This is a genomic window from Kitasatospora sp. NPDC114501 (assembly GCF_055633695.1).
The window spans coordinates 226,470-283,651 of record NZ_JBVKDS010000013.1; the positions used below are offsets into that span (position 1 = coordinate 226,470).

Genomic DNA, 57,182 nt, shown 5'->3' on the forward strand with positions numbered 1-57,182 from the left:
GCAGCCCACCCGGCGCTGCGCACCCGCTTCACCCGCACCGTCGACGGGTGGCGCCAGGAGCCGGTCGCGGACGCCGGAGGGCTGCCGGCCGTCCTCGAACCGGGCGCGGACCGGACCGAGGCCGCCGAGGCCGCCCGCGCCGCACTGGACCCGGCCACCGGCACCCTGCTGCGCGCCGTCCTGTTCCGGCCCGCCGACGACGACCGTCCCCAGCTCCTCCTGACCGCCCACCACCTCGCCGTGGACAGCGTCTCCTGGCGGGTGCTGCTCGCCGACCTGGAACAGGCCTACCGGCAGGCCGCCGAGGGCGCCGCCCCGGACCTGGCGCCCGAACCCACCGCGTTCACCGACTGGGCCCGCCGGCTCGCCGAACTGGTCCGGGCCGGCGGCCTGGACCAGGACCTGCCGTACTGGACCGCCGAGACCGCCACCCCCGCCGAGCCGCTGCCCGTCGACCTGCCCGGCACCCCCACCGCCGGCTCGGTGCGCACCCTGCGCACCCGGCTCGACCGGGCCACCACCGAGGCGCTGCTGCGCAAGGTCCCCGAGGTCTACCGCACCCAGGTCAACGACGTGCTGCTCAGCGCCCTGGGCCGGGCCCTCGCCGACTGGACCGGCACCGGGCGGGTCACCGTCGCCCTGGAGGGCCACGGCCGCGAGGAGCTGTCCGACGACCTCGACCTGTCCCGCACCGTCGGCTGGTTCACCACCCAGTACCCCGTCACCCTCGCCCCGGCCGGCCCCGCCGACGCCCCCGACTGGGCCGCCACCCTCAAGCAGACCAAGGAACGGCTGCGCGCCGTGCCCCGCCGCGGCCTCGGCTACGAGGCCCTCGCCCGGCTCGGCTCGCCCGCCCCCGGCGCCGCGGCCCTGCGGGACGTCCCGCTGCCGCAGGTCTGCTTCAACTACCACGGGCAGTGGACCGCCCCCGCCGGCGGCGACTTCGCCCCCGCCGGCGAGGCCCCGGGCCGGGACCTCGCCCCGGACGAACCGCTGGACCACCTGCTCGACGTCTCCGCCGTGGTCGCCGACGGCGAGCTGGAACTCACCTGGCACTACAGCGACCGGACGCACCGGGAGGACACCGTCCGGGCGCTGGCCCGGGCCACCGCCACCGCGCTCAGCGCCATCGTCGAGCACTGCGCCGAACCCGGCGCCGGCGGCCGCACCCCCTCCGACTTCCCGCTGGCCGGCCTCGACCAGGCCGCACTGGACCGGCTCGTCGGCGACGGCCGGGACGTGACGGACCTGCTCCCGCTCACCCCGCTCCAGGAGGGCATGCTCTTCCACCGCCTGGTCGGCGGCCCCGACGACGTCTACCTGGACCAGGCCGCCCTGCTGCTGGAGGGCGTCACCGACCCGCAGGCCCTCGCCCTGGCCTGGCAGCGGGTCGCCGACCGGACGCCCGCGCTGCGCACCTCGGTGGTCTGGGAGGGCGTCCCCGCCCCGCTCCAGGTGGTCCGCCGGGGCGTCCGGCTGCCGGTGACCCACCTCGACCTGCGGGACGCCGACCCGGCCGAACGCGCCGAACGGCTGGCCCGGCTGCGCGCCGACGACCTCGCGCTCGGCCTGGACATCGCCACCGCCCCGCTCACCCGGCTCACCCTGGTCCGGCTGCCCGAGGCCCGGCTCCAACTGCTGTGGACCTCCCACCACCTGATCCTGGACGGCTGGAGCCTCGCCCAGGTGCTCACCGACGTGTTCGCCGAGTACGCGGCGCTCACCACCGGCGGCGCGCCCGCCCCGGAGGTGCGCCGCCCCTTCGCCGACTACGTGCGCTGGCTGGCCGAGCAGGACACCGAGGCCGCCCGCGCCCACTGGCGGGCGGTCCTGGACGGCTTCGCCACCGCCACCCCGCTGCCCGCCGACCGGGTCCGGCGCGAGGCCCACCGGGCCCGCTCGGCCGGCACCCACGGCGCCGCGCTGTCCGAGGAGGTGTCCGAGCGACTCGCCCGCACCGCCCGGCAGTCCGGGCTGACCCTCGGCACCGTGGTGCAGGGCGCCTGGGCGCTGCTGCTGTCCCGCTACAGCGGCGAGCCGGACGTGCTGTTCGGCACCACCGTCTCCGGCCGGCCCGAGGAACTGCCCGGCGTCGAGTCGATGATCGGCATGTTCATCAACACCCTGCCCACCAGGGTCCGGGTGGACGGCGACCGCACCGCCGCCGACTGGCTGCGGGACCTCCAGGAGGACCAGGCCGAGGCCCGCCGGCACTCGGCGGTCTCGCTCGCCGAACTCACCGGCTTCAGCGACGTCCCGTCCGGCGGCGCGCTGTTCGACAGCATCGTCGCCTTCGAGAACTACCCCTTCGACGACGCCCGCGCCGCCGGCACCGGGGTGCGCCTGGTCGAGGTCTCCTCCCGGGACGCCACCAACTTCCCGCTGGTGCTGCGCGCCCACCACGGCGGGCAGCTCGGCTTCGACCTCGGCTACGACCCCGGGCTGTTCGACGCCGCGACCGTGCGCTCCCTCGCCGAGCGGCTCTGCCTGCTGCTCACCGAGCTGGCCGCCGGGCTGGACCGCCCGCTGCGCGCGCTGGCCTGGACCACCGCCGAGGAGCGGCACCGGCTGCTGGTCGACTGGAACGGCACCGCGCAGGGCCGGCCCGGGCACACCCTGGTCGAGCTGTTCGAGGCGCAGGCCGCCCGCACCCCGCGGGCCGAGGCCGTCACCTGCGGCGAGGAGCACCTGGACTACGCCGAACTCGACGCCCGGGCCGACCGGCTCGCCCACCGGCTGGCCGAACTCGGCGCCGCTCCCGAACGCTACGTCGCCCTCGCGCTGCCCCGCACCGCCGACCTGGTGGTGGCCGTCCTCGCCGTCCTCAAGACCGGCGCGGCCTACCTGCCGCTCGACCCCGGCCTGCCCGCCGAACGCCGGGACGAACTGCTGCGCGACGCCGCCCCGGTGGCCCTGGTGACCGCGGCGGAGCCCATCGGCGTGGACCTCCCCGTGCTCGCCCTGGCCGACCCGGGGGTGCGCGCCGACCTGGCCCGGCGCCCGGCCGTCCCGCTCGGCCCCGGCCACCGCCCGCTGCCCGAGAGCCCCGCCTACGCCATCTTCACCTCCGGCTCCACCGGCCGCCCCAAGGGCGTCGTGGTGCCGCACGCCAACGTGGTGCGGCTGTTCGAGCGGACCCGGGAGCTGTTCGGCTTCGGCGCCGAGGACGTCTGGACGCTCTTCCACTCCTACACCTTCGACTTCTCGGTCTGGGAGCTCTGGGGCCCGCTGCTGCACGGCGGCCGGCTCGTGGTGGTGCCCGAGGACACCGCCCGCTCCCCGGAGGACCTCCTGCGGCTGCTCGCCGACGAGCGGGTCACCGTCCTCAACCAGACCCCGTCCGCGTTCCACCAGCTGGCCCGCGCCGACGCCCAGTACCCGGACATCTCCGGCAGGCTGGCGCTGCGCACGGTGGTCTTCGGCGGCGAGGCACTGGACGTCAGCCGGCTCGCCGACTGGTACCGGCGCCACCCCGAGGACTCACCGCGCCTGGTGAACATGTACGGCATCACCGAGACCACCGTGCACGTCACCCACACCGCACTGGACCGGCGGACCGCCGCCGCCGGCGGCCCCGGCCCGATCGGCACCGGCATCGCCGACCTGCGGCTGTACGTGCTCGACGGCGACCTGGCCCCGGTGCCCCCCGGCGCCGTCGGCGAACTGTACGTGGCGGGCGAGGGCCTGGCCCGCGGCTACCTCAACCGGCCCGGCCTGACCGCCACCCGCTTCCTCGCCGACCCGTTCGGTGCCCCCGGCACCCGGATGTACCGCACCGGCGACAAGGCCCGCTGGCAGGCCGACGGCACCCTGCGCTACCTGGGCCGCGCCGACCAGCAGGTGAAGATCCGCGGCTACCGGATCGAACCCGGCGAGGTCGAGGCCGCCCTCCAGACCCACCCGGGCGTGGCCCTGGCCACCGTCGGCGTCCACGAGGACGCCGCCGGCACCCGCCGGCTGGTGGCCCACGTGGTCGGCCGGGACCCGGCGCGGGCCCCGTCCGCGGCCGAACTGCGCGCCCACCTGGAACGGCTGCTGCCCGCCTACCTGGTGCCCGCCGCCTACGTCCCGCTGGACGCCCTGCCGCTCACCCCCAACGGCAAGCTCGACCGGCGCGCCCTGCCGGTGCCCGGCCCGGACGGTTACGCGGCCGGCCGCGAGCGCACCGCGCCCCGCACCCCGGCCGAGCGGCTGGTCGCCGAGGCCTGGACGGAGGTCCTGGACACCGACGGGATCGGCGCCGAGGACGACTTCTTCGCCCTCGGCGGGGACTCCATCCTCGCCGTGCGGGTCACCGCCCGGCTGCGCGCCGCCTTCGGCTCCGCGGACCTCTCGCCCCGGCTGCTGTTCACCCACCCGGTGCTCGCCGACCTCGCCGAGGCGCTCGGCACACCGGGCCAGGACCCCGTGCGGGCCGTCATCCCCGCCGCCGACCCGGACACCGAGCCGCCGCTCTCCCACGCCCAGCAGCGGCTCTGGTTCCTCGACCGCTTCGAACCCGGCAGCACCGAGTACACCGCGCTGTCCGTGCTGCGGCTGCGCGGTGCCCTCGACCGGGCCGCGCTGGGCGGCGCGCTGGACGCCCTGGTCGAACGGCACGAGGCGCTGCGGACCTGCTACGCCGAACGGGACGGCCGGGCCCGCCAGGTGGTGCGCCCGCCGTACCCCGTCGAGCTGCCCTGCGCGGACGTCCGGCCGCAGGACCTGGACGCCCTGCTGGAGCGGATCGCCGCCACCCCCTTCGACCTCGCCGAAGGCCCCGTGCTGCGCGCCCACCTCGCCCGCACGGCCGCCGACGAGCACGTCCTCGCCCTGGCCGTGCACCACATCGCCACCGACGGCTGGTCGATGGGCGTCCTGGGCCGCGACCTCGGCGAGCTGTACGCGGCCGCCGTCGAAGGGCGCCGGCCGCGGCTGCCCGCGCTGCCCGTCCGGTACACCGACTACGCGGCCTGGCAGCGCACCCGCACCGCCGCCGCCGAGGCCGACCTCGACCACTGGCGCCGGACGCTGGACGGCCTGGCCCCGCTGGAGCTGCCCACCGACCGGCCGCGCCCGGCGGTGCGCACCCGGCAGGGCGCGCTGGTCACCTTCACGCTGCCCGCCGAGCTGACCTCCCGGCTGCGCGAGCGCGGCCGGGAGGCCGACGGCACCCTCTACACCGTCCTGCTGGCCGCCTGCCAGGTGCTGCTGGCCCGTTGGTCCGGGCAGCAGGACATCGCCGTCGGCACCGTCACCTCCGGCCGCGAGCAGGGCGAACTCCACGACGTGGTCGGCATGTTCGTCAACACCCTGGTGCTGCGCGGCGACGTCCGCCCCGAACTCCCCTTCCACGAGCTGCTGGCCGCCGCGCAGCGCACCGTGCTGGACGCCCTGGCCCACCAGGAGGTGCCCTTCGAACGGCTGGTGGACGCCCTCCAGCCGGAGCGCGACACCAGCCGCACCCCGCTGTTCCAGGTGATGGTGGCGCTGCACAACCTCGGTGCCGAGGTGCCCCGGCTGCCCGGCCTGACGGTGGAAGCCGTCACCCCGCCGGTCCGCAACGCCACCTTCGACCTCTCCTTCGACTTCGCCGAGCACGACGGCGGCCTGACCGGCTACCTGGAGTACGACACCGGGCTGTTCGACGCGCGCACCGCCGAGCAGCTGGCCGACCGGCTGACCACCCTGCTGGCGGCCGCCGCCGAGGCGCCCGCAACCGCCGTCGGGGCGCTGCCGCTGATGACCGGGGAGGAGCGGCGGCAGGTGCTGCGCCAGGGCCGGGGCGAGCCGCTGCCCGTACCGGACACCACCTTCACCGCCCTGTTCGAGGCGCAGGCCGCCCGCACCCCGGACGCGACCGCGGTGGTCGCCCGGGACGCCGCCCTGGACTTCGCCGCCCTCAACACCCGGGCCAACCGGCTCGCCCGCCACCTGGCCGCCCTCGGCGCCGGCCCGGAGCAGGTGGTCGCGGTGCGGCTGCCGCGCACCTCGGAGCTGCTGGTCGCCCTGTTCGGAGTGCTCAAGGCCGGCGCCGTCCTCCAGTTCGTCGACCCGGACCTGCCCGAGGAGCGCGCCGCCCTGCTGCTGGACGACACCCGGCCGCGCACCGTGCTGACCGAGCACGCCCTGCGCGAGGTGCCGTGGGAGGAGCTGCCCGGCCACGACCTGACCGACGCCGAGCGGACCGCGCCGCTGCTGCCCCGGAACGCCGCCTACCTGATCCACACCTCCGGCTCCACCGGCCGCCCCAAGGGCGTGGTCGTCGAACACCGCCAGCTGGTCAACCTCGCCCACGACCACCGGGAGGGCCTGCTCGCCCCGCACACCGCCGACGGCGGCCGGCTGCGGATCGCGCTCAGCGCCTCCTTCTCCTTCGACACCAGCTGGGAGGGCCCGCTGCTGCTGGCCTTCGGTCAGGAACTCCACCTGATCGACGAGGACGTCCGGCTGGACCCGCAGGCCTTCTGCGCGCAGATCGTCGACCAGCGGCTGGACCTGGTCAACGTCACCCCGTCCTACCTGCGCGAACTCACCGCCGCCGGACTGCTCGCCCCCGCCCCCCACCACCCCCGGCTGCTGCTGGTCGGCGGCGAGGCCGTGCCCGCCGCCACCTGGCGCGAACTGGCCGCGGCACGGGCCGGGCTCGGGATCACCGCCTACAACATGTACGGCCCCACCGAGTGCACCGTCGACGCCGCCTACACCCGCTGCGCGGACCACCCGGAGCGCCCGGTGATCGGCCGGCCGGGCCGCAACCTCGGCGCCCACGTGCTGGACGGCGCGCTGCGCCCGGTGCCGCCCGGCATGCCGGGGGAGCTGTACCTGACCGGGGAACAGGTCGCCCGCGGGTACCTCGACCGGCCCGGGCTGACCGCCGCCCGCTTCCTCGCCGACCCGTACGGCCCGCCCGGAGCCCGGATGTACCGCACCGGCGACCTGGCCCGCTGGGACGCGGACAGCCAGCTGGAGTTCCTCGGCCGGGCCGACGCCCAGGTCAAGGTCCGCGGCTTCCGGATCGAGCCCGGCGAGGTGGAGGCCGCGCTGCTGACCCACCCCGACGTCGCGGACTGCGCCGTCGCCGCCCGCGAGCAGGGCGGGCGGACCGTGCTGGTCGGCTACCCCGTGCCGGCCGGTGACCGGGTGCCGCCCGCCGAGGAACTGCGGGCCTGGCTGCGGCGCACCCTGCCCGACCACCTGGTGCCCACCGCCTTCGTCCCGCTGGCCCGCATCCCGCGCACCACCGGCGGCAAGACCGACCGGCGCGCCCTGCCCGCGCCGCCCGCCCAGCCGGACCGCACCACCCCGTACGTCGCACCGCGCCCCGGCACCGAGGAGCGGCTCGCCGCGATCTGGGCCGAGGTGCTGGGCGTGCCGCGGGTCGGCGCCCGGGACAACTTCTTCGCGCTCGGCGGCGACTCCATCCTCAGCATCCAGATCGTCTCCCGGGCCCGCGCCGCCGGACTCGCCCTCACCACCAAGGACGTCTTCCGCTACCAGAACATCGCCGAACTCGCCCTGTGCGTACGAGAGTTGGCGGAGTCCGCGGAGGGCCGGGAGGTCGAGCCCACCGAGGCGCCGCTCACCCCGATCCAGCACTGGTACCTCGACGGCCGCCGCCCCGGCGAGGCGCTGCGCTTCACCATGACCCAGCGGCTGGCCCTGGCCCCCGGCACCGACCCCGCCGACCTGCGCCGGGCGGTGCTCGCCCTGGTGGAGCACCACCCGGCGCTGCGCACCCGGTTCCGCCGCGGCGGGACGGGCTGGCACCAGGAGGTCCTGGCGCAGGCGCCGGACGGCGTCTTCACCCACCACCGGGCCGGCTCCGAGGACGAGGTGCAGCAGGCCGCCGAGGAGGCCCAGCGCTCCCTCGACCCGGTCGAGGGCCGGATGCTGCGCGCCCTCCACTTCGAGGGCGGCGAGCAGCAGCCGGACCAACTCGTCCTGACCGTCCACCACCTGGCCGTGGACGGCGTCTCCTGGCGCATCCTGCTGGCCGACCTCGAAGCGGCCCACCGCGCCGCCCGCACCGGCGCACCCGTCCGACTGCCGGAGCCGGGCACCTCCTACGCCCGGTGGGCCACCCGGCTGGAACGGCACACCCGCTCCGGCGCCCTGGACGGCGACACCGCCCACTGGACCCGCACCGGCCGGGCCCCGGCCGACCTGCCCGCCGGGCGGCCCGGCCCCAACACCCACGGCACCGCCGCCACCGTCACCGTGACCCTGGACGAGCCGACCACCGCGGCGCTGCTGCGGCAGGTCCCGGAGGCGTACCGCACCCAGGTCAACGACGTCCTGCTCAGCGCCCTGGGCCGCACCCTGGCCCGCTGGTGCGGCCGGGACACCGTGCTGATCGGGGTGGAGGGCCACGGCCGCGAGGACCTCTTCGCCGACCAGGACCTCTCCCGGACGGTCGGCTGGTTCACCGCCGAGTTCCCGCTCGCCCTACGCGTCGACCCGGAGGCCGGCTGGCACGACACCCTGCGCTCGGTCAAGGAGCAGTTGCGCGCCGTCCCGCTGCGCGGCCTCAGCCACGGCGCCCTGCGCCACCTGCGCCCGTCCGCCCTGCCGGCCGACGCGGCCGCTCCGCAGGTCGGCTTCAACTACCACGGCCAGTGGGACACCGGCACCGGCGCCGACGGACTGGTGCGCGGCTCGCTGCCCCCGGCCGGCCGGGACACCGACCCCGACGAGCCCCGCCCGTACCTGCTGGACGTCGTCGGCGCGGTCCAGGACGGCCGGCTCGAACTGGGCTGGACCTACCCCGCGGCCCGCTACGAGGAGGCCACCGTCCGCGCCCTCGCCGAGCAGACGCTCCAGGCGCTGCGCGAGCTGGCCGAGCACTGCGCGGCCCCCGGCGCCGGCGGCCGCACCCCGTCCGACTTCCCGCTGGCCGGCCTCGACCAGCGGCAGCTGGACCGCCTGGTCGGCGACGGCCGCGACACCGAGGACGTGCTGCCGCTGACCCCCCTGCAGTCCGGCATGCTCTTCCACGGCCTGGTCGACGAGGACGGCGCCTACGTGGACCGGATCGCCGTACGGCTGGCCGGCGTCGCCGACCCGGCGGCCTTCGCCGAGGCCTGGCAGCTGGTCGCCGACCGCACCCCGGCGCTGCGCACCGCCGTGCACTGGCGCGGCCTGCCGCACCCCGTCCAACTGGTCGCCCGCCGCGCCGCGCTGCCCGTCCGGCACCTCGACTGGCGCGGGCTGACGCCCGACCAGCGGGCCGCGGAGACCGAACGGCTGCTCGCCGAGGAGAGGGCCGCCGGGATGGACCTCGGCACCGCGCCGCTCACCCGGCTGGCGCTGGCCGCGCTGCCCGGCGAGGAGGTGCTGCTGCTCTGGTCCACCCACCACCTGATCCTGGACGGCTGGAGCACCGGACAGCTGCTCACCGAGGTGTGCGAGGAGTACGCCGCGCTGACCGGCGGACCGCAGGCGCCCCGCCCGGTCCGGCGCCCGTTCGCGGACTTCCTGGCCTGGCTGCGCGAGCAGGACGGGCAGGCCGCCGAGGACCACTGGCGCGGCGCCCTGGCCGGGTTCACCGAACGGACCGCGCTGCCCTACGACCGCCGGCCCGCCGGCGCCCACCGGGCCCGCTCCACCGCCGCCGTCCACCGCACCCTCGGCGAGGCGCTCTCCGCCCGGCTGCGGGAGAACGCCGCCGCCGCCGGGCTGACCGTCAACACCCTGGTCGAGGGCGCCTGGGCGCTGCTGCTGGGCCGCTACGGCGGCACCGGGGACGTGGTCTTCGGCACCACCGTCTCCGGGCGCCCGGCCGAACTGCCCGGCGTCGAGACGATGATCGGCCTGTTCATCAACACCGTGCCGGCCCGGGTCCGGCTGCCCGCGCGCGGCGCCGTGGCGCCCTGGCTGCGCGAACTCCAGGACCGGCAGAGCGACGCCCGCCGCCACGACCACCTGGCGCTGTCCCGGATCCAGGCCCTGAGCGAACTGCCCGCCGGGGAAGCGCTGTTCGACAGCATGCTGGTGTTCGAGAACTACCCCGTCGACGAGTCGGCCGCGGACCGCACCGGCGTGCGGGTGGCCGAGGTGCGCGCCGACGACGCCACCACCTTCCCCTGGTGCCTGCGCGCCCACCTGAGCGGGCAGCTCGCCTTCGACCTGGCGTACGACCCCGCGCTCTTCGACCGGCGCACCGTCCAGGACGCCGCGGACCGCCTCGCCCTGCTGCTCACCGCCCTCGCCGACGGCCTGGACGGCGACCTCGCCGCCCTGGACCCCCTCACCCCGGCCGACCGCGAGCTGCTGGCCTCCTGGCACGCCACCGCCCGCCCGCCGGCGCCGCGCAGCCCGCTGGCGGTCCTCGCCGAGCAGGTCCGCCGCACCCCCGACGCCCCCGCCGTGCGCGACGGCGACCGCGAACTGAGCTACCGCGGCCTCGACGACTGGTCCGACCGGCTGGCCGCCCGGCTGCTCGCCGACGGCCTCGCCCCCGAAGGCCGGGTCGCCCTGACGATGGACCGCGGCGCCGAACTCGTCGTCGCCCAGCTGGCCGTCCTCAAGGCGGGCGGCGCCTACCTGCCCGTCGACCGGCGCGCCCCCGAGGAGCGCCGCCGCGCCCTGCTCGACCGGGCCGGGGCCGAGGTGCTGCTCACCGCCGAACAGGTCGCCGCCGCCCAGCACCACCCGGCCGGCCCGGACCTGCCGCCCGCCGACCCCGACCGGCTGGCGTACGTGATGTACACCTCCGGCTCCACCGGCGAGCCCAAGGCCGTCGCCGTCCGGCACCGCGACGTGGCCTCGCTCGCCACCGACAGCCGGTTCACCGACGGCCGCTGCGCCCGGGTGCTGCTGCACTCGCCGGTCGCCTTCGACGCCGCCACCTTCGAGGTGTGGGCACCGCTGCTGAACGGCGGCTGCGTCCTGGTCGCCCCCGACGGCCCGGTGGACGCCGCGCTGCTGCGCCGGCTCGCCGGACCGGACGGGCCGACGGCGCTCTGGCTCACCGCCGGACTCTTCCGACTGCTCGCCCAGGACGCGCCCGACTGCTTCACCGGCCTGCGCGCCCTGTGGACCGGCGGGGACGTGGTGCCCGCCGCCGCCGTGCGCCGCGTCCTGGCGGCCTGCCCCGGGCTGACCGTGGTGGACGGCTACGGGCCCACCGAGACCACCACCTTCGCCACCGCCCACGCCCTCCCGGACGCCGCCGCGGTACCCGACCCCGTCCCGATCGGCAGCCCACTGGACGACCGGCGGGTGCACGTCCTGGACCGGCGGCTGCGGCCCGTCCCGCCGGGCTGCGCCGGCGAGCTCTACCTGGCCGGCGAGGGCGTCGCCCGCGGCTACCTCGGCCGCCCCGGCGCGACCGCCGCCCGCTTCCTCGCCGACCCCTGCGGCCCGCCCGGCGCCCGGATGTACCGCACCGGGGACCTCGCCCGCCGCCGCCCCGACGGCACCGTCGAGTTCCTCGGCCGCGCCGACGACCAGGTGAAGATCCGCGGCTTCCGGGTCGAGCCCGCCGAGGTGGAGTCCGCCCTCGCCGCCCACCCGCAGGTCGCCGACGTCGCCGTGGTGGTCCGCGAGGACCGGCCCGGCGCCCGCCGGCTGGTCGCCTACCCGGTCGGCGCCGTCGACCCCGAGGAGCTGCGGGCCTTCGCCGCCCGCACCCTGCCCGACTACCTCGTCCCGGCCGCCGTGGTCCCGCTCGACGCCCTCCCGCTGAGCCGCAACGGCAAGGTCGACCGGTCCGCCCTCCCCGCGCCGGAACAGGAACCCGGCGGCGGGCGCCGCGCCCGGACCGAACCGCGCACCGCGGCCGAACGCCGCACCGCCGAGGTCTTCGCCGAGGTCCTCGGCATCCGCCCGCCCGGCGTCGACGAGGGCTTCTTCGACCTGGGCGGCGACTCCATCCTCAGCATCCGGCTCACCGCCCGGCTGGCCGACGCCTTCGGCACCGACCTCGGCCCCCGCGCGGTCTTCGACCACCCCACCCCGGCCGGCCTGGCCCGGCTGCTCACCGAGGCGCCCGCCGCCCCGGCCCGCCCGCCGGTGCTCCCGGTGGCCCGCGACGGCGCCGCCCCGATGTCCTACGCCCAGCAACGCCTCTGGTTCCTGGAGGAGCTGGCGCCCGACAGCGCCGAACACGTCGCGCTCGCCCTGCGGCTGCGCGGCACCCTCGACCCCGCCGCCCTCGGCGCGGCCCTGACCGCCCTGACGGCCCGGCACGAGGCGCTGCGCACCACCTTCGACAGCGTCGACGGCCACGGCATCCAGTACGTCCACCCGCCGCGGACGGTACCGCTGCCGCTGCACGACCTGTCCGCACGGCCCGCGGACGAACGGCCGCGGGCCCTGCGCGAACTGCTCACCGCCGAACGCGCCCGCCCCTTCGACCTGCGCCGCGGACCGCTGCTGCGCGCCGTGCTGGTCCGGCTGGCCGACGGCGACCACGCCCTCGCGCTGGCCCTGCACCACCTGGTCACCGACGGCTGGTCCACCGGCGTGCTGCTCGCCGACCTGGCCCACCTCTACCGCGCCGAACTCGGCATCGCGCAGGCCCCGTTGGCGCCGCTGCCGGTGCAGTACGCCGACTACGCCCACTGGCAGCGCACCGACGGAGCCACCGCCGACGAGCAACTCGGCTACTGGAAGCGCCAACTGGCCGGCCTCGTCCCCCTGCGGCTGCCCATCGACCGGCCCCGGCCCGCCGTGCGCACCGGCACCGGTGCCACCGTCCGGCTGGAGCTGCCCGCCGACACCGCCCGCCGGCTGGCCGAGGTCGGCCGGGAACGCGGCGCCACCCTGTTCACCACCCTGGTCGCCGCCGCCCAGGCCTACCTGGCCCGGCTCGCCGGGGACACCGACATCGCCGTCGGCACCATCACCTCCGGCCGCCACCGGCCCGAGATCCAGCAGCTGGTCGGATTCTTCGTCAACACCCTGGTGCTGCGCTCCCGGGTCGAGCCCGGGCAGCCCTTCGACGCCCTCCTCGGCGAGGTGCGGCAGACCGTCCTGGACGCCTTCGCCCACCAGGACGTGCCCTTCGAGAAGGTGGTCGACGCGGTCCAGCCGGAGCGCGACACCAGCCGCAGCCCGCTCTTCCAGGTCCACGTGGTGCTCCAGAACGCCTCGTCCGGCGAACTCGACCTGCCGGGCCTCGACGTGACCGGCATCGAGACCGACACCCTCCGGACGGTCTTCGACCTGGTGCTGGAGTTCGGCGAGGCCGAGGACGGCGCGCTGCACGGCCTGGTCACCTACAACACCGACCTGTTCGAACCGGCCACCGTCGAACGGATGGCCGCCCAGCTCACCACCCTGCTGACCGCCGTCGCCCGGGACCCGGGGTGCGCCGTCGGCGCACTCCCACTGGCCGGGGCGGACGAGCCCGCCACCGAACCGGCCGGCACCTTCCGCCCGGTAGCCGAGGCGACCCTGCCCGAGCTGTTCGAGCGCCGGGCCGCCGCCACCCCCGAGGCGCCGGCGCTGCTCGACGGCGACCGCGAGATCTCCTACGCCGAACTGGACCGGGCCGCCAACCGGCTGGCCCACCAGCTGATCGGACGCGGCGTCGGGCCGGAGCGGCTGGTCGCCCTCGCCCTGCCCCGCTCGGCGGCCATGACGGTCGCCCAGCTCGCCGTCAGCAAGGCCGGCGGCGCCTTCCTCCCGGTCGACCCGGACTACCCGGCGCCCCGACGGGAGTTCATGGTCCGCGACGCCGGCGCCCACCTGGTGCTCGACGACCCGGCCCGGGTCTGGGCCGCCGAAGGACCGGACACCCCGCCCACCGACGCCGACCGCCGCACCCCGCTCACCCCCGCCCACCCCGCCTACGCCATCTACACCTCCGGCTCCACCGGCACCCCCAAGGGCGTCCTGGTGACCCACGCCGGCCTCGCCGTCTTCGCGGCGGCCGCCGCCGAGCAGTACGCCGTCGGCCCCGGCGACCGGGTGCTCCAGTTCGCCTCGCCCAGCTTCGACGCCTCCGTGCTGGAACTGTGCATCTCCCTGCTCTCCGGGGCCGCCCTGGTCACCGGCGAACAGGGCCCGCTGGTCGGCGAACGGCTCGCCGAGGTGCTGACCGCACGCCGGATCAGCCACACCCTGATCCCCCCGGCGGCCCTCGCCACCGTGGAACCGGGCACGGCCGCCGCCCTGCCCGGGCTGCGCACCCTGGTGGTGGGCGCCGAGGCCTGCCCGGCCGACCTGGTCGACACCTGGGCCCCCGGCCGACGGATGATCAACTCCTACGGCCCCACCGAGGCCACCGTGGTCGCCACCTGGACCGGCCCGCTCGCCCCCGGCACCGGCAGCCCCGCCATCGGCCGCCCCAGCGGCGCCACCCGCGCGTACGTCCTGGACACCGCCCTGCGGCCGGTGCCGCCCGGCATCACCGGCGAGCTCTACCTGGCCGGCCCCGGCCTCGCCCGCGGCTACCTCGGCCGCCCCGGCCTCACCGCCCAGCGCTTCCTGCCCGACCCCTACGGCCCGCCCGGCGAGCGGATGTACCGCACCGGCGACCTCGCCCGCCGCGACGCCGACGGCCTGCTCCGCTTCGCCGGACGCGCCGACGAACAGATCACCCTGCGCGGCTACCGGATCGAACCGGGGGAGATCGAGAGCGCCCTGCGCCGCAGCCCCCTGGTGCGCGACGCCGCCGTCACCGTCCGCACCGACGGCCCGGCCGGCGGCCGGCTCGTCGGCTACGTCGTCCCCGCGGACACCACCGTCGGCGTACCCGCCCTCGAACTCCGGCTCCACCTCGGCGAGTTCCTGCCGTCCTACCTCGTCCCCTCGGCCTTCGTCGCGCTGGACCGGCTCCCGCTCACCCCCAACGGCAAGCTCGACCGGCGGGCCCTGCCCGACCCCGGCCCGGCCCAGGCCCCGGCGGCCCCCGGCCGGGCTCCGGAGACCGACCTCGAACGCCGGATCGCCCGGATCTGGGCCGACGTCCTCGGCCTCGACGAGGTCGGCGCCGACGACAACTTCTTCCTGCTCGGCGGCGACTCCATCCTCAGCCTCCAGGTGGTCTCCCGGCTGCGCCGGGACGGCCTCCAGCTGGCCACCCGCGACCTGTTCGGCCACCAGACCGTCGCCGAACTGGCCACCGTCGTCCGCACCGCCGCCGAACACGCGGACGACGGCCCGGTGACCGGCGACGTACCGCTCACCCCCATCCAGGAGTGGTTCCTCACCACCCCGCGCGCCGCCCACCACCACTTCAACCAGTCCACCCTGCTCGAACTCACCGCCGACCCCGACCCCCGGGCGCTGCGCGCCGCCCTCTACGCCCTGCTGGAACACCACGACGGCCTGCGGATGCGCTTCACCCGCGACGAGGCCGGCTGGCACCAGTTCAACCCGCCGCCCGCCCCCGTCGAGGACCTCCTGGCCCGCTACGACCTGACCGGCCAGGACACCGAGGCCGCCGACGCGGCCATGGCCAAGGCGGCCGACGAACTGCACGCCGGCTTCGACCTCGCCCACGGCCCGCTGCTGCGCGCCGCCCTGTTCACCGGTCACCCCGACCACCCGGCCCTGCTGCTCCTGGTCGCCCACCACCTGGTCGTCGACGCCGTCTCCTGGCGGGTGCTGCGCGACGACCTGGAGAGCGCCCACCGGCAGGCCGTCCGGGGCGGGGCGATCACCCTGGGGGAGCGCACCACCTCCTTCCGGGACTGGGCGCACCGGCTCGCCGCCCACGTCGCCGAGGGCGGCCTGGACCACGAACTCTCGTACTGGCAGGAGGCGGTGGGTGCCCGCGCGGCCCTGCCCGGCGTCCGCCCCGCTGCCGACGACGACGGCGAGCGGGCGGCGGTCACCGTCGAACTCGACGAGGCGGACACCGAGGCGCTGCTGCGCGCCGCCCCCGCCGCCTACCGCACCAGGGTCAACGACGTGCTGCTGGCCGCCCTCGCGCTCGCCCTGGCCCGCTGGACCGGCCGGCCGCGGGTCGCCCTGGACCTGGAGGGGCACGGCCGCGAGGACCTGCTGGACGGCGTCGACCTGTCCCGTACGGTCGGCTGGTTCACCACCGTCCACCCCGTCGCCTTCGACGTCCCCGACCCCGCCGACCTCGGCCCGGACCGCGACTGGCGCGCCCTGGTGAAGTCCGTCCGCCGCCGGCTGCGCGCGGTGCCCGGCAACGGCCTGGGCTTCGGCGCCCTGCGCACCTTCGGCCCGCCCGAGGTCCGCGAGCGCCTCGCCGCCGGCGGGCACGGCCAGGTGGTCTTCAACTACCTGGGCCAGTGGGACTCGCGGCCCGGGACGGCCGGAGACGGCCTGGTCCGCGCCGAACTCGGCTCCTTCGGCCAGGACCACGACCCCCGGGACGGCGGCTCCCACCCGCTGGAGGTGGTCGGCGCGGCCCAGCACGGCCGCCTCGCCTTCACCTGGCACCACCGGCCCGCCGTCCACGCCACCGAAGCCGTCCGCCGGGCCGCCGAGGACTTCGCCACCGCCCTGCGGCAGATCGCCCGGCACGCCCGGGAAGGCCGGTGAGCCCACCCCATCCGCCACGACCCGACCGACCGACCGACACGACCCGCCCACGTGACGAAGGAGACCGACATGGACGAGAACACCCGCTACCAGGTGCTGCGCAACGACGAGGAGCAGTACTCCCTCTGGCCCGCCGACCTGGAGGTACCGGCCGGCTGGCAGCCCGTCGGCACCGAGGGCACCGAGGCCGAGTGCACCGCCTACGTCGACGAGGTGTGGACCGACATGCGCCCGAAGAGCCTGCGCGAGCGCATGGAGAACGCCGGAGCCTGACCGCCGCCGGGACGGCCCGCCGGTCGCACCCGCGCCGACCGGCGGGCCCGCCCCGGCCACCGCACCACCGCACCACCACCACCCCGAGGAGAGCCGCATGACCCCTCCGCTGCGCACCGAGCACCTGGAGTTCATCCCCTACCGCACCGAGGACGAGGACGCCTTCGTCTCCCTGCTCCGCAACGCGGACGTGTGCCGCTGGATGGGCCAGGACCTCGTGCCCGAGCCGGACATCCGCACCCTGTTCCGCGCGATCCTGTCCGACGTCTACCCGCAGAACCTCTTCGACGTCTGGGGCATCTGGCTGGACGGGGCGTACGCCGGCCACGCCGAGGTCAAGCGCGCCGGGAACGTCGACGGCCACGAGCTGGTCACCGCGCTGGCCCCGCAGTTCTGGGGCCGGGGCCTGGGCGGCGAGGTGGTCCGCGGCCTGGTCCGCTACGCCGGTGAGGAGCTCGGACTCAAGGAGGTCTACGGCCTGGTGGGCGCGGAGAACACCCCGAGCCTCGCGATGTGCCGGCGGCTGGGCTTCCGTCACCTGCGCGACGTGGTCAGTGACGACGGCTCGGTGACGGAGCTGCTGCTGGCGATCTCCACCGACCGGGCCTGATCCGGCCCTCGCTCCGCCCTGCCCCACCCCGCGGCACGCTCGCTCGCGCCGCGGGTCCAGCCCGCCTCCGTTCGGATGACACACCGGCCGGCCGCCTTCCCGCGCCGCACCACCGAACGCCGTTAGGCTCGTCGGATGACACGACTGGGGACCTCACGACTCGACGCCATCGACCGGGCCCTGTTCGACCGCATCGCCGCCGCCCCGCTGCACGGGACCGGTCCGTGGCTGCGGACGCTGAGCCGGGCCGCCGACCACGGAGTGCTCTGGACGGGCGTCGCCGCCGTCCTCGGCGCGGTCGGCGGACGCCGCGGCCGGCGCGCCGCCCTGCGCGGGCTCGGCTCGCTCGCGATCGCCTCGGCCACCGCCAACACCGTGGCCAAACACGCCACCCGCCGACCCCGGCCGGTGCTGGACGGCGTGCCGTCGGTGCGACGGCTGCTGCGCCAGCCCGTCACCACCTCCTTCCCCTCCGGCCACTCCGCCTCCGCGGCCGCCTTCGCCACCGGAGTGGCGATCGAGTCCCCGCTGCTGGGCGCGGCCGTCGCCCCGGTCGCGGCGGCGGTGGCGCTCTCCCGCGTCTCCACCGGGGTGCACTACCCGGGGGACGTCCTCGCGGGCGCGGCGCTGGGGACGGCGGCCGCCGCCACCACCCTGCGCTGGTGGCCCCGTTCGTCCGACGAGCCGCCGCCCGCCGCCCCGGCCGCCTTCCCGGCTCCGGCCCTGCCGCGCGGCCGGGGCCTGTCCGTGGTGGTCAACTCCGGTTCCGGCAACGGCTCCGTGACGGCCACCGGCCCCGAGGAGACGGCCGACACCCTGCGCGGCCTGCTGCCCGAGGCGGACGTCCGGGTGTGCGGGCCGGAGGACGACCTGGCCGAACTGCTGACCGAGGCCGCCGACCGGGCGGCCCGGAACGGCGGCGCGCTCGGGGTGTGCGGCGGCGACGGCAGCGTCAACCTGGCCGCCGGCCTGGCCGTCGAGCGCGCGCTGCCGCTGGCGGTCTTCCCCGGCGGCACCCTCAACCACTTCGCGATCGACCTCGGCGCCGCCACCCACGCGGACACCGCCACGGCCGTCGAGGCCGGCACCGCGGTCGGCGTGGACCTCGGAGTGGCCGTCGACCACACCGGGTCCCGCACCTTCGTCAACACCTTCAGCCTCGGCATCTACCCCGAACTCGTGCATCAGCGGGAGAAGTTGGAGAAGCGCATCGGCAAGTGGCCGGCCCTCGCGGTGGCGGTCGCCAAGCTGCTGCCGACCGCCGAACCGGTGACCGTGCACGCCGGGGGCCGCCCGCACCGGCTGTGGCTGCTGTTCGCAGGCAACGGGGCGTACGAACCGGCGGGCTTCGCGCCCACCCACCGGGCCGCGCTGGCCGACGGGAAGCTCGACGTCCGCGTCGTCGACGGCGGCACGCCCTTCGCCCGCACCCGCCTCGCCGCCGCCTTCCTGTCCGGCACCCTGCACCGCTCCCGGGTCTACCGGACCGCCCGGCTGCGCGTCCTGGACCTGGACTTCCTCGGCGACGCCGACCGGATCGCCGTCGACGGCGAGAGCGTCCCCGCCCGCGGCGCCCTGCGGCTGTCCAAGAACCCGGCGGCGCTGACCGTGTACCGCCCGCCGGTCACCTCCTGACCGTCCGGTCCGGTGGGCCCGCCCGGAGCGGGCCTACCGGACCGCCACCCCGACCAGGCAGGTGTCGTCGTCGGTGTCCGCGCTGCTGTACCGCAGCAGGTGGTCCAGCTGGTCCTGGAGTCCCTCGACGCCCGCGGCCGCACCGCGGTGCGCCTGCTCGACGAGGCCGGTCAGATTGGTCAGCGAGGCCTGGAGGGACTCGTCGCGGCGCTCGATCAGCCCGTCGGTGTACATCACCAGGGTGTCGCCCGCCTCCAGCGTGAACTCCCCCTCCTCGTAGTCCGCCTGGTCCACGGCGCCGAGCAGGATGCCGCCCAGCTGCGGAAGGGCGGCCGCGCGCCCGCCGCGCAGCAGGACCGGCGGCGGGTGCCCGGCCCGGGCCCAGCGGAGCCTGCCGCTCCCGGGTTCGTAGAGGCCGCAGACCGCGGTGGCGGTGACGTTGTCGGTGAGGTGGTGGGTGACGCTGTTGAGCCAGCTCAGCAGCTGGGCCGGGCCCGCGCCGGTGGCGGCCAGTCCGCGCAGCGCGTTGCGCAGGGCGACCATGCCGGTGGCGGCCTCGATGCCGTGCCCGGAGACGTCGCCCACGCACAGCAGGACGTCCCCGGAGGGCAGGGTCAGCGCGTCGTACCAGTCGCCGCCCACCAGGTGGTCCTTCTCCGCCGGGCGGTAGCGCACGGCCACGTGCAGGTCGTGCAGGTCCAGCGGGCCGCGGGCGGGCGGCATGATGGCGTGCTGGAGCTGGAGCGCGAGACGGCTGCGCTCCGCCGCCTGCTGCTCGCTCTGGGCCAGCTGGTCACGGGTCGCGGCCAGGGCGACCTCCGTCCAGTGCTGGGCGGAGATGTCCTGGTAGGCGCCCCGGACGATGTGGAGGCTGCTGTCCGGGGCGGGCACCGGCTCCGCCACGACGCGGATGTGGCGGGTGACGCCGTCGGGGCGCAGGAGGCGGAAGGCGGTGGAGGCCGGCCGCCGGTGGTGCAGCAGGGTGCGCAGGAACCGGCCGATGGTGTGCCGGTCGTCCGGGTGGGCGTGCTCGGCCAGCTGGTCCAGGGGGATCGGCGACGCGCCGGGGGGCAGCCCGTGCAGCTCGAACAGGGTCTCGTTCCAGGCGATCTGACGCGTCCCCAGGTTCTCCTCGAAGCCGCCGATCCGGCCGAGCCGCTGGGCGTGCTGGAGCAGCCGGGCGACCCGCGGGGTGCCGTCCCCGAGGCGCCACACCAGCGCCAGGTGGGTGCCGTGCCGGCTGATGCTCACCTGGGCCCGGGTGGTCAGCGGCACGCCGTCGACCAGGGCGGCGAGCCGCATGTCGTGGGTGCGGAAGGGCTCCCCGGTGGCGAAGACGTGCTCGACCTTCTCCGCCAGCCCGCCCGGTTCGGCGGCCAGGGGGTACGCCTCCAGCAGCCGGGTGCCCACGATGGCGCCGGTGGGCCGGCCGGCGAAGTCGACGAAGGCGGGATTGACGTGCCGGATCACGAACCGGGGGAGGTGGTCGTCGTCGGGCGACAGCCGCAGGACCAGGCACGGGTCGAGCAGGCCGTCGACCAGCTGCCGCAGTTCACCGAACTGCCGGTCGTCCGGCTCGGGGCCGGGCGGTTCCTGGCCGCCCCAGGTCTCCAGGGTGGCGGCCGCCAGCTGCGCGAGCGCCTCGAACTGCCGCTGGAGCGACTGGGACTGGTCGGGCAGGGCGTCGTGCCAGCAGACCTCCAGGACCCCGATGAGCCGGCCGCCGGTGCCGGCCGGAACGGCCAGCCGGCCGCCCCGGACCTCGTGCTGGCCGATCGACGGGAGCGAGGCGTCGGCGAGCGTCGGGTAGCCGACGGCCGAGCGCTCGTCCAGCGCCTTGCGGGCCGGGGTGGGGACGCCCGGGGGGACGTGCCGCCAGCGGCGGGCCTCCTCGTCGGGGAAGCCGGCACTGCCGGCCAGGGAGAGCGAGAGGTCGGGGTGGGCGGCCCAGACCGCGACGGCGGCCACGCCGAGCGGCCGCAGCGCGTGCTCCAGCATGGACCGCGCGGCCGCCGCCGCGTCGCCGGCGAGCGCGTCCGCCTCGGTGCTGCGGAGACGGACGGCGACCGGCTGGGCCGACGGGGCCGGCGGGGCGTCGGCCGAAGGCTCGGAGGCACCGGCCACGAAGCCGCGGGCGAGCGCGGATATCTCGTCCGCCGCGGACTGGTTGACGAGGTCGGCGGCGAAGGCCAGGGTCGAGGTCCCGGACCGCTCGGCGAGGCTCTCCAGCTGCCTCGCCGCCTCGGTGGGGCCGCACCGCAGCCGCTCGACGAGCACGCCGACGGCCATCTCGACCACCGCGCGGCCCGCGGCGTGGGCCTCGGCCCGGTCCAGTTCCAGGCGCAGCCGCTCCACCGTGCCGGCGAGCCGGCCGACCGCCGTCGCCTCACGCTCCGAGTCCCGGGCCGGCGGCGCTCCCGCCGCGGTGGGACCGCCCGGGGGCCCGGCGCCGACTGAGCCGGCGATCGGTCCGGTCGACGGGCGCTGGCCGGCGGCGGACTGCTCCGGAGGCTGGTGCACGGTCGGGACTCCTGGGATGCGGCGGCTCGTACGGGTGGTGGGGTGACGCGGGCGGGCGCGCCGGTGCTAGGCGGTGAGGTGGCGCTTGATCCGGCTGATCACCTCGTCGGCGTCGACGGGCTTGGTGATGTAGTCGCTGGCGCCCGAGGCGAGGCTCTTCTCCCGGTCACCGACCATGGCCTTGGCGGTCACGGCGATGATCGGCAGGCCCTCGTGCTCCGGCATGGCGCGGATCGCCGCGGTGGCGGAGTACCCGTCCATCTCCGGCATCATCACGTCCATCAGGATCACGTCGATCCCCGGATGGACGGCGAGCGCCTCCAGGGCGGCCCGCCCGTTCTCGGCCTGGAGGACGTGCATGCCGTGCAGCTCCAGGATGCTGGTGATCGCGTAGAGGTTGCGGTCGTCGTCGTCGACGACCAGCGCCGTGCGGCCGGAGAGCGCCGGGTCGGCGCCGGGGTTCCAGGAGGGCTCGCGGCCCGTGTCGCGGACCAGCTGCACGACGCTCCCGGGCCGGTCGGCGCTCATGTGCAGGGCGATGCGCTCGCGCAACTCGTCGAGGCTGGAGAGGACTTCCAGGGGTCGTTCGCCCGCGCGGCGGAGCGCCTGCTCCTGCTCCGGGACGACCCCCCGGTTGTCGTGGGCCAGCACCGGGACCGTGTACAGGGCCGGGTCGCCCTCCATCTCCTTCAGGAGGGTCGCGGAGGTCCCGTCGGGCAGGCCCAGTTCCAGGACGACGCAGTGGCACGGCGCGGTGGCCAGGGCCGTGGCGGCCTCCTGCGCGCCGACCGCGGCGACGATCTCCACCGGCCGCTGCGCGCCGGAGTAGCGGGCGAGGTCCGCGACGGCGTTCTCCGCCACCAGGGAGAGCAGGCCGTTCGGGCGGCCCTCCACCACGAGCAGGCGCCGTGGCCGGCCGGCGGCGGAGTGCTCCGGGTGGTGTCCGGCGCCCTGCGACGGCACCGTGGCCGGGCGCTCGGCCGTCCGCGGCGCGGCGCCGGGGCCGCCGGCGGGGAGACCGGCGGCCTCGGCGGGGAGGTAGAGGGTGAAGGTGCTGCCCCGGCCGAGGGTGCTCTCCACGGTGATGGCGCCGCCGAGCAGGAAGGCGATCTCACGACTGATCGACAGCCCCAGCCCGGTCCCGCCGTACTTGCGGCTGGTGGTCCCGTCGGCCTGCTGGAAGGCTCCGAAGACGGTCTCCAGGTGCTGCGGGGCGATGCCGATGCCGGTGTCGGTGACGTGGAAGGCGAGCACCGGCCCGTCGCGGCGCACCCCGTCGGGGATCGCGTCCTCGTCGGCGGGCTCGATCCGCAGCTCGACCCGGCCCTGCTCGGTGAACTTCACGGCGTTGGACAGCAGGTTGCGCAGCACCTGGCGCAACCGGTAGTCGTCCGTGTGGAGTTCGGCCGGAACCCGGCTGGCCGTGCGGACCGCGAAGGCGAGGTTTTTCTGCCCGGTCATCGGGCGGAAGGTGGCCTCCACGTAGTCGAGCAGCGACTGCAGCGGCACCGCCTCGACGTTGAGGTCCATCTTCCCGGCCTCGACCTTGGAGAGGTCGAGGATGTCGTTGATCAGCTGGAGCAGATCGGAGCCGGCGGAGTGGATGATCCCGGCGTACTCGACCTGCTTGGCGGTCAGGTTGCGGGTGGGGTTCTGGGCCAGCAACTGGGCGAGGATGAGCAGGCTGTTGAGCGGGGTGCGCAGTTCGTGGCTCATGTTGGCCAGGAACTCGGACTTGTACTTGGAGGCGAGGGACAGCTGGTGGGCGCGTTCCTCGAGCTCCTGGCGGGCCTGTTCGATCTCCAGGTTCTTGGCCTCGATGTCGTGGTTCTGCGTCGCCAGGAGCTCCGCCTTCTCCTCCAGCTCGGCGTTGGAGGCCTGGAGCTCCTCCTGTCGCGCCTGCAACTCCTCGGACCGGGCCTGGAGTTCGGCGGTGAGGCGCTGCGACTCGCCGAGCAGCTCGTCGGTGCGGGCGTTGGCGATGATGGTGTTGACGTTGACGCCGATGGTCTCCAGCAGCTGCTCCAGGAAGTCCCGGTGGACCTGGGTGAACGGCCGGACGGAGGCCAGTTCGATGACGCCGAGCACCTGTTCCTCGACCACGATCGGCAGCACGATCAGCGAGAGCGACCCGGTGCGTCCCAGGCCGGAGGAGGCGGCCAGGTAGTCCGGCGGCAGGGAGTCGACGGCGATGGTCCGCCGGCTGCGGGCGGCCTGGCCGACGAAGGACTCGCCGAGGCGGAAACTGGTCGGGCGCTCGCCGTCGGGGAACGCGTAGGAGCCGACGAGCCGCAGCACCGTTCCCTCGGGGCTCTCCTCGGCGAGGTAGAAGGCGCCACACTGCCCGCCCACCAGCGGGGCGAGTTCGTCCATGACGGACTCGGCGACGACCGAGAGGTCCCGCCGGCCCTGCATCAGGGCGGAGAAGCGGGCGAGGTTGGTCTTGAGCCAGTCCTGTTCCTCGTTGGCGCGGGTGGTCTGGCGTAGGGACTCCACCATGGCGTTGATGTTGTCCTTGAGGTCGGCGACCTCGCCGGAGGCGTCCACGGTGATCGAGCGGGTCAGGTCCCCGGCGGTGACGGCGCCGGTGACCTCGGCGATGGCGCGGACCTGCCGGGTGAGGTTGCCGGCCAGCTCGTTGACGTTCGCGGTGAGCCGCTTCCAGGTGCCGGACACGCCCTCGACCCGGGCCTGGCCGCCGAGCCGCCCCTCGGTGCCGACCTCGCGGGCCACCCGGGTCACCTCGTCGGCGAACGAGGACAGCTGGTCGACCATGGTGTTGATGGTGGTCTTGAGCTCCAGGATCTCGCCCCGGGCGGTGACGGTGATCTTCTGGGTGAGGTCGCCCTCGGCGACGGCGGTGGCGACCTGGGCGATCGCGCGGACCTGCCCGGTGAGGTTGCCCGCCATGGAGTTCACCGAGTCCGTCAGGTCGCGCCACGTCCCCGAGACGCCCTCGACCTTGGCCTGGCCGCCGAGGCGGCCCTCGGTGCCGACCTCGCGGGCCACCCGGGTCACCTCTCCGGCGAACGAGGACAGCTGGTCGACCATCGTGTTGACGGTGTCCTTCAGCTCCAGGATCTCGCCCTGGGCGTCGACCTCGATCTTCTGGGTGAGGTCGCCCCGGGCCACCGCCGTGGTCACCTGGGCGATGTTGCGCACCTGCCAGGTGAGGTTCCCGGCCATCGCGTTGACCGAGTCGGTGAGGTCCGCCCAGGTGCCCGAGACGCCCGGCACCTGCGCCTGGCCGCCGAGGCGGCCCTCGGTGCCGACCTCGCGGGCCACCCGGGTCACCTCCGAGGTGAAGTGCGACAGCTGGTCGACCATCCCGTTGAACACGGTGGCGATCTCACCCAGCAGCCCGTCCGCGTCGTCGGGTAGCTCGGTGCTGAAGTCGCCGTCCCGCACGGCCGTCAACCCGGCCAGCAGCTGCCGCAGTTCCGCCTCGTTCACCAGCGCGGTGCCCGGCCCGTTCTGCGAGCGGTCCTGCGAGCCGGGGGGCAGGGTCGGGCCAGCCATCGAAACGTCGCCTCCGTAGAACGCCGGGCCGCAGGCCCGCATCCGGTCGTGGGCACCACGGAAGGGTCCGCGGTCGCAAACGGGGTGTGTTCCCCTCCGGAGGCTATCCCAGCTCTCCGCCGCACCGAAACGACTGGTCGCCGCGTCGGGCCCGGCGGTTCGGCGCGCTAGCCTGGGCGGATCCGCGATGTACCCGAAGTGTACGAACCTCCTTCTCGGAATCTTCACGCCCGGTGGCGGCATCGATCGGCCGAACCGGGGTAGCGGGCGTTGCGACATGCCGAAACGACGAAGGGACCCCGATGGCCGCGACCACTCGTGAACCGCTCGTCTCCACCCCCGCGCCCCCGCCCGCCACGGCGGGGCTGCGTGAGCTGCTGCCGCCGGAGTTGGCGGACGCGCGGGATCTGCGGGAGGTGGCGCCGGCCGACGCCCGGGAGTTGAGCCGGGTGCTGCTGCGCCGGCTCGCCGGGCTGGAGGAGGGCACCCGGGAGTACTCGTACGTGCGGTCGACCCTGGTGGAGATGAACCTGTCGCTGGTGAGGTTCGCGATCCGCCGTTTCACCGCGCACCGGGAGCCGCAGGAGGACCTGTTGCAGGTCGGGGCGGTGGGGCTGATCAAGGCCATCGACCGGTTCGATCCGGATCTCGGTGTGGAGTTCACCACGTTCGCGCTGCCGACGGTGCTGGGGGAGATCCGCCGGCACTTCCGGGACACCACGTGGGCCGTCCACGTGCCCCGCCGCCTCCAGGAGCTGCGGATCGTGCTGGCCAAGGCGCAGGAGCGCCTGGCGCAGGAGTTGGACCGGGCGCCGACGGTGGCCGAACTGGCCGCGCACCTCAGCCTGTCGGAGGAGGAGGTGGTGGAGGGGCTGACCGCCTCGAACGGGCACACGGCGGGTTCCCTGGACCTGGGGGGCGCGGAGGACGACGAGAAGCCGGGGTCGCTGGGCGAGCGTTTCGGGGAGGAGGACCGGGACCTGTCCAAGGTGGAGGACCTGGTGGCGCTCAAGCCGCTGGTCGCCGCTCTGCCGGAGCGCGAGCGGCTGATCCTGTCGATGCGTTTCTGCGAGGACCTGACCCAGTCGCAGATCGGCGAGCGCCTGGGGGTGTCGCAGATGCACGTGTCCCGATTGCTCTCGCGTACCCTGCGGCGTCTGCGCGAGGGGTTGGAGGAGGACTGACCGGGCGCCCGCCGGGGGATGACCCCTGGTGCGCCGGCGCGACCCGTCCGGTCCGTTTTGGCCGACCGCCCTGACCTGCATAGGGTCGGAGGGCATCCGACACCGAGGGGACGACGATGACGCCTTCCGACAACGACACTGGAAACCTGGCCTTCGCGGTCCCGCCGCCCCGTCCGGAGGCGGCGGTGGAGACCCGCACCGCGGGCGGTGGGGCGGTGGTGTGCGCACTGGCGGGCGATCTCGACATCGAGACGCTCGCGCCGGTGGCCGACGCGCTCACCGGTCTCGTCGCGCGACGTCCGCCGGTGATCGTCGTGGACCTGAGCGGGGTGGCGTTCTGCGACTCCTCCGGCCTGAACCTCCTGCTCCGGATCCGCGCGGAAGCGGAGCGGGAGGGCCTGGAGCTGCGGTTGGCCGCGGTGCCGCCCACCGTCATGCGCGTCCTCGAACTGACCGGCGCGCGAACGGTGTTCTCCCTCCACGGCTCCGTCGAGTCGGCGCTGGCGTCCTGAGCCGGACAACGGAGGCCGCCCTGCCCGACGCGTCGGCCGCCGCGGTGTCGGGGGCACGAGGCATAATCCGGGAGGCACGGGGAACCCGAGCATCCGAAACCGCCGTCGATCCGAAGGGGAACCCTCACATGACGATGAGTCGGGGCACCCTGGACGGCGACCCGCAGCCGACCGGGCCGGTCCTGCCGGCCGGAGGACAGCGCAGACGGCTGACGCTCGTCGGGATGCCGACGCCGGTCGCCCGCGCCCGGGCCTGCACCACCGAGGCGCTCGCGGACTGGTACGCGCCCGCACCGGAGCTCGCCGCCGACGTGGTCCTGGTGGTCGCGGAGCTCGTCGCGAACGCCGTGCTGCACGGGGACGGCCCGCTGGAACTGGTCCTGGACCTCACCCGGGCGCGCCTGCGGGTCGAGGTCAGCGACCGCAGCCCGGTGCTGCCCGCGCCGCGGCACCCGCACATGCCCGCCCTTCCCGGCGGCCACGGGCTGTTCATCGTGGGGCGGACCGCCGACCGCTGGGGCGCCGAACCGCACGCCCGCGGCAAGTCGATCTGGGCCGAGTTCGATGCCCACCGGCTGACCCGCGGCGCCTGAGCCCGGCCCGCCGCCCGGCACCGCTCCGGTGCCGGGCGGCGGACCGCTCGCCCCGCGGGGTCAGCCGGGCGGCGCGACGCGCACGGCGAGCAGGGCGATGTCGTCGTCGCTCTCCGCACCGAGCGCGATGACCAACTCGTCGCAGAACACGTGCAGTGGCGCCCGCGCGAGGGCGGCGGTGTGCCGGCGCAGCCTGTCCATGGCGTCGTCGAGGGACTGTCCGCGGCGCTCGATCAGGCCGTCGGTGTACAGCAGCAGGGTGGAACCGGGCGCCAGGGCCTCCCGGGCCGTGGGCCGGGGCATGTCGGCGTCCATGCCGAGCAGCAGGCCCGCGGCCCCGTCCAGGTAGCGGGTCCCGCCGTCCTCGGTGGTGAGCAGCGGCGGCAGGTGGCCGGCGGAGGAGTGGTGCAGCTCCCAGGGGCCCGACTCGCCGCCCTTGAGCAGTGCGTACACACAGGTGGCGGTGGACTGGGGGGTGAGCGTGCTGCTCGCCCGGTCCAACTGGCGCAGCACCTCGCCGGGCGGCTCCCGGCGGTCGACGGCGATCCCGCGCAGCATGTTGCGCAGGGCGCTCATGGCCACGGCGGCCCGCAGGTCGTGCCCCGCCACGTCGCCGATGACCAGCACCAGGTCGTCCGTGGGCAGGACGAAGGCGTCGTACCAGTCCCCGCCGATCTCGGCGGTGGTGCTGGACGGCACGTAGCGGGCCACCAGGTCCACGGGGCCGACCCGGGGCACGTCCGGCAGCAGGGCGCGCTGGAGGCGCTCGGCGGTGCGCCGGGTGTGCTGGTGCAGCTGGGCGTTGTCCACCCCGAGGGCGATCCCGCGGACCAGCTCCGCCACCAGCGGCACGTCCTCGGCGGTGAACGGGTACTCGTCGCGGGTGCGGACCAGCGTCAGCGCGCCGAGGACCTCCCGGCGGGCCCGCAACGGGGCCACGATGGCGCTGCTCGCCCCCAGCCGCTCGAACATGTCCAGCTGCCGGGCCTCCAGCGGGCTCTGGGCCCGCTCCGGCGGCGGGAAGTCGGTGATCAGCAGCGGGCCCGCGCCGCGCATCACGCGCGGCAGGGAGCCCTGGGTGTCCTCGGCCAGCGGAGGGAGCCGGCCGAGCAGGGCCTCGGGCACGGGCACCCGCTGCTCGCCGTGGACCACGCAGACCCGCTCCACCCGGTCGGGCGCGTCGTCCAGGAGGTCCGCCACGCACCAGTCGGCCAGCCGCTGGGTCAGCACCTGGCAGACCCGGTGCAGCCGCTCGTGCAGGTTCAGGGTGCTGCTCAGCGCCAGGCCGGTGTCGGCCAGCAGCGAGAGCCGCTCCAGGGCGCTCCGCTCGATGCTCGCCCGCCGGGACTTGCTGGTGGTCGTGGGCAGCCTCACCGGCCCGGGCTCCATCCGGGGGCCGTGCAGGTTCCGCAGCTCCTGTGGGTCCTGCGGGGTGCCGGTGGGGCCCGTCCGCGCGGTGAGCTGGGCGACGAACACCGTGCGCCCGTCGATCGCCTCCTGGGTCTGCACGCGCAGCCGCACGGGGACCAGCCGGCCGTCGCGGTGCAGGGCGGGCAGCGGGACGGAACGGCCCAGGATGCGGGGCTGCCCGGTGAGCAGCAGGGAGGTGAAGGCGGCCTCGTGCCGGCCGCGCAGGTGCTCGGGGATCATCACGGTCAGCCGCTCCCCGACGAGTTCCCGCGGGGACCAGCCGAGCAGGTTCGCCGCGGCGGCGTTCACGGCGATGATCCGGTTGAGGTCGTCGGCCGCGACCGTCGGCTCGGTGGCGGCCTCCACCTCGCTCGCGTCCCACGGGGCCAGCTCGGTCGGGGTGCCGCTCGGCGCGTCGGGGTTCAGCGTCCACGCGGTGGGGTCCGCGCCGGACAGCTGGGACGTGACCTGGTCGAACAGCCACTCCCGGAAGGCCCGGATCTGCGGAAGTGCCGGGAGGGCGAGCAGGGTCCCCTGCTGGGCGGCGGCCTCCGCCTGGTCGAGGACCCGGTCCAGGGTCACCACGGCCTCGGCGGCGTCCGCCGGGAAGGCGACGAGGACGGAGAGCGTCGAACTGTCCGGGGTCTCCTGCTGCACCGAGGCCGTCATGCACTCGCAGATCATGCTCCCGGCCTCCCGGGCGACCGTCAGGTCCGCCGCGGACACGCCCACGCGCTCCCCGGCGCACCCGTCCAGGTACAGCTCCCGCAGCAGGCCCTCCCACTGCTGCCGCGCCGCCCAGTACAGGGCGTACGGCACGTCGATCAGCGTCACGTTCGCGGTCGGGCCGACCGGGGGCACCGTCTCCCAGGCGGAGGCCGGGGGGTCCGGCTGCCCGGGCCACAGTTCGAACCAGACCGTCTTGCGGTCCGCGTCGCTGTGCACGCCGTGGCTGGGCGCGAGGTCCTCCACCAGGCCCAGACCGCGTCCGGTGGAGGCGTACGGGTGGCGGTCGTGCGGGACGAGACCGACCTCCGGCCGCCCGTCGCTGACCCGCACGTTGACCCGGCCGTCCTGCGACCAGGCCTGCACCTCGAACTCGGTGCGCGCGTGCAGGACGGCGTTGGCCGCCAGTTCGCCGGTCAGCAGTTCGGCGGTGTCCACCGCCTCCGGTGGGACGCCGGCCAGCGCCGAGCGTACGAACCGCCGCGCCACCGCGACGTTCTCGGGGGCCGGGGCGAAGCGCCGCGACGGGACCCCGGGCGGACTGAGAATGCCCATACCGGGCGTCTGCTCGGAAACACCGGCGCTAAAAGGCCGGGGCGGCGTCCCTCGCGGACGCCGCCCCGGCGCACCGAATTCCTAGCCGGCGGTGGGCGGCGGGAAGCGGTCCCAGACGCGGTGGGCGGCGAGCAGGAGGCCGAGCTGGTCCACGGCCTGGTCGGGCCGGACGCCGGTGAGGACGCCCGGGGCGTCGGCGGCGATGCCCGCGGCCTGGAGAGCGGCCTGCCCGCCCTCCAGGACGAGGATCGGCTTGGCGTGGCGGTAGGCCTCGGTCAGCATCAGCACGAGCCGGGCGTCGACCGGGGAGGAGGTCGGCAGTGGGTTGGCCGCCTTGGCGTCCCGGGCCGCCTCGCCCTCGGGCGCGGGGCCGGGGGCACCGGCCAGGACCAGCGCGTCGAACTCCACCGAGCGGGCGGTGGCGAACGTGCGCTGCACGGCCAGCGGCTCGTGGTTGCCCTCGGGGCGGAGGTCGCCCCCGGCGGCGGAGATCACCAGCGGGACCATGTCCGAGTCCAGCACGGCCCGGCGCACCGTGGCCAGCGCGCCGTGATCGGTGCCCGCGACGAGGCCGACGACCCGCCCGTCCAGCGGCCAGGTCCGCCCGACCTGGGAGAGCGCCGGGCTGGGCCGGACCGGGGCGAGCGGTTCGGTGGGCTCGGGCGCCGGCAGGCCGAGCCCCGCGGCCACCTGCGCGCACAGGTAGCCGTCGATCTCGGCCAGCACCCGCAGGCCGCGCTCCTTGATCGCCTGTTCGTGGCACTTGCCGAGTTCGAACGTGTAGGCGGCGATGATGTGCTCGCGCTCCACCGGGCTCATGCTCGCCCAGAACAGCCGGGGCTGGCTGAAGTGGTCCGCGAAGGACGCCGGCGCCTCGCGCACCTTGGTGGCGGGCGCCACCGGCGTCGGGTACTCGATGAAGGGACGGTCCCCGGCGCCGGCGAAGAACGGGCAGCCGCCGTCGAGCGAGTTCGGCTTGTACGGCGCGACGCCCGAGTGGACGGCGTCCTGGTGGAAGCCGTCGCGCAGCATGTCGTTGACCGGGGCGTGGGTGCGGTTGATCGGGATCTGGGCGAAGTTCGGGCCGCCCAGCCGGGTGATCTGGGTGTCGAGGTACGAGAACAGGCGTCCCGACAGCAGCGGGTCGTCGGTGATGTCGATCCCCGGCACCAGGTGCCCGGGATGGAAGGCGACCTGCTCGGTCTCGGCGAAGAAGTTGGTCGGATTGGCGTTGAGGGTGAGCAGTCCCACCGGGCGCACCGGCGCGAGCTCCTCCGGAACGATCTTGGTCGGGTCGAGCAGGTCGATGCCCTCGAAGGTCTGCTCCGGAGTGTCCGGGAAGGTCTGGATGCCGAGCTCCCACTGCGGGAACGCGCCCGCCTCGATCGCGTCGGCGAGGTCCCGGCGGTGGAAGTCCGGATCCGCCCCGGCGACCAGCTGCGCCTCCTCCCAGACCATGGAGTGGACGCCGAGCCTGGGCTTCCAGTGCCATTTGACGAGCGTGCTCGCGCCCTCGGCGTTGATCAGCCGGAAGGTGTGGATGCCGAAGCCCTCCATGGTGCGGAAGGAGCGCGGGATGCCCCGGTCCGACATGTTCCACAGGGTGTGGTGGGTGGCCTCGGTGTGCAGGGTGACGAAGTCCCAGAACGTGTCGTGCGCGGACTGGGCCTGCGGGATCTCCCGGTCGGGGTGGGGCTTCGCCGCGTGGACGACGTCGGGGAACTTGATCGCGTCCTGGATGAAGAACACCGGGATGTTGTTGCCGACGAGGTCGAAGACCCCCTCGGAGGTGTAGAACTTCGTCGCGAAGCCACGGGTGTCACGGACGGTGTCCGCCGAGCCCCGGGACCCGAGCACGGTGGAGAACCGGACGAACACCGGCGTCTCGACGTCCTCGCCGAGGAACGCCGCCTTGCAGACGGCGCCGGCGCTCCCGTACCCGCGGAAGACGCCGTGCGCGGCCGCCCCGCGGGCGTGGACCACCCGCTCGGGGATGCGCTCGTGGTCGAAGTGGGTGATCTTCTCCCGCAGGTGGTGGTCCTGCAGCAGCACCGGACCGCGGGGCCCGGCCTTGAGGGAGTGGTCGCTGTCGGGCAGGCGCACGCCCTGCGCGGTGGTGAGGAAGGCGCCGCTCTGCGACCGCACCCGGGGGCCGGCACCCGTGTCGCGCCCGGTCGCGGTCACCGGCCGCGGAGCCGCCTGGTCGGGTTTGGGAGGCAGGGGGTCGCGTACCTCGGTCGGTTCCGCGACGCCCGGCGAGACCGCGCCGGGCGCGCCGGGGACCTCGGGGCGGTCGGTCGGGGTGGCGTGCTGGACCACGTCGGTGACGGCGTCGACGATCTTCTTCATCGGTCCGGATTCGTTCATGGATGCTCCTCGTACTCGGTACCCGGTACTCGGGGGACTCTGCGCAGGTAACCCGGCGGCCCCGTCCGGAAACGGATCCGCGCGCCCGCAACCCGAGTGCGCGGACCTGTCCCGCAACCGGGGGCCTTCCGCGTGCCGACGCCGGAACCGTCCCGTAGGCCGCAGTGCCGCGGCCCACGGGACGCCGGGCGGTTACCAGCGGTACCAGCGGCCCCGCCCACCGGCGGCGGTCGTGCCCCGGGCGACGAAGCCGAGCAGCCACACGACGAACACGATGACCGCCGCCCACCAGAGCACCTTCAGGGCGAATCCGGCACCGAACAGGATGAGCGCGAGCAGAAGGACCAGAAGGACGGGGACCATGGTTGAGACCTCCTCGGTGGTGGTGGTGTGCCCGCCCTTCTGCCCCCGGACCGTCGGTGCATGCCCCCTTTCCCGCCGTGCCGTCAGAACGCCGCGCGCAGGGCCGGCAGCAGAGTCTCCTCCGCCCACCGCAGGAAGGCGGGCTGGGAGTCCCCGCCGACCTGGACGAGGGCGACCTCGTCGAAACCGGCGTCCGCGAACGGGCGGACGGCCTCCACGAAGTCCTCGACCCGGTCGCCGCACGGGATGGCGTCGGCGACGTCCTCGGGCCGGACGAACCGGCTCGCCGCGGCGAAGCCCGCCGTCCCCGGCAGCTCGGCGTTGACCTTCCAGCCGCCGCCGAACCAGCGGAACTGTTCGTGGGCCCGGCGCACGGCCTCGTCGCGGTCGCGGTCCCAGCACACCGGCAGCTGGCCCACCGCGGGCTTCCCGGCGCCGCCGTGGTCGGCGAAACCCGAGACCAGCCCGGCGTCCGGCTCGACGGCGATCACCAGGTCGGCGAGCCGCCCCGCGAGGGCGCAGGAAGCGGGCCCGGACACCGCCATGCCGATCGGCGGCGGCTGCTCCGGCAGGTCCCACAGGCGTGCGCCGACCACGTCGAAGTGCTTCCCGTGCCGGGTCACGTACCCGCCCTCGAACAGCGCCCGGATGATCTCCACCGCCTCGCCGAACATCTCCAGGCGCACCGCGGCGGCCGGCCAGCCCCGGCCGACGACGTGCTCGTTGAGGTTCTCCCCGCTGCCCAGCCCCAGCCGGAACCGGCCCTCGGAGAGCAGCTGGAGCGTCGCCGCCTTCTGCGCCACCACCACCGGGTGGTAGCGGAAGGTCGGGCAGGTCACGTAGGTCATCAGCGGGATCCGCGAGGTGGCCTGCGCCGCCGCGCCCAGGACCGCCCAGGCGTACGGGGCGTGGCCCTGTTCGTCCAGCCACGGGAAGTAGTGGTCCGAGACCACCGAGAAGTCGAAGCCCGCGCGTTCGGCGAGCACCAGGTCGGCGACGAGGCCGCGCGGGCCCCGCTGCTCCGTCATCATCGTGTATCCGATCTGCACCATGCCTCCGCGCCTGCCCGGTCCGGACCCGTTCTCCACCTGCGCGGGCCGGACTTCCCCCGATCGCCGCACGACGGCCGGGCGGGGCCGGAGGCATGAACGGGCGGGACGGGGTTAGACGAGGGGGGCAAACGAACCCGATCGGAAGGAACCGCCGTGGCCGACCTCTCCCACCTTCCCGAAGCCCCGCAGTACCGGTGGAGCCGTGAGCCCGACGGGGCCTGTCACACCGCGGACGGCGGTGTCTTCGGCCGGTCCGCCGACGAACCCGTCGCCGCGGCCCGGGCACGGGAGGAGGCGGCGAAGGCCGTCTGCGCCGGCTGCGACGTCCGGGTGGAGTGCCGGCGCCATGCCCTCGCGGCCCGCGAGCCGCACGGGGTCTGGGGCGGCCTGACGGCGGAGGAGCGCCGCGCCCTGTTCACCGGTGACCCGGTCCCGTCCGCGGCCTGACCGGGCCCCTGGGCGGGGCTACCGACGCGGTCGTCGCGAATCGGTCGTCGGCCGACGACCGACGCTCCACTCCTCGGGGTCGACCCGGTTCCCCGTAGACGTCTCGTGAAGGTGTTCCAGCCGGATCGCCTCTCCTCGTGCACCACCCGCCGCGGTGAGGGCGTGCGGGTACGCAAGCCACGGCTCCCACGCGTCCGAAGCGGGCACGGGCACGGGCACGTCGTCGACGGAGCGCACCGCGTCCTCCTGCTCAGGGGCACGAGGCACACCCCGGGCGCCGCGACTGACACCGGCTCATGTCACGGCCGGCACAGCGGCCGAGGAGTGGACGAGGAGGAGAAGAGCGCGGTGCCCGCGTCCTCCGCCGGACCACGTCCGGACCACGTCGAATCACATCGGATCACGTCAATTCGTCGGGTCGCCGGGAGGGTTGCGTCGGTGAGCGGCGGGCAGACGCGCGGATGACCGGGGAAGAACCCCGGCCGCGCCGAACGAGGAGAGCACAGATGAGCATGGTGAAGGAATCGGTCGACGTCGACGTGCCCCTGGGCGCCGTCTACAACCAGTGGACGCTGTTCGAGGAGTTCCCGCGTTTCATGGAGGGCGTCGACTCGGTGACCCAGGTGGACGACCGTCACAACCGCTGGCGGACGAGCATCGGCGGGGTCACGCGCGAGTTCGACACCGAGATCGTCGACCAGCTGCCCGACGAGCGGATCGCCTGGCGGACCGTGGGCGGAGACGTGCAGCAGCAGGGCGTGGTGACGTTCCAGCGGCTCGACGACCAGCACACCCGGGTCAACATGGCCATCGACTTCCGCCCGGAGGGCATGGTCGAGAAGGCCGGAGACGCGCTGGGCGTGGTGGACCGGAGGGTCAAGGGGGACCTGGAGCGGTTCAAGGAATTCATCGAGGGACACGGCCACGAGGAGGGCGGCTGGCGGGGGCGGATCAGCCCCGGCTGATCGCGGTCCGGCCACTCCGGCCAGCCCGGCCCTCGGCCCCGGTCCCTCGGGACCGGGGCCGAGGGCCGGTCCGGCGCGGGAGGCCCGGGGCCCTTCGCACGCCGAACCCGTGAGCGACCGGGCGGCGGTTCCGGGGTGAGGGGGACAGCAGGCAGCAGGACGCCGTCACCACCCCCGACAGCGAGCGCGGCACCCGCGACACCGCGAGTGGCTGCGCGACCGACCTCACGGTCCCGGCCGCAAGCACCCCGTCCGCCCACACCGACCCCCGGCGACGGCGGCCGGACCCCGGGCACCGCCGGTCCCGCGGGCATCGGGCATGCTCGCCGGCACCGGTGCCACCGTGCTCGCCGCGCGGGGATCGTCGGCGTCCTGCTGTACTCGGCGGCTTCACCCTCGTCCTCGGCCGCCGCCGGAGCCACCACGGCTGACCGGCCGGAACCGACGGACGGGGTGGTCTCGGCAGCCGGCCGCGCCCCCCACCGGCCGTTCGGAACGTCCACGGCCGGGCCGCCCGTCCCGGCGGGGCGTACTGCTCCCGTCGTCGTGGAAGGGGTTGGCATACCCACCCGCCATGGCCGACGGCGCGGCACTATCGGCGGACAACCAAAAAACGCATGCAACCTGCACCCGGTCGTGCTGGGATCAATGGCTATGAACGATCGTTTTCGTGATGAAGCCGATGTGACGGACAGGATGGAGCGGAACCTGGCGGAACACGCTTGTCATCTGCACCGGAACATGACCGGCGCGACCGTCGAAGAGGCTGGTGACCTCCTGATCGCGGACAGTGGCCTGGACGACGACACTTTCAACATCGTGGCCGCGGCCCGCTTCACCGCCGACGACGCTACCGCCCGTATCACCGAGACCGCTGGGACGCTGGCCCGCACCGGCCGTCCCTTCTCCTGGTGGGTGGGGCCCTCCTCGACACCGGCGGACCTCACCACCCGCCTGACGTCGGCCGGTCTTCCGGCGTCCGAACACGAGACGGCGATGTGGGCCGAGTTGAACGACACCCTGCCCCCACCGGATGCCCCCGGACTGGACATCCAGCAGGTCACCACGCCTGAACAACTGGCCGACTACGCGATGGTCCTCGCCGCGAACTGGGACCCGCCCGCCGACACCGTCCGCCGCTTCTTCGCCCAGGCCGCCCCGCAGGCACTGGCCGCGCAGTGCCCGGCCCGGTACCTGGTCGGCTACGTGGAGAACCGTCCGGTCTGCTCCGCCGAGGTGTTCCACCACGCGGGAGTCGCCGGCGTCTACAACATCTCCACCCTGGCCGCCCACCGCCGACGCGGCTACGGCGGTGCCATCACCCTCGCGGCACTCCACACGGCCCGCGACCGCGACCACCGCATCGCCGTCCTGCAGGCGTCAGCGGACGGTGAGCCCGTCTACCGCCGTCTGGGGTTCCGCCCCTGCGGCCAGTTCACCGAACACGCCGTCAGCCCCTGACCGGTCCGGACTCCACGCGCCCTGCGCCGTCTTCCTGACAGTGCCGGTCAGCTGCCGTACCGCGAGGCGGCGGCGCGATGTCTCTTGAGGCGATTGATGCCGCATTCGACCGTGTGGCGCTCGCGGTGGTCGGCCCGGTCGAAGCGCGGCGGCCGACCACCGCGAGTGCCGAGCTGCCGGCGATTTCGCGCCTGATCGGCCTCGTCCAGGATGGTGCAGCGGATCCCGTCCAGAACGGCTTCGAACTGCGGCGAGTCTCCACGCTGTCCTGCCGTTACCACGATTGACATGGGCTTCCGCCCCTGCTCGACGGCCAGGTGCAGCTTGGTGGTGAAGCCGCCGCGCGAGCGTCCCAGCCCGTGGTCACGGGGCTCTCGGCCCCGGAGGGGCGGATCGGCAGGCCGCTGGAGTGGCCCTGGCAGGAGCTGTGCCCCTGGTACTGCCGGGAGTTGTGGGCCTGCGGCGTGGTGATCGGGACCACCGCGACGTTGTGGCACGCGGCCTGTCGGCCGGGCCGGGGCCGTTGTCGCCCGCGTCCAGGATCAGGACGCGGGCTCCGGGCCTCGCGGTCTTCCCGGTGCGGCGGTGAGCGCCCGGCGACGCCGGCGCCCGTGACGACCGGGTCGAAGCCGAAGTCCGTAGGCGGCGGGGAGGCGTTGCCGGAAAGAGTCGGAGGGGCCGTGGAAGTCAGCGGCGGTGGCACGCGGCGGGTGCCCACCGGCTCACTTCTCGACGAAGACGATGTCCTCGATCCGGGGGCGCAGCTTGATCGTGTCACCGATGACGTCGATGATGCGGTGCAGGCCCTTGGTCGAGTCCCTCTGGTCCGAGAGGACGTACTCGTCGTCCCCGCCGGCCAGGAAGGCGGGGAGGTGGTCGAGGGACGGCCCGAAGAGCCGCAGGTAGTCGGCCAGGCGTCGGAACAGCTTCGGCATGATGACCAGCTGGTCGGTGAGGGAGCTCAGGTCCGCGATCGTGGCGCCGCTGTGGGTGACGTCGTTGGCCCACACGCTCTCGGGTGCCTTCTCCGCCCGCGCCCGCTGGGCGGTGGCGGCCATGTCGAGGCGCAGTTCCTTCGGCAGGTTCTTGTAGAACGTCGGGTAGACCAGGCCGCGGGAGAGCAGTTCGTGGTTGGCGGTCTGGTGCAGCATCGGCACGTCGACCCGGAGGACGGTTCCGCTCACGACGTCCGGGATCGGCACCCCCTTGCCGACCATCGCGACGCAGCGCCCGTAGGTGTCGGCGCCGCTGGTGAGGATGAACCCGGAGACGGCCTCCGGGGTCGCGGAGGTGACCTTCTCGTCCGCCCCCTGCTCGACGTCGGTGAAGCCCAGCCAGGTCAGCAGGGCGTCCCGCGCGGCGTGCGCGCCCAGGTCGAGCGGCTGGTGCACGAAGTCGGGACCGACGCCCAGGAAATGAGTCTCCAACGCGTCGATCCCGTCCAGCCGCAGGTTCGCGCCACCGTGGTCGTCCGGCTTGACCTTGTGCTCGCCGGGGAGTTGGGACCAGATGGTGATGTCGTCGGGAAGGAAGTGGACGGTGTCGCCGTCCGGTTCGTAGTCCTTGATCCGGTAGGTGCCCTTGATGAGGGTCATGGTCATGGGTTGCCTCCCGTAGTCGAGTCGCGACCCATTGTGATGCGCTCCGTGGGCAAACGGCGGGACCGCACCATCGGCGCGTTGGCCGGGGGCAGCCCTTCGTGGCATCCGTGCCGCAGGCAGGTGTGCGGCCGGGTGGGTCAGTCGAGGGTGGGGTAGTCGGTGTAGCCGGTCTCGCCGCCGACGTACATCAGGTGGGCGTCGCGGATGGGGTTGAGCGGTGCGCCGGTGCGCAGGCGGGTGACCAGGTCGGGGTTGGCGAGGAAGGAGCGGCCGAGGGAGACCAGGTCGGCGCCGGCGTCCAGCAGGTGTTCGGCGGCGGCGCGGCCGCCGTCGGCGGGCAGGGGGCCGGGCCAGGGCAGGGCCGGGTTCGCGATCAGTGTGCCGGACCAGGTCTGGCGCAGGGTGTGGAAGAGCGGCTGGTCCGGGTCGGCGAAGACGACGTGGAGGTAGGCCCGGGCCAGGCCGTCGAGTTCGCGGAGGAGCGCGGGGTAGACCTCGTCGATGTCGTCCTCCGTCATGGCGTTGGCGGTGACGCCGGGGGCGATGCGGACCCCGACGCGTTCGGCGCCGATCACCTCGGCGACCGCGCGGACCACCTCGACGGTCAGGCGGATGCGGTTGGCGACCGACCCGCCGTAGCCGTCGGTGCGGTGGTTGGTGTGGCGGGAGAGGAACTGGTGGAGCAGGTACCCGTTCACGGCGTGGACCTCGACCCCGGCGAGCCCGCGTCCACCGCCCGGCGCGCGGCGGCGGCGAAGTCGGCCACGGTGGCGTGGATCTCCCGCTCGGTCATCTCGCGCGGTACGACGTTCTCGCGGTGCCCGGACGGGGTGACGATGGTGCCGGGCAGCGGTACCGGTGACGGGGCGACACCTCCTGCACGGCGCGTTCGCGATGCTCACCGGCCACCGCCCGCCCGAGCGGGACTGCCCCGAAGCGGACATCGCCGACCCCGTCCGGCGCGGCCGGGCGCTGTGGCTGTTCGCCTACGGCCTCCACCACGCGGGCGACCCGGCCGCGGCGCACGCCGTCGGCACCCGGGCCCTGGACCACTGCGCCGCCGCGGGCGACCGCTGGGGCGCCGCCGCTTCGCGCGCCCTGCTGGCCCGGGCCGCGCTGGCCACCGGCGACCTGGCGGCAGCCCGCCGCGACGGCCGCACCGCCGCCGCCGACTTCCACCAACTCGGTGACGCCTGGGGCGAGTCGCAGGCCGTACCGGTCCTGGCCGCGCTCGCCGAGATCGCGGGCGACTACGCCGACGCGGAGTCCCGCCACACCGTCGGACTGCGCCTCGCCGAGCAGCTCGGCCTGGCGGTGGAGGCCTCCGCCTGCCTGGCGGGCCTGGGCCGCCTGGCGCTCCTCGCCGGCGACTGGGAGCGGGCCCGGCTGCTCCACGAGCGGGCGCGCCGCGCGGCCGCCGAGCAGGGTCACCTTTTCGGCGAGGTCTTCGCCGTGATGGGCCTCGCCCTCGGGGCGCGTCGGGCCGGCGACCTCGACGCCGCGGAACGCCATCTCCGGGCGATGCGCGACGACTACCCGTCGTCGACGGCCGCCGTCCGCGCCGCGACCGGTTCCTGACCCGGGAAAGGGCGCCGGGCGGCACTCCGGCGGCTGTCCGGTCAGTCGGTGACTCCGGTCAGGTCGGCCGGGTCCGGCCGGTCCGCTGCCGGATCCTGTACGGACAACTCGAGGCGTTCGCCTGCCGTACGGCGGGCAGTCATGAATGGTCCGCCGGCCGGTACCCCGCACGCGCTGTCCTTGGGGGCGCCGTCCTCCACCCTCCTGACATGCAGAGGTCAACCACCCATGGTCGAGCTGAACCGCCGCCGTTTCCTCCAACTCGCGGGCGCGACCGCCGCGTTCTCGTCGTTGTCGCAGAGCATCGCCCGAGCCGCGTCGATCGCCCCGCTGGGGACCACCGGCACGATCCAGGACGTCGACCACATCGTCGTGCTGATGCAGGAGAACCGTTCCTTCGACCACTACTTCGGCTCGCTGAAGGGCGTCCGCGGCTTCGGCGACCCCCGCCCGGTCACCCTGCCGAGCGGCAAGTCGGTGTGGCACCAGACGGACGCCCTCAAGCGGGAGGTGCTGCCGTTCCGGCCGCAGATCAGCGACCTCGGGATGCAGTTCGTCCAGGACCTCAACCACGACTGGGCCGGCGGCCACAAGGCCTTCAACAACGGCCGGTACGACCAGTGGGTGCCCGCCAAGACGGCCACCACGATGGCCTACCTGACCCGCGACGACATCCCGTTCCACTACGCGCTCGCCGACGCGTTCACCATCTGCGACGCCTACCACTGCTCGTTCATCGGCTCCACCGACCCCAACCGCTACTACATGTGGACGGGTTGCACCGGCAACGGCGTCAGCGGCAACGGCCCGGTCCTCGGCAACCAGGAGGCCGGCTACACCTGGACCACCTACCCCGAGCGGCTGGAGAAGGCCGGGATCTCCTGGAAGATCTACCAGGACGTCGGCGACGGACTGGACGCGGCCGGCTCCTGGGGCTGGATCGGCGACGCGTACCGCGGGAACTACGGCGACAACTCGCTGCTCTACTTCGACAACTACCGCAACGCCAGGCCGGGCGACCCGCTGTACGACAAGGCCCGCACCGGCACCGACGCCAAGGCGGGCGACGGCCTCTTCGACCACCTGCGGCGCGACGTACAGGCCGGCACACTGCCGCAGATCTCCTGGATCGCCGCACCCGAGGCCTTCACCGAGCACCCCAACTGGCCCGCCAACTACGGCGCCTGGTACGTCGCGCAGGTGCTGGACGCGCTGACCTCCAACCCCGCCGTGTGGGCCAGGACGGCGCTGTTCATCACCTACGACGAGAACGACGGCTTCTTCGACCACGTCGTGCCGCCGTTCCCGCCCTCCTCCGCCTCCCAGGGCCTGTCCACCGTGGCGACCACCGCCGACCACTACGGCGGCACCATCGGCTACGCGGCCGGGCCGTACGGGCTCGGCCAGCGGGTGCCGATGCTGGTCGTCTCCCCTTGGAGCACCGGCGGCTACAGCTGTTCGGAGACCTTCGACCACACCTCGATCATCCGCTTCATGGAGCGCCGCTTCGGCGTCCAGGAGCCCAACATCTCGCCCTGGCGGCGCGCCATCTGCGGCGACCTCACCTCCGCCTTCGACTTCACGGCCTCGAACGCTGCACCGGCGGCGCTGCCCTCCACCGCCGGCTACCTCCCGCCCGACCGCAACCGGCACCCCGACTACGTGCCCACCCCGCCGGCCACCGGCACCATGCCGAAGCAGGAGGCGGGCGCCAGGCCCACCCGCCCGCTGGCGTACGCGCCGTCCGTGGACGGTGCGGCCGACACCGCCACGGGCAAGTACCGCCTCACCTTCAGCTCGGGCGCGGCGGCGGGCGCCCAGTTCCTGGTGACCTCGGCCAACCGGACCGACGGCCCGTGGACGTACACCACCGAGGCGGGCAGGACGATCGCGGACGCCTGGAACACCACGTACTCCAAGGGCGTCACCGACCTGACCGTGTTCGGCCCCAACGGCTTCCTGCGCCGCTTCCGCAACCCCGGCAAGACCGCCGGGCCCGAGGTCACCGCGCGCCACAACGCGACCACCGGCAACCTCGACCTCACCCTCACCAACGCGGGCACCGCGGACGCCGTGCTCACCCTCACCAACGCCTACGGCGGCGCTCCGCAGACCCTCACCGTCCGCCGCGGCGCGACCGTCACCTGCACCGTCGACCTGAGCGGCTGCCGCAGCTGGTACGACGTCACCGTCACCGCGGGCACGGGCGCCGACTTCGTGCGCCGCCTGGCCGGCCACGTCGAGACCGGCGCCCCCGGCCTCTCCGACCCGGGCATCGTCACCTACTGACGGCGCCCCTCCCCTCGCACCGCCGCCCCGGGCACCCACGCGCCCCGGGGCGGCGGCGACCGGGCGGGGGACCTGCCACGGCCGTCGCCGGTGCGCCCCCCCGGGGAGCCGCCGGTCTCAGGCGAGGGCCCGCGGGCTCAGTCCAGGCCGCGGGCGTGGCGGAAGCGGGAGGCGAGGGCGTCCGGGGCGATGAGCGGTGCCGGGTAGTCGGGGGCGGGGTCGAGCCGCCAGGGGCGATGGACGGCCGGCCCGGGCAGATGGGCCAGTTCGGGCACCCACCGGCGCACGTACGCGCCGTCCGGGTCGTACCGTTCGGCCTGGCGCAGCGGGTTGAGCACCCGGTTGGGACGGGTGTCGGTGCCGGTGCCCGCGACCCACTGCCAGTTGAGCTGGTTGTCGGCCACGTCGCCGTCCACCAGCAGCGACAGGAAGTGGGCGGCGCCGATCCGCCAGTCCAGGTACAGGCACTTGGCGAGGAAGCCCGCCGTCAGCAGGCGGGCCCGGTTGTGCATCCAGCCCTCCTCGGCGAGCTGGCGCATTCCGGCGTCGACGATCGGGTAGCCGGTGCGGCCCTGTCGCCAGGCCTCGGCTTCGCGCTCGTCGCGGTGCCAGTGGTCGTCCCGGGGCCGGTAGTCGCGGTGTGCGGCGTCCGGGCGGGCGGCGAGGACCTGGTGGTGGAAGTCGCGCCAGGCGAGCTGCCGGACGAAGGCCCGGGCCCCCTCGTCGTCGTGCCGCAGGGCGCGCTCGACGAGTTCGGTGGGGGACAGGCAGCCGAAGTGGAGGTACGGGGAGAGCCGGGAGGTGGCGTCGGCGGCGAGGTCGTCGTGCACGTCCTCGTAGGTGCTGACGTCCCAGCGCCGCCACCGCTCCCTGGCCGCGGTCTCGCCCCCGGGCGGCAGTGCGGGCGACAGCGGCCCGGTGGGTGACGGCGGCCCGGTGGGCGGCAGGCTCTCGCCGCCGAGGCCGCTCGGGGTGTCGAGCTTCCGGGGCGCGCCCAGCACCGTACGGCGCGGCACCTGCTGCCAGGCGCGGTGGTACGGGGTGAAGACCGCGTAGTGGTCCCGGCCGGACGGGGTGATCCGGCCCGCCGGGACGACCGTCAGCGAGGCGTCGTGGACGTGCAGGCGGTCGCCGAACACCTGGCGCAGCCGCTCCTCGCGCCGCTGCGCGAAGGCGCTGACACCCGCGGCGACGTGCACGGTGGCGGCCCCGGCCTCGGCGGCCACCCCGGCCGTCTGCTCGGCGGGCTCGCCGCGGCGCACGACCAGCCGGGAGCCGATCCGGCGCAGTGAGGCGTCCAGGTCGGCGAGGCAGTCGGCGAGGAACGCCCGCCGGTTGGGCGCGGCGAACCCCGCGCCCTCGACGGCGGGATCCAGGACGAACAGGGGGACGACCCGGTCGGCCGCGGACCGGGCGGCGTGCAGCACGGGGTTGTCGTGCAGCCGCAGGTCCTGGGTGAACAGGGCGATCGATACGGTCACGGGTGGAGCCTCGCAGGTGGTGCCGTCGGGGTCCGGACAGTCCTGCCCCGGTGTTCGGAGCCGCCCGCGACCCGGATCGGACCGGCGGCCGGGACCGAAGGTACCGCGCGGGCCCCGGCCGGCGGGCACATGACCCGGCGTCGGCGGGACGTGCCGCCCGCAGGAACCGCCGCGTGCCGCCCGCGGGACCGCCGCGTGAGAGGCTCATCCCATGGAACAGCGTGTACTCGGCCGCACCGGCCGTCCCGTCTCGATCGTCGGACTCGGAACCTGGCAGCTCGGCGCGGACTGGGGGGACGTCCGGGAGGAGGACGCCCTGGCCGTGCTGGAGGCCTCGGTGGAGGCCGGCGTCACCCTCTTCGACACCGCCGACGTGTACGGCGACGGCCGCAGCGAGCGGCTGATCGGCCGCTTCCTGAAGGACCGTCCGGACGCGGAGGTGTTCGTCGCCACCAAGTTCGGCCGCCGGGTCGAGCAGCGGCCCGAGCACTACAACCTCGCCAACTTCCGTGCCTGGGCCGATCGTTCACGGGACAACCTGGGGGTGGAGCGGCTCGACCTGGTGCAGCTGCACTGCCCGCCGACGCCCGTCTACTCCTCGGACGAGGTGTTCGACGCCCTGGACACCCTGGTCGAGGAGGGCCGCGTCGCCGCCTACGGGGTGAGCGTGGAGACCTGCGACGAGGCGCTGGCCGCGATCGCCCGCCCGAACGTCGCGAGCGTGCAGATCATCCTGAACGCCTTCCGGCTCAAGCCGCTGGAGCGGGTGCTGCCCGCGGCCGAGGCGGCCGGAGTGGGGATCCTCGCCCGGGTGCCGCTGGCCTCGGGCCTGCTGTCCGGCCGGTACGACGAGCACACCGTCTTCGCCCCCGACGACCACCGCAGCTACAACCGCCACGGCGAGTCCTTCGACCAGGGCGAGACCTTCTCCGGGGTGGACTTCGCGACGGGCGTCGAGGCGGCGGTGGAGTTCGCCGCGCTCGCACCCGAGGGCGCGAGCGCGGCGCAGACGGCGCTGCGGTGGATCACCCAGCAACCGGGGGTGACGACGGTGATCCCCGGCGCCCGCAACGTGGCGCAGGCCCGGGCCAACGCGGCCGCCGCGGAGCTGCCGGCCCTGCCGCCGGCCACCCTGGACGCCGTGCGCGAGCTGTACGACCGGCGGATCCGGCCGCAGGTGCACGCCCGCTGGTGACGGCCGGCCGCCGGCACCGGGCGCGGCCCTCACGGTGAACCGGGGATCGCACGGACAACCCCGGCCCTCACGACGAGCGCCGGGGCGGCTCCGCGCGGTGTGACCCCCGCTGCGCCGGGCGGCGGTGGGTCCCGTGGTCGCCGCGCTCGGGGCGGGAAGGCGGCGGACCGTCCCCGCCGGGAGTGCTCCAGGAGTCGGCGCGGGCGGCGGGGGCGCCCCTGGGCGGTTTCGGCCGCCGGCGGTTCAGGTGGTGGCTGCCCCAGGCGAACGCGCCGATGAGCAGCACGGCGATGGCCAGGGCGGGCACCGCGACGGCGAGCAGGGAGGGGCCGTCGGCTGTGGCCGGGAGCGGTTGGGTGGCCATGGTCTTCTCCTTTCCTGGATCCGGCGGCGGGCCCGTTCCCCGGGGGAGCGGGTCGGGCCCGCCGGTGACGCCCGCCTACCCCGCCCGCCGGGGGGCATGCCCCGCCCGGACGGCGGCGGGTCAGGCGAGCAGCCGGGCGAGCGCCGCGTCGACGTCCAGGTGCTCCGTCTCGGTGCCGGCCGGGACCAGCCGGAAGGAGTCGAGCAGGAACGCCGTCACGACGGCCGCGGGGACGCTGATGACGGCCCGTGCGGAAGGGGAGCGCAGGGTGATCAGCACGCGGTCCTCCGGTCCGGGCGCGACGGTCACGTCCCCGCAGCCGGCCGGGCCGTGGCGGCCTTCGTCGAGCAGGTCGCGCGCGAAGGTCCACTGCGCGCGGTCGTCGTCGCCGAGCGGTGGGAAGGCCAGGCACACCGCGTACGGCGAGGCGCTGTCGAAGCGCAGCTCCGCCTCGACGGCCACGTCGGGGTACGGTCCCTCGGGCAGGGTGACGGCGGTCGACCAGGAGGTGGCGACGGTCATGCGGCGAACTCCCATTCTGACGGTGGCGCCGCAGTATGACAGCGGCGCCGGAGGCCGGTGACGACAGCGCTCGGTTACCCGCCCGTCCGGGGTGCATTCCCGGCGGGGGGCGCGGAATCGCGCCGCTTCGCCGGGTACGGCCCGCCGGGACGCCGGAGCCCCGCCCCGGCTGCGGTCGCCGGGACGGGGCTTTCGGGAGTCAGCCGGTGACCGCGGGGGTCTCGGAAGCCGCCTCAGGGTGCCACGGCGTCGGCCGCGGGCGGCTCGGGCTCCTCGTCGTCCTCCGCCTTCCTCCGCACGTCGGCCGGGGTGGGGGCGGTGATGGAGCGCTCCTCCGCGGACCGCTCCCGGGCTCCGACCCGGCCCTCGGCCTTCGCCCGGACGTCGCTTGGGGTCGGGGCCGTGATCGCGCGCTCCTCGGCGGACCGCTCCTGCGCCGGTTCGTCCGGCCGCGTTCCGTGGTCGTCGGGTTTGGTCATGGGCTCGTTCCCCTTTCCGGGTCCTGGACTGCGGCGGATGGGACACCGTGCGGCTGCCCCGGATGCCCGGTCGTGAACCGGTTGGACGAGGCCGACGGCGCGGCCGCGGCGCGGCGCCGGTTCCGGCGGCCGGCCGTCGACGGCCTTTCGACCGTAACCCCGGGCCGCAGACCCCGCCGCCGGACGCCGTCCGACGGCGGCGCCTTTTCGGCCCGGCCCGGCCCGGCCCCGCCCGGTGCGGTGGCGGGCGGCGCGGTCGCGTCAGCCCGCCGTGGGGTGGACCAGCCGTCCGTGGTGGATGAGGGAGACGGACTGCTTGAGGCGGTGTGCGCGGACGCTGATCTCGTAGCCCCTGATGCCGTCGACGCCGGCCAGGCGGCCGCTGAGGTAGCGGTAGAAGGCGGGGGTGTCCTCGCAGATGACGACGGCCATGAGGTTGTGCGTGCCGCTGGTGGCCGAGACGAAGGCGCATTCGTCGTGCCGGGCGAGTTCCTCGCCGATCCGGTGGAGTTCGGGCAGGTGGACCTGGAGCCAGAGGACGGCGTTGAGTTCGTAGCCGAGGCGTTCGGGCAGGATGTCGATGCCGTAGGTGAGGGAGCCGGTGGCTTCCAGGGCCTCCAGCCGGCGGGCGACGCGGGCCGTGGACCAGCCGGTGGCCTGCGCCAGGTGGGTGTGGGAGGCGCGCCCGTCCTCCGCCAGGGCGTCGAAGAGGGGGCGGTCCTCGTCGGTCGGGGCGAGCGGCGGCCCGGCGGGTGCGGGGCGCTGTGCCGCCAGCTGTCGGACCTGCTCGTCGGTGAGGGACCGTTGGCCGCCGGCCCAGCCGACCGTGCCCGGGGGGCGGAAGGGGTGGATGAGGAGGTCCACGCTCATGTCGAGGATCGAGGCGGCTTTCGGGAGTTGCCGCAGCAGGACGTCGTCGCGTCCGGTGCCGTCGGCCGAGCGGATGGTGCAGATGATCTCCGACCCGCCGGAGGCGATGCTGGCGTAGCCGACCTCGGGCCTGCGGGCGAGCGATTCGGCCACGGGCCCGGCGGCGTCCGGGCGGCACCGCAGGCGTGCGATCCAGTCCGCCCGTCCGTGGGCGGTCGGGTTGCTCAGCCCGACGACGCGCATGACCCCGGCGCGGCGCAGCGCGTTGTAGCGGCGGGCCACGGTCTGTTCCGAGACCCCGATGATCTCGCCGAGGCGGCGGAAGGAGGTACGCGGGGCGCAGTAGAGCCCGTGGATGATTTTGCGGTCGAGGTCGTCGTGCACGGAGGAATGGTCACACACTGGCGGGACGCTGTGGAAGTTTCCGCACGCCCGCCAGGATCGCTTGTGGGTTTGTCGACCGTCTGGGTGAGGCTGGTCCGCGCCCACACAGCAGCCGGTGCCCGAGCGGCATCCCGCAGTCGAAGGAACCACCCCGTGAACTCCGCAACGGTGCAGCGCCCCGGAGCCGGACGAGGCGTCACGCTCGTCATGGCCTGCCTGGGCGTCTTCGTCGCCTATCTTCCCGTGACCACCGTGTCGGTGAGCCTGCCGGCGATCCAACGGGCGACGGGCGCCTCGACCTCCCAACTGTCCTGGGTGTCGGACGCCTTCGTACTGCCGATGGCCGCCCTGATCCTCACCACCGGGGTGTGGGGCGACGTCCACGGCCGCAAGCGGGTGTTCCAGGCGGGCATGGTGTTCTGCGCCCTGGGCGCGGCCGTCTCGCTGGCGTCGGACTCGGTGCGGGTGCTGTGGGCGGGGCAGGCGGCCTCCGGCCTGGGGGCGGCGGCACTGCTGCCCACCACGCTGGCCCTGATCAGCCACGCGGTCCCCGACCACCGGGAGCGGGGTAGGTTCATCGGCCTGTGGGCGATGTCCATGCTGGCCTCGCTGGCCGTGGGGCCGCTGATCGCCGGATCGCTGTTGGAGCACGTCGGGGTGCGCTGGATCTTCCTCCTGCCCGTCCCGGTGTCCCTGGTCGTGCTGGTCGTCGCGGCCTTCCTGCTGCCCGACTCGAGGGCGCCGCACGGCCGTCGGCTCGACTGGCCCGGGCAGATCAGCGCGGCCGTCGCGGTCACCGCGGTCGTCTACGGCGTGATCGAGGGCGGTGCCGACGGCTTCGGTACGCCGCACGTGGTGGCGGCGCTGGCGCTCGGCGCCGTGGCTGCGGTCGCGTTCGTCGTCGTGGAGCGGCGCAGCAGCAGCCCGATGCTCGACCTGGCCCTGTTCCGCAGCCCCGCCTTCGCCGCCACCTCCCTGGTCGCCATGATCAGCTTCCTGGGGCTGATCGGCTTCTTCTTCGTCCTGAGCCTGTACTTCGGGCTGGTGCAGCACCTGACCACGCTGGAGGCCGGACTGCGGCTGGTCCTGGTGTCCGGGACGTCCCTCGTCGTCGGTGTCCCGGTCGGACGGCTGATGCACCGGATCTCCGCCCGGGTCATGATCACCACCGGGCTGGTGGTGATGGCGGGTTCGCTGCTGTCCCTGACCGGCGTCGACGCCGGCACGTCCTACGGGTCGATCGCCTGGCGCCTGGTCCTGCTCGGCCTGGGCATGGGCGCCGTCCTCACCCCGATGACGGCCTCCGCCGTCTCCTCCGTACCGCACCACCTGGCCGGTATGGCCGCCGCGGGCAACAACGCCTTCCGCCAGGTCGGCGGGGCCCTCGGCCCCGCCGTGCTCGGAGCCCTGCTGACCACCCGCGCCCTCGACGCCCTGCCCGGCCGCCTCGCCGACGCCGCGGTGCCGACGGAGGCCGGCGGCCGTGTCCTGGCCGTCGCCCGGGACCAGGGGCTCGGCGCGGTGGCCGGGCTCGACCTGGGGGCCGCGACCGAACCGGCCCTCGCAGCGCTGGGCGGCTCCTTCCTGGACGGTCTCCGGCTCTGCCTGATCGTGTCGGCCTCGCTGGCCCTGCTGGCGGCGCTCGTCTGCGCCGTCCTCCTGCGCCCGGCTGCGGCGGGCGGGCGCTCCGCGGCCGGGCTCCCGTCTGCTGCCGGGCTTCCTTCCGCCGGCGGGCTCACGTCCGCCGCCGGTGACACGGCCGCGGGGCCGCGAACCGCCGCTGCTCCCGCCCCCGCCGCCATCGGCGGCGCGCCCGCTCCGGGGGCGCGCCGCACACCGTGACACCCGTGAGGGGGCGTGCCCGGGGTGGCTCGGCTTCCGGGGCGCCACCGCGGTTCACGCGGGCCCGGGGAGTCCATCGGCTCCTGCGCGGGTGGGGAGCGAGAACCTGACCTTGGGCCGGGCCCGGGCCCCGGCGCGGTGGTAGAAGCGGATGGCGTCGGTGTTCCAGTCGGGCGTCTGCCACTGGACCTGCGTGGCGCCGCGGGCTGCCGCCGCTTCCCGCACCGCGTTGAGCAGGGCGCGCCCCCAACCCTCTCCTCGGTGCGGTTCGGTGATGAACAGACAGTCCAGGTGGACATGGTCGGCTGCCTGCCAGGTGGAGAACTCCTGGGAACAGGTCGCGTAGCCGGTCAGCTCACCCCCGTGGTCGACGACGAGGCACCATGCTCTCGGATGTGCCGAGAACATCACGCTCTCCAGCCGGGTGGCGAGGTCGGCGGCCACGGGTTCGGCGCGCTCGAAGGCGGCGTGGAGGGCGCACAGGCGGGCTATCGCCGGCAGGTCGGCCGGGGTGGCCGGGCGGATCGTGCCGCCCGGCCGCGCCGCGTCGCTCAGCACGCGCAGGAGATGCCCGACCGCGGGGCGGTCAGGTCGTCGACGGGGCGCTGCTCGGTGCCGGCGGCCGAGTCGTAGGCGAAGCCCTCGCGTGCCCAGTACTCGAAGCCGCCGAGCATCTCCTTGACCTGGTAGCCGAGGCGGGCGAAGGCCAGCGCCGCACGGGTCGCTCCGTTGCAGCCGGGGCCCCAGCAGTAGGTGACGACGGTCCGGGCCGGGTCGATCAGCCGCGGAGCGAGGTCGGCGATCTGCGCGGTGGGGATGTGGAGGGCACCGGGGATGTGTCCCTGGTCCCAGGCGACGTCGCTGCGGGTGTCGACCACCACGATGCCGGGTGCGCCGGACTTCAGATCGGCGTGGACGTCGGAGACGTCCGCTTCGAAGGCGAGACGGGCGGCAAAGTGTGCGGCGGCCTCGGCCGGGGTGGCGGCGGGCACGCTCAGGACGGCGCCAGTGGTCTCGGCGGTGTCGGCGGAAGCAGTGGCGGGCACGGGGTACCTCGTGTTCTTGCTGGTCGGGACGGTTCCGGTGCGCCGCTGGGGGCTTTCCCCCGGTCGGCGACGGCTCCATCCTCCGGTGCCTGGGCCCGTCCCACGAGTGGCGTGAATGCCATTGGTCGCCAAGATTCCGCCAAGGGGGCCGGCCACGGCGGGGGCCGGTGCGGAGGCGACGGTGAACGTCGCGGCGCCGGCCGCGCCGGGCCGCCCGATCCGGTGCCCGCCTCTCAGCGCAGTTGCTCGGCCAGTCCGACGATGATCCCCGCCGGGCCCCGGAGGTAGCAGAGCAGGTAGCTGTCCTCGAACCGGGCGATGCCGCCGAGGAGTTCGGCGCCGTGGGGGCGCAGGCGGGCGACGGTGTCCTCGATGTCGTCGACGGCGAACATGACGCGGTGGGTGCCGAGGACGTTGTGCGGCCGGTTGCGCGGTCCGGCGTCGACCAGTGCGGGGCTGCGGTACCTCGCCAGCTCCAGTCGGCTGTGGCCGTCCGGGGTCCGGAGCATCGCGATGTCGCAGCGGACGCCGTCGAGTCCGGTGCACCGGTCGGCGAAGGGGCCCTCGACCTCTGCCCTGCCGTCCACCTCCATGCCGAGTTCTTCGAAGAACGCGACGGCGGCGTCCAGGTCCTCGACCACGATGCCGACGTTGTCCATCCGCTGAATCGCCATGCCGATTCCTCCGCTTCTCCTCGCGCGGCCGTGGTGGCCGCTGACGTCCCGGGGACGGAGCCGGTGACGCGTTCTCGACGTCCGCGGCCCGCCGGGAGCCGGCGAACCTCCCGGCTCTTCCATACTCGCCCGGCGGTGCCGCCGCGAGCGGTCGGACTCGGGCGCGCGCGGCGGGACGGCGAGGGGACGGGCAGACGGGGCCTCATCCACGTCGAGCTGTTCAGGACCCTCGACCTCGTCGGGCAGGCGCCCCCGTTCGACGCGGCCACCGGGGCGCAGATGCTCGCCGCGTACGAGGGCACCGGCGCCCTGCCTCGGGTAGGGCTGGGGCCGGGGGAGTGGGAAGTCGGCTGGTCCGACTTTCCACTCCGTAGAGCGCGCGTGGGTCGTTCGTCGGCCGGGCTGCTCGATCGGCGGCCCACTGCTGTGGCCGGCCGACGAGCCCCGGCCCGTGTGCACCGAGCCGCATCCGGAGGACGAACCGCCCTTGCGGCGCGTGGTCCGCCTCACCGGGCGGACGGTGAAAATCCCGCGCAGGGGCGGCCCGGACCGGAGCAGAATCGTCCCATGGCGGACATGCAGGCGTTCCGGGACGCGGTCATCGGCTGGGCAGCGGGGGAGGACGGCGGGCCGGCGGGTGAGCTGGCCGAGCGGCTGCGGGTACGGACGGCGGTGCTGCTGGAAGGGCCGAGCGACCTCGCGGCCGTCGAGACGCTGGCGGCACGCCACGGTCGGGACCTGGCCGCCGAGGGGGTGTGCGTCATCCCGATGGGCGGGGCGATGAGTGTCGGCCGGTTCGTCGGCCTGCTCGGACCACAGGGGTTGGGCCTGCGCCTCGCCGGGCTGTGCGACGAGCGCGAACAGGGCTGGTACGAGCGCGGACTCGAACGGGCCGGTGCGCCGGGTGACGGGTTCTTCGTGTGTGCGGCGGACCTGGAGGACGAGCTCATCCGGGTGCTGGGCGTGCCACGGGTCGAGGAGATCGTCCGGGCAGAGGGCGATCTCCCGGCCTGGCGGATCTTCGTGCGTCAGCCCGCCCAGCAGGACCGTACGCCGCACCAGCGGATGCGACGCTTCCTCGGCACGAAGAAGGGACGCAAGATCCGCTACGGCCGCCTCCTGACCGAGGCCCTCGACCTCGACCGGGTCCCCGCGCCCCTCCAGGGCCTGCTCCTGCACCTGTCGCTACCGCCGCGCGACGGCGGCGGACATCGGCTGTAGGACCTGGGCGGCGGGGGTGGGCGTCAGGCGGGCGGTGAGCTGCTCCCGTTCGGCGGGTGGGACCCCGTGGGTGAGGCCCGCGGCGAGCAGCGCGACGGTGAGGGCCTGCTCCACGGTCGCCTGGGGGAACCGCCCGCGCGGTTCGGCGGCGACGAGGTCGACGGCCGGCCGTACGGCGGGCAGCTTCGCGGCGAGCCTGAGCCGCTGCTCCGGGCCCCTGGTGCCGGTGCTGGGGAAGTGCGTCACGTGTGGGCCGAAGCGCCCGGCCGGCCTGCGCGACTCGTATGGGGCTTGGAGGAGTTCCGGTGTCTGATCGCCGGGGCCGCACCAGTCGGGCCAGGCCTCGGAGGCCTCGAACGCCGGCGGTTCCCTGTCCCACTGCCAGGCCAGGACGCCCACCGCCCCGGTACCGGCCGGCCGCGCCGGCCGTGCTGTCGAGTGGAAGTGCACACCGCCGGCCCGGACACCCCGGGTGCCCTGGCACGGCCTCGCCACCAGGTGGTGGCAGGGCCGGCCCGACTGCCGCTGGGCGACGTACGGTTCGTGGTTATCCGAAGCCGCGGGCGTCCTGCTTCAGCGCGGTGTCCACGGTGAGCGCGGTCGCCAGGACGAGGCTGAGCAGCGGGTCGGGGAGCGGGCGGTGGATCTGGAGCACGTAGTTGTCGGCCGTGGTGAACATCGTCTTCGCCAGGCCTTCCCAGGTCTTGGTGATCCGGGCGACCTCGGTGTCCGTCCCGTCCACGATGGAGAAGTTCCAGGCCCGCCAGTTCTCGGCCTTGATGGCGCCGATCTTCTGACCGCCGACCTCCAGCGCGAAATTGATCTTCCCGATGGCGTTCTGCTGGATGATCTGGCCGACCTCCTGGCCGTTCGGACGCTGCACGATCACCCGCGACTTGATGAGCTTCGCCGGGCGGGTCAGCAGCAGCACCGGAGTGCCCTGCGCGTCACGGATCTCCAGCTTGTGGGTCAGGTACTGGTCGATGGAGAAGAGCAGCCGTACCAGCTTGCGCAGACCGCTCTGGCCGACCTGGACCACCGAGCCCAGCGTGGCGCCCCGCTGGTCGAAGACCGCGTACTCGTTGGTCAGCTCGATCAGCTTGGCCTTCTGGTTCACCACCAGGACGGGTTCGGAGAAGAGGGTGCCGCCGCCACCGTGGACGGGGCCGACGCCCGCCTGGTGCTGCACCTGGTACTGCACGTCGGCGGCGCCGCCGACCGGAGCGGCCGGCTGCCCGGGGAAACCGGGGGTGTTCGTGTTCTGGGACATGGCGGGCAGGCTAGGCCCAACCGTCCGCGGGGAGCCAGATCGTTTTCGACGGCCGCCGGGCCCGTCCGGGACTGCGATCCGCGAATTCGGCCTGCACGTGGGGGTGTTGCGAACGGCGGCCGCTTCTCTGCGGATGGAACGGATGTGTCCGACGTCACATCGCTTGATCACGCGCCGGTCAGGGCCTGCCTCGACCGGTACTTCTCGGCGGGGGTGGCGGACGGCCACCGCACGCCACTCGTCGCCGGCGCCGTCAACGCCTTCCGGGCCCGGGGGAGCGGATCCTCCTGGCTGAGCGGTGTCAGACACGCCTTGGGCCCGGCCGGAAGCGAGAACCGGGCCCGCCGTCCGGCGACGGCGGGCCCGGTTCTCGTGGTGGATCAGTTCCGCCAGGTGTCCGACAGGGTGATCCTGCCGTTGGCGGGGACGGTCGCGGTGCGGTTGGCGCCGGACTCCCAGGTGACGTTGCCGGCGGTGTCCTTGCGGAGGTACTTGTACTCGAACGAGGTGCCGGCGGGCAGGTCCAGGTCGAGCTTCCAGACCGGGTAGGCGGCCGGGTCCAGCTTGACGCCGCCCGACGGGGCCCAGTTGCCGAGGCCTGCGAGACTTCCGACGACGTAGACGTTCTGGCCGGGCACGGTGGTGGCGGTCACGGCGAACGAGGCACCGGAGACGGTCTGCTGTCCGCCACAGGGGTCGCCGGGCGCGATGACGCCGGCCCTGACGGTGGTGTTGCCGGTGCCGAGCGTGTAGTTGACGCCGTTGTTGTTGTCCCAGGTCCCGGAACCGTCGTTGAAGGCGGCCGTGAGGGTGGTGGCGGAGCCGAGGGCGATGGTCTTCTTCACCCAGCCGGCGCAGGCGGCGTCCATGGCGACACCGGGCGCGGTGGTCCAACTGCCCTTGTCGGCGCGGTAGTGGATGTCGTAGGCGGTCCAGTTCCGGTCGGTGCTGTAGTAGACGGTGGCGGTGTTGTCACCGGGCTTCGGGGTGACCCGTGCGCCGACGTGGAGGGCGACGGCGTCGTTGGAGCCGACGGTGGCGGTGAACTTGCCGCTGCTGTCGACGGTGTAGGTGGTGCCGGTGCAGCCGCTGGTCGAGGTCGGGTCACCGTGCTGCACGTCGCAGTAGGTGCCGGGCGGCAGCGAGGTCTGGAACGTCCGGGTGATCGCTCCGCCGCCCCGGTTGAGGGCGACGTAGGCCTTGTCCCCGCGCCCGAAGCCGATGGCGTTGTCGCCGTCGTCCCACCAGTCGGTGACCGGGGTGTCCCCGGCGGCGTTGCGGAAGGCGACCATGTTCGCGATCTGCGGCCAGGCGTGCTGGCACTTCCAGCCGTCGCTGTAGCACGAGTTGACGGTTCCGCCGTTGGGGGCTCCGGCGTCCCGGTCGGAGAACTCGTAGCCGGAGTGCACGGACGGGGTGCCGTAGGGGTGGGCCAGCATGAAGACCTGGGCGAGGGTGTAGGCGGCGCCGTCCTTGTAGCCGAGGCCGGAGCCGTTGCGTTCGGTGTCGTGGTTGGTGACCATCACGCCGGACTTCGCGGAGGGCATGTAGCCCCAGGCCTCGCCGAAGTTCTTCAGGTAGGAGAGCTTGTCGGTGGTGAAGATCCGCTTCAGGTCGGTGGTGTAGCGGAACTCCTGCACGTCGCCGGTGGCGAGGTACTCGGCGGGGGAGACGGCCTCGTTGGCGCCGTGGACGGCCTCCTGCACCCAGTAGACGTCCGGCTTGGTGAGTTTGGCGCGGATGGCCGAGAGGTCGGTGGTCGCGACGTGCTTGACGGCGTCCATGCGGAAGCCGTCGGCGCCCAGCGAGATCAGGTCGTTCATGTAGCCGGCGATCCGGCTGCGGACGTAGTCGCTGCCGGTGTTCAGGTCTGCCAGGGAGGGGTTGCCGGTGTCCCCGAGCTCGCACTCCTGGATGTTGTACCGGTCGGCGTAGTTGTTGCCGATCGGGCGGCGGCAGCCGTGAAAGTCCTGGTCCTGGTAGAGCCCGGGGTAGTCGTACTTGCTGTACTGGGTACCGCCGGTGCCGGTGCCCGACCCCGAGGTCATGTGGTTGACGACCGTGTCGACGATGACGTCGACGCCCGCGGAGTGGCAGGCGTCCACCATCTGCCGGAAGGCCGTGCGGTCTCCGAGCGGGCCGGCGATCCGGTAGCTCACCGGCTGGTAGCCGGCCCACCAGGCGCCGCCCTTGATGCGTTCCTGGGGCGGGGACACCTGGACGAAGCCGTAGCCCTTGGGGCCGAGCGTGCGGGTGCACTCCCGGGCGATCGAGTCGAAGTTCCACTCGAACAGAACGGCGGTGACCTTCTTGCCGTTCGGGCCCGTCGGTGCGGCGGCCGCCGGCTGGGCGGGAGCCGCCAGGGTGGTGGCCAGACCCAGGGCCAGGCCGAACCCGGCCAGTGCCGCGACCGTGCGGCGCTTCGTCCGCCGCCTCGCGGCGGCAGCCAACCGGACCGTAGTCATGTGCTCTCCTTCGGGTGGGGGTGGGTCCCGACGCCGGGGTACGCGGGAACCGGAAGGGGGCGGGCGAGCATCCGGTGTGAACCGGATGAAACACAGCTGAAAACTTTCAGAAACCTTTCAGCCGGTCGAACCCTAAGAGTGATCGCAGCGGCCGTCAATCCCGTGTTCGCCATCAACTTCTCCGGTGTTCAAGGCAATTGAAGGATCGATGTCGAGTCCCTCGGTGCGCGTCGCGGGAACGCCCGGCGAGTCGGCCCCGGGGGCGGACGGTCCGTCGAACCGAGTCACCCGCACGTCGCGGCGGCCTGGATCGGGCATCGGATGGACCGTCAGAGCTGGTATTTCAAGGTCCAGTTGATACATAAGCCCGAGGCGCGGCGAACGCCACTTGCTGAAACTTTCAGAAAACACCTTCCATGGCCGGGTGTGCCCGGGTACGGTCGCTGGCGATCCAACGACACGGCCGGAACGGCACCGGAAGTCGCCGACCTCGCGGCGGCACGCCCGGCAGGAGCGAGCAGGGCACGCGTTCGCCGCTCCCCTCCCGCCTCCGCAGTTCCGCCCGGGCCTTCCGCCCGGTCCAACCACCTAGGAGCTCCACATGCGGCGTGGCATCGCAGCCTCGGCTCTCGTCGTGGCGCTGGCAGTTTCGACTGCGGCCTGTAGCAGCGGCGGCGGCAAACGTTCCACCTGCTCAACCAGCCGGTCGGCCTGATCCTCACCTACATGACCATCTCGGTGCCGTTCTGCGCCTGGACCATGAAGGGCTACTTCGACACCATCTCCACCGAGATCGACGAGGCCGGCCGCATCGACGGCCTCAACCCCTTCGACACCTTCTCTGGCGCCTGATCCTGCCGCTCGCACGACCGGGGCCGGCCGTCACCGCGTTCTACTCCTTCATCACGGCCTGGGGCGAGGTCGCCTACGCCTCCCAGTTCATGACCGGACTGGACCGGATGACCCTCGCCGGCGGTCTGCAGACCTTCGTCAACCAGTACTCGCAGAACTGGTCGATGGTGTCTCCCGCCTCGGTCCTCATCGCCCTTCCGGCAGCCGCCGTCTTCGTGCTGGTCCAGCGCAACCGCGTCGCCGGCCAGACCGCCGGCGCCGTCAAGTAGTCCCGCCGTCATCCCGCCACCACCTCCGAGACCGCGAGGAATCCGATCATGACCCAGAACCTGGCCGACACCTCCCGGCCTGCCGCCGACACCGCTCACGAGGCGAACGTCAGCGCGTCCAGAGGCTGGTGGCGGGACGCGG

General features: G+C 74.5%; 33 protein-coding genes and 3 pseudogenes (1 of these 36 only partly in view). 16 read left to right on the forward strand and 20 right to left on the reverse strand.

Going from position 1 to position 57,182, the window contains the following annotated elements; genetic code table 11:
- The 4 genes from ACZ7RU_RS24785 to ACZ7RU_RS24800 form a co-directional block, all read left to right on the forward strand.
- On the forward strand, nt 1-16,446 hold the 3' portion of the coding sequence (locus ACZ7RU_RS24785) for a non-ribosomal peptide synthase/polyketide synthase (protein WP_470343146.1). It extends 3,429 nt beyond the left edge of the window; only the last 16,446 of its 19,875 coding nucleotides appear in the window; the start codon falls outside the window, past its left edge; its stop codon occupies nt 16,444-16,446.
- A gap of 69 nt (nt 16,447-16,515) precedes the next feature.
- Nucleotides 16,516-16,719 carry an MbtH family protein gene (locus ACZ7RU_RS24790; RefSeq protein WP_363384014.1) on the forward strand — a complete coding sequence of 68 codons (204 nt, stop codon included), beginning with the start codon at nt 16,516-16,518 and terminating at the stop codon, nt 16,717-16,719.
- A 97-nt stretch (nt 16,720-16,816) separates the two neighbouring features.
- Nucleotides 16,817-17,329, forward strand: coding sequence for a GNAT family N-acetyltransferase (locus ACZ7RU_RS24795; RefSeq protein WP_470343147.1), 513 nt, complete (start codon nt 16,817-16,819; stop codon nt 17,327-17,329).
- Between the two features lie 135 nt (nt 17,330-17,464).
- Entirely contained in the window at nt 17,465-18,964 is a 1,500-nt protein-coding gene (locus ACZ7RU_RS24800) for a phosphatase PAP2 family protein (RefSeq protein WP_470343148.1), read from the forward strand.
- A gap of 33 nt (nt 18,965-18,997) precedes the next feature.
- Here the strand turns inward: ACZ7RU_RS24800 and ACZ7RU_RS24805 are convergent, their stop codons facing one another.
- Both ACZ7RU_RS24805 and ACZ7RU_RS24810 read right to left on the reverse strand, forming a co-directional pair.
- On the reverse strand, nt 18,998-21,484 hold the full coding sequence (locus tag ACZ7RU_RS24805) for a SpoIIE family protein phosphatase (protein WP_470343149.1): 2,487 nt from the start codon (nt 21,482-21,484) through the stop codon (nt 18,998-19,000).
- A gap of 66 nt (nt 21,485-21,550) precedes the next feature.
- On the reverse strand, nt 21,551-25,003 hold the full coding sequence (locus ACZ7RU_RS24810; protein WP_470343150.1) for a HAMP domain-containing protein: 3,453 nt from the start codon (nt 25,001-25,003) through the stop codon (nt 21,551-21,553).
- Between the two features lie 302 nt (nt 25,004-25,305).
- On the opposite strand from ACZ7RU_RS24810, the gene ACZ7RU_RS24815 reads away from it, so the two are divergent.
- The 3 genes from ACZ7RU_RS24815 (at nt 25,306) to ACZ7RU_RS24825 (ending at nt 27,292) form a co-directional block, all read left to right on the forward strand.
- Nucleotides 25,306-26,187 (forward strand): SigB/SigF/SigG family RNA polymerase sigma factor, encoded by an 882-nt coding sequence (locus ACZ7RU_RS24815; protein ID WP_470343151.1) that lies wholly within the window; start codon nt 25,306-25,308, stop codon nt 26,185-26,187.
- A gap of 116 nt (nt 26,188-26,303) precedes the next feature.
- On the forward strand, nt 26,304-26,699 hold the full coding sequence (locus tag ACZ7RU_RS24820; RefSeq protein WP_470343152.1) for an STAS domain-containing protein: 396 nt from the start codon (nt 26,304-26,306) through the stop codon (nt 26,697-26,699).
- A 128-nt stretch (nt 26,700-26,827) separates the two neighbouring features.
- On the forward strand, nt 26,828-27,292 hold the full coding sequence (locus tag ACZ7RU_RS24825) for an ATP-binding protein (RefSeq protein WP_470343153.1): 465 nt from the start codon (nt 26,828-26,830) through the stop codon (nt 27,290-27,292).
- A gap of 60 nt (nt 27,293-27,352) precedes the next feature.
- Here ACZ7RU_RS24825 and ACZ7RU_RS24830 read toward each other — a convergent pair whose 3' ends face one another.
- The 4 genes from ACZ7RU_RS24830 to ACZ7RU_RS24845 all read right to left on the reverse strand — a co-directional run bounded on the left by ACZ7RU_RS24830 (nt 27,353) and on the right by ACZ7RU_RS24845 (nt 33,765).
- The gene (locus tag ACZ7RU_RS24830; protein ID WP_470343154.1) at nt 27,353-29,983 is read right to left on the reverse strand and encodes a SpoIIE family protein phosphatase; all 2,631 of its coding nucleotides are present in this window, start codon (nt 29,981-29,983) and stop codon (nt 27,353-27,355) included.
- 81 nt (nt 29,984-30,064) lie between these two features.
- A complete protein-coding gene (locus ACZ7RU_RS24835) occupies nt 30,065-32,350 on the reverse strand; it encodes a catalase (RefSeq protein WP_470343155.1) in 2,286 nt (761 codons plus the stop codon).
- A 192-nt stretch (nt 32,351-32,542) separates the two neighbouring features.
- Nucleotides 32,543-32,713: a hydrophobic protein gene (locus ACZ7RU_RS24840; protein WP_470343156.1), complete on the reverse strand. Its 171-nt coding sequence runs from the start codon at nt 32,711-32,713 to the stop codon at nt 32,543-32,545.
- A gap of 83 nt (nt 32,714-32,796) precedes the next feature.
- Nucleotides 32,797-33,765: an LLM class F420-dependent oxidoreductase gene (locus ACZ7RU_RS24845; RefSeq protein WP_470343157.1), complete on the reverse strand. Its 969-nt coding sequence runs from the start codon at nt 33,763-33,765 to the stop codon at nt 32,797-32,799.
- 153 nt (nt 33,766-33,918) lie between these two features.
- Here ACZ7RU_RS24845 and ACZ7RU_RS24850 point away from each other — a divergent pair, with 153 nt between their 5' ends.
- From ACZ7RU_RS24850 to ACZ7RU_RS24860, 3 genes are all read left to right on the forward strand, one after another.
- Nucleotides 33,919-34,212: a WhiB family transcriptional regulator gene (locus ACZ7RU_RS24850; RefSeq protein ID WP_470343158.1), complete on the forward strand. Its 294-nt coding sequence runs from the start codon at nt 33,919-33,921 to the stop codon at nt 34,210-34,212.
- A 506-nt stretch (nt 34,213-34,718) separates the two neighbouring features.
- Nucleotides 34,719-35,177: an SRPBCC family protein gene (locus ACZ7RU_RS24855; RefSeq protein ID WP_470343159.1), complete on the forward strand. Its 459-nt coding sequence runs from the start codon at nt 34,719-34,721 to the stop codon at nt 35,175-35,177.
- Nucleotides 35,178-35,873: 696 nt separating this feature from the next.
- Complete coding sequence (locus ACZ7RU_RS24860) at nt 35,874-36,638, forward strand: GNAT family N-acetyltransferase (protein WP_470343185.1); 765 nt, start codon at nt 35,874-35,876, stop codon at nt 36,636-36,638.
- 47 nt (nt 36,639-36,685) lie between these two features.
- Here ACZ7RU_RS24860 and ACZ7RU_RS24865 read toward each other — a convergent pair.
- From ACZ7RU_RS24865 to ACZ7RU_RS24875, 3 genes and pseudogenes are all read right to left on the reverse strand, one after another.
- Nucleotides 36,686-37,012, reverse strand: a pseudogene (locus tag ACZ7RU_RS24865) (transposase family protein); the annotation flags it as partial.
- Nucleotides 37,013-37,360: 348 nt separating this feature from the next.
- Complete coding sequence (locus ACZ7RU_RS24870) at nt 37,361-38,239, reverse strand: nuclease (protein WP_470343160.1); 879 nt, start codon at nt 38,237-38,239, stop codon at nt 37,361-37,363.
- Between the two features lie 137 nt (nt 38,240-38,376).
- Nucleotides 38,377-39,110: pseudogene (locus tag ACZ7RU_RS24875) on the reverse strand (oxidoreductase); the annotation flags it as partial.
- Here ACZ7RU_RS24875 and ACZ7RU_RS24880 point away from each other — a divergent pair.
- Together ACZ7RU_RS24880 and ACZ7RU_RS24885 are read left to right on the forward strand one after the other, a co-directional pair.
- Nucleotides 39,098-39,817: a hypothetical protein gene (locus ACZ7RU_RS24880; protein WP_470343161.1), complete on the forward strand. Its 720-nt coding sequence runs from the start codon at nt 39,098-39,100 to the stop codon at nt 39,815-39,817. The pseudogene ACZ7RU_RS24875 and the gene ACZ7RU_RS24880 sit on opposite strands and share 13 nt — an antisense overlap.
- A gap of 228 nt (nt 39,818-40,045) precedes the next feature.
- Nucleotides 40,046-42,106: a phosphocholine-specific phospholipase C gene (locus ACZ7RU_RS24885; protein ID WP_470343162.1), complete on the forward strand. Its 2,061-nt coding sequence runs from the start codon at nt 40,046-40,048 to the stop codon at nt 42,104-42,106.
- A 137-nt stretch (nt 42,107-42,243) separates the two neighbouring features.
- Here the strand turns inward: ACZ7RU_RS24885 and ACZ7RU_RS24890 are convergent, their stop codons facing one another.
- The gene (locus tag ACZ7RU_RS24890) at nt 42,244-43,587 is read right to left on the reverse strand and encodes a cryptochrome/photolyase family protein (protein ID WP_470343163.1); all 1,344 of its coding nucleotides are present in this window, start codon (nt 43,585-43,587) and stop codon (nt 42,244-42,246) included.
- 211 nt (nt 43,588-43,798) lie between these two features.
- On the opposite strand from ACZ7RU_RS24890, the gene ACZ7RU_RS24895 reads away from it, so the two are divergent.
- Nucleotides 43,799-44,782: an aldo/keto reductase gene (locus tag ACZ7RU_RS24895; protein WP_470343164.1), complete on the forward strand. Its 984-nt coding sequence runs from the start codon at nt 43,799-43,801 to the stop codon at nt 44,780-44,782.
- Between the two features lie 67 nt (nt 44,783-44,849).
- Here the strand turns inward: ACZ7RU_RS24895 and ACZ7RU_RS24900 are convergent, their stop codons facing one another.
- From ACZ7RU_RS24900 to ACZ7RU_RS24915, 4 genes are all read right to left on the reverse strand, one after another.
- Nucleotides 44,850-45,146, reverse strand: coding sequence for a hypothetical protein (locus ACZ7RU_RS24900; RefSeq protein ID WP_470343165.1), 297 nt, complete (start codon nt 45,144-45,146; stop codon nt 44,850-44,852).
- 120 nt (nt 45,147-45,266) lie between these two features.
- Complete coding sequence (locus tag ACZ7RU_RS24905) at nt 45,267-45,668, reverse strand: SsgA family sporulation/cell division regulator (RefSeq protein WP_470343166.1); 402 nt, start codon at nt 45,666-45,668, stop codon at nt 45,267-45,269.
- Nucleotides 45,669-45,901: 233 nt separating this feature from the next.
- The gene (locus ACZ7RU_RS24910; protein ID WP_470343167.1) at nt 45,902-46,147 is read right to left on the reverse strand and encodes a hypothetical protein; all 246 of its coding nucleotides are present in this window, start codon (nt 46,145-46,147) and stop codon (nt 45,902-45,904) included.
- Nucleotides 46,148-46,408: 261 nt separating this feature from the next.
- On the reverse strand, nt 46,409-47,401 hold the full coding sequence (locus ACZ7RU_RS24915) for an Lrp/AsnC family transcriptional regulator (protein WP_470343168.1): 993 nt from the start codon (nt 47,399-47,401) through the stop codon (nt 46,409-46,411).
- A 207-nt stretch (nt 47,402-47,608) separates the two neighbouring features.
- On the opposite strand from ACZ7RU_RS24915, the gene ACZ7RU_RS24920 reads away from it, so the two are divergent.
- Nucleotides 47,609-49,243: an MFS transporter gene (locus ACZ7RU_RS24920; RefSeq protein WP_470343186.1), complete on the forward strand. Its 1,635-nt coding sequence runs from the start codon at nt 47,609-47,611 to the stop codon at nt 49,241-49,243.
- Nucleotides 49,244-49,297: 54 nt separating this feature from the next.
- On the opposite strand, the gene ACZ7RU_RS24925 is transcribed toward ACZ7RU_RS24920, so the two are convergent.
- The 3 genes from ACZ7RU_RS24925 to ACZ7RU_RS24935 form a co-directional block, all read right to left on the reverse strand.
- Nucleotides 49,298-49,801, reverse strand: a complete 504-nt coding sequence (locus tag ACZ7RU_RS24925; RefSeq protein WP_470343169.1) for a GNAT family N-acetyltransferase — start codon at nt 49,799-49,801, stop codon at nt 49,298-49,300.
- The gene (locus tag ACZ7RU_RS24930; RefSeq protein ID WP_470343170.1) at nt 49,795-50,289 is read right to left on the reverse strand and encodes a rhodanese-like domain-containing protein; all 495 of its coding nucleotides are present in this window, start codon (nt 50,287-50,289) and stop codon (nt 49,795-49,797) included. Before ACZ7RU_RS24930 ends, ACZ7RU_RS24925 begins: the two co-directional genes overlap by 7 nt.
- Before the next feature lie 233 nt (nt 50,290-50,522).
- Nucleotides 50,523-50,963 (reverse strand): VOC family protein, encoded by a 441-nt coding sequence (locus ACZ7RU_RS24935; protein ID WP_470343171.1) that lies wholly within the window; start codon nt 50,961-50,963, stop codon nt 50,523-50,525.
- A gap of 567 nt (nt 50,964-51,530) precedes the next feature.
- Between ACZ7RU_RS24935 and ACZ7RU_RS24940 the strand changes: the two genes are divergently transcribed.
- Entirely contained in the window at nt 51,531-52,184 is a 654-nt protein-coding gene (locus tag ACZ7RU_RS24940; RefSeq protein WP_470343172.1) for a TOPRIM nucleotidyl transferase/hydrolase domain-containing protein, read from the forward strand.
- On the opposite strand, the gene ACZ7RU_RS24945 is transcribed toward ACZ7RU_RS24940, so the two are convergent.
- The 3 genes from ACZ7RU_RS24945 to ACZ7RU_RS24955 all read right to left on the reverse strand — a co-directional run bounded on the left by ACZ7RU_RS24945 (nt 52,149) and on the right by ACZ7RU_RS24955 (nt 55,919).
- Nucleotides 52,149-52,430 carry a hypothetical protein gene (locus tag ACZ7RU_RS24945; protein WP_470343173.1) on the reverse strand — a complete coding sequence of 94 codons (282 nt, stop codon included), beginning with the start codon at nt 52,428-52,430 and terminating at the stop codon, nt 52,149-52,151. The two genes, ACZ7RU_RS24940 and ACZ7RU_RS24945, sit on opposite strands and share 36 nt — an antisense overlap.
- 301 nt (nt 52,431-52,731) lie before the next feature.
- Nucleotides 52,732-53,454: an LURP-one-related/scramblase family protein gene (locus ACZ7RU_RS24950; protein ID WP_470343174.1), complete on the reverse strand. Its 723-nt coding sequence runs from the start codon at nt 53,452-53,454 to the stop codon at nt 52,732-52,734.
- Between the two features lie 380 nt (nt 53,455-53,834).
- Nucleotides 53,835-55,919 (reverse strand): carbohydrate binding domain-containing protein, encoded by a 2,085-nt coding sequence (locus ACZ7RU_RS24955; RefSeq protein ID WP_470343175.1) that lies wholly within the window; start codon nt 55,917-55,919, stop codon nt 53,835-53,837.
- A 690-nt stretch (nt 55,920-56,609) separates the two neighbouring features.
- On the opposite strand from ACZ7RU_RS24955, the pseudogene ACZ7RU_RS24960 reads away from it, so the two are divergent.
- Nucleotides 56,610-57,040: pseudogene (locus ACZ7RU_RS24960) on the forward strand (ABC transporter permease subunit); the annotation flags it as partial.
- Nucleotides 57,041-57,182 lie beyond the last annotated feature (142 nt).

Bases quoted from the DNA above. Each gene is read 5' to 3' on its own strand.
- ACZ7RU_RS24790 (WP_363384014.1), top strand. From the start codon at position 16,516: ATGGACGAGAACACCCGCTACCAGGTGCTGCGCAACGACGAGGAGCAG.
- ACZ7RU_RS24795 (WP_470343147.1), top strand. From the start codon at position 16,817: ATGACCCCTCCGCTGCGCACCGAGCACCTGGAGTTCATCCCCTACCGC.
- ACZ7RU_RS24800 (WP_470343148.1), top strand. From the start codon at position 17,465: ATGACACGACTGGGGACCTCACGACTCGACGCCATCGACCGGGCCCTG.
- ACZ7RU_RS24810 (WP_470343150.1), bottom strand. From the start codon at position 25,003: ATGGCTGGCCCGACCCTGCCCCCCGGCTCGCAGGACCGCTCGCAGAAC.
- ACZ7RU_RS24815 (WP_470343151.1), top strand. From the start codon at position 25,306: ATGGCCGCGACCACTCGTGAACCGCTCGTCTCCACCCCCGCGCCCCCG.
- ACZ7RU_RS24820 (WP_470343152.1), top strand. From the start codon at position 26,304: ATGACGCCTTCCGACAACGACACTGGAAACCTGGCCTTCGCGGTCCCG.
- ACZ7RU_RS24825 (WP_470343153.1), top strand. From the start codon at position 26,828: ATGACGATGAGTCGGGGCACCCTGGACGGCGACCCGCAGCCGACCGGG.
- ACZ7RU_RS24830 (WP_470343154.1), bottom strand. From the start codon at position 29,983: ATGGGCATTCTCAGTCCGCCCGGGGTCCCGTCGCGGCGCTTCGCCCCG.
- ACZ7RU_RS24835 (WP_470343155.1), bottom strand. From the start codon at position 32,350: ATGAACGAATCCGGACCGATGAAGAAGATCGTCGACGCCGTCACCGAC.
- ACZ7RU_RS24840 (WP_470343156.1), bottom strand. From the start codon at position 32,713: ATGGTCCCCGTCCTTCTGGTCCTTCTGCTCGCGCTCATCCTGTTCGGT.
- ACZ7RU_RS24845 (WP_470343157.1), bottom strand. From the start codon at position 33,765: ATGGTGCAGATCGGATACACGATGATGACGGAGCAGCGGGGCCCGCGC.
- ACZ7RU_RS24855 (WP_470343159.1), top strand. From the start codon at position 34,719: ATGAGCATGGTGAAGGAATCGGTCGACGTCGACGTGCCCCTGGGCGCC.
- ACZ7RU_RS24860 (WP_470343185.1), top strand. From the start codon at position 35,874: ATGGAGCGGAACCTGGCGGAACACGCTTGTCATCTGCACCGGAACATG.
- ACZ7RU_RS24870 (WP_470343160.1), bottom strand. From the start codon at position 38,239: ATGACCATGACCCTCATCAAGGGCACCTACCGGATCAAGGACTACGAA.
- ACZ7RU_RS24885 (WP_470343162.1), top strand. From the start codon at position 40,046: ATGGTCGAGCTGAACCGCCGCCGTTTCCTCCAACTCGCGGGCGCGACC.
- ACZ7RU_RS24895 (WP_470343164.1), top strand. From the start codon at position 43,799: ATGGAACAGCGTGTACTCGGCCGCACCGGCCGTCCCGTCTCGATCGTC.
- ACZ7RU_RS24900 (WP_470343165.1), bottom strand. From the start codon at position 45,146: ATGGCCACCCAACCGCTCCCGGCCACAGCCGACGGCCCCTCCCTGCTC.
- ACZ7RU_RS24905 (WP_470343166.1), bottom strand. From the start codon at position 45,668: ATGACCGTCGCCACCTCCTGGTCGACCGCCGTCACCCTGCCCGAGGGA.
- ACZ7RU_RS24910 (WP_470343167.1), bottom strand. From the start codon at position 46,147: ATGACCAAACCCGACGACCACGGAACGCGGCCGGACGAACCGGCGCAG.
- ACZ7RU_RS24920 (WP_470343186.1), top strand. From the start codon at position 47,609: ATGGCCTGCCTGGGCGTCTTCGTCGCCTATCTTCCCGTGACCACCGTG.
- ACZ7RU_RS24935 (WP_470343171.1), bottom strand. From the start codon at position 50,963: ATGGCGATTCAGCGGATGGACAACGTCGGCATCGTGGTCGAGGACCTG.
- ACZ7RU_RS24940 (WP_470343172.1), top strand. From the start codon at position 51,531: ATGGCGGACATGCAGGCGTTCCGGGACGCGGTCATCGGCTGGGCAGCG.
- ACZ7RU_RS24950 (WP_470343174.1), bottom strand. From the start codon at position 53,454: ATGTCCCAGAACACGAACACCCCCGGTTTCCCCGGGCAGCCGGCCGCT.
- ACZ7RU_RS24955 (WP_470343175.1), bottom strand. From the start codon at position 55,919: ATGACTACGGTCCGGTTGGCTGCCGCCGCGAGGCGGCGGACGAAGCGC.